The sequence below is a fragment of the Pseudoalteromonas sp. NBT06-2 genome (assembly GCF_002276045.1).
GTDB lineage: Bacteria > Pseudomonadota > Gammaproteobacteria > Enterobacterales > Alteromonadaceae > Pseudoalteromonas.
This window is the reverse complement of record NZ_NQMR01000014.1, coordinates 1-57671: the sequence shown is the minus strand read 5'-3', so window position 1 is coordinate 57671 and position 57671 is coordinate 1. Positions and strand designations below refer to the sequence as shown.

Annotated in this window: 50 protein-coding genes and 1 tRNA gene (1 of these 51 running past the window's edge); 29 read left to right on the top strand and 22 right to left on the bottom strand. The window is 35.9% G+C overall.

Annotation, left to right across the window (positions count from 1 at the left end):
• On the bottom strand, window positions 1–34 hold the start of the coding sequence (gene yhbY, locus CJF42_RS04445; RefSeq protein WP_095365527.1) for a ribosome assembly RNA-binding protein YhbY. It extends 263 nt beyond the left edge of the window; only the first 34 of its 297 coding nucleotides appear in the window; it begins with the start codon at window positions 32–34; its stop codon lies off the left edge, out of view.
• Window positions 35–145: 111 nt separating this feature from the next.
• Between yhbY and rlmE the strand changes: the two genes are divergently transcribed.
• The 7 genes from rlmE to CJF42_RS04410 all read left to right on the top strand — a co-directional run bounded on the left by rlmE (window position 146) and on the right by CJF42_RS04410 (window position 6491).
• On the top strand, window positions 146–775 hold the full coding sequence (gene rlmE / locus CJF42_RS04440) for a 23S rRNA (uridine(2552)-2'-O)-methyltransferase RlmE (protein WP_095365526.1): 630 nt from the start codon (window positions 146–148) through the stop codon (window positions 773–775).
• A gap of 69 nt (window positions 776–844) precedes the next feature.
• Window positions 845–2797 (top strand): ATP-dependent zinc metalloprotease FtsH, encoded by a 1953-nt coding sequence (ftsH, locus tag CJF42_RS04435; RefSeq protein ID WP_095365525.1) that lies wholly within the window; start codon window positions 845–847, stop codon window positions 2795–2797.
• A 77-nt stretch (window positions 2798–2874) separates the two neighbouring features.
• Window positions 2875–3738 (top strand): dihydropteroate synthase, encoded by an 864-nt coding sequence (gene folP / locus CJF42_RS04430; protein WP_502694772.1) that lies wholly within the window; start codon window positions 2875–2877, stop codon window positions 3736–3738.
• Window positions 3728–5077 carry a phosphoglucosamine mutase gene (glmM, locus tag CJF42_RS04425; protein ID WP_095365523.1) on the top strand — a complete coding sequence of 450 codons (1350 nt, stop codon included), beginning with the start codon at window positions 3728–3730 and terminating at the stop codon, window positions 5075–5077. The genes folP and glmM overlap by 11 nt, the downstream gene beginning before the upstream one ends.
• Before the next feature lie 82 nt (window positions 5078–5159).
• Window positions 5160–5909, top strand: coding sequence for a triose-phosphate isomerase (gene tpiA, locus CJF42_RS04420; RefSeq protein ID WP_095365522.1), 750 nt, complete (start codon window positions 5160–5162; stop codon window positions 5907–5909).
• Window position 5910: 1 nt separating this feature from the next.
• The gene (gene secG, locus CJF42_RS04415; RefSeq protein WP_095365521.1) at window positions 5911–6264 is read left to right on the top strand and encodes a preprotein translocase subunit SecG; all 354 of its coding nucleotides are present in this window, start codon (window positions 5911–5913) and stop codon (window positions 6262–6264) included.
• A 142-nt stretch (window positions 6265–6406) separates the two neighbouring features.
• Window positions 6407–6491: transfer RNA gene (locus CJF42_RS04410), tRNA-Leu, on the top strand.
• 797 nt (window positions 6492–7288) lie between these two features.
• Here the strand turns inward: CJF42_RS04410 and CJF42_RS04405 are convergent.
• The 3 genes from CJF42_RS04405 to CJF42_RS04395 form a co-directional block, all read right to left on the bottom strand.
• Window positions 7289–8026, bottom strand: a complete 738-nt coding sequence (locus CJF42_RS04405; protein ID WP_095365520.1) for an AAA family ATPase — start codon at window positions 8024–8026, stop codon at window positions 7289–7291.
• Window positions 8027–8396: 370 nt separating this feature from the next.
• A complete protein-coding gene (locus CJF42_RS28420) occupies window positions 8397–8624 on the bottom strand; it encodes a hypothetical protein (RefSeq protein WP_095365519.1) in 228 nt (75 codons plus the stop codon).
• Entirely contained in the window at window positions 8617–9021 is a 405-nt protein-coding gene (locus CJF42_RS04395; RefSeq protein ID WP_095365518.1) for a hypothetical protein, read from the bottom strand. The genes CJF42_RS28420 and CJF42_RS04395 overlap by 8 nt, the downstream gene beginning before the upstream one ends.
• A gap of 342 nt (window positions 9022–9363) precedes the next feature.
• Between CJF42_RS04395 and apt the strand changes: the two genes are divergently transcribed.
• The 19 genes from apt to CJF42_RS04300 all read left to right on the top strand — a co-directional run bounded on the left by apt (window position 9364) and on the right by CJF42_RS04300 (window position 31707).
• Window positions 9364–9909, top strand: a complete 546-nt coding sequence (apt, locus tag CJF42_RS04390; RefSeq protein WP_095365517.1) for an adenine phosphoribosyltransferase — start codon at window positions 9364–9366, stop codon at window positions 9907–9909.
• A gap of 36 nt (window positions 9910–9945) precedes the next feature.
• Window positions 9946–12300 (top strand): DNA polymerase III subunit gamma/tau, encoded by a 2355-nt coding sequence (gene dnaX / locus CJF42_RS04385; protein ID WP_095365516.1) that lies wholly within the window; start codon window positions 9946–9948, stop codon window positions 12298–12300.
• Window positions 12301–12390: 90 nt separating this feature from the next.
• The gene (locus CJF42_RS04380; protein ID WP_095365515.1) at window positions 12391–12717 is read left to right on the top strand and encodes a YbaB/EbfC family nucleoid-associated protein; all 327 of its coding nucleotides are present in this window, start codon (window positions 12391–12393) and stop codon (window positions 12715–12717) included.
• A 99-nt stretch (window positions 12718–12816) separates the two neighbouring features.
• Window positions 12817–13416, top strand: a complete 600-nt coding sequence (gene recR, locus CJF42_RS04375) for a recombination mediator RecR (protein ID WP_095365514.1) — start codon at window positions 12817–12819, stop codon at window positions 13414–13416.
• A gap of 529 nt (window positions 13417–13945) precedes the next feature.
• Window positions 13946–14410: a ribosome maturation factor RimP gene (rimP, locus tag CJF42_RS04370; RefSeq protein WP_095365513.1), complete on the top strand. Its 465-nt coding sequence runs from the start codon at window positions 13946–13948 to the stop codon at window positions 14408–14410.
• Window positions 14411–14461: 51 nt separating this feature from the next.
• Window positions 14462–15964 (top strand): transcription termination factor NusA, encoded by a 1503-nt coding sequence (gene nusA, locus CJF42_RS04365; RefSeq protein ID WP_095365512.1) that lies wholly within the window; start codon window positions 14462–14464, stop codon window positions 15962–15964.
• A 24-nt stretch (window positions 15965–15988) separates the two neighbouring features.
• Window positions 15989–18679: a translation initiation factor IF-2 gene (infB, locus tag CJF42_RS04360; protein ID WP_095365511.1), complete on the top strand. Its 2691-nt coding sequence runs from the start codon at window positions 15989–15991 to the stop codon at window positions 18677–18679.
• A gap of 117 nt (window positions 18680–18796) precedes the next feature.
• Window positions 18797–19228: a 30S ribosome-binding factor RbfA gene (gene rbfA / locus CJF42_RS04355; RefSeq protein ID WP_095365510.1), complete on the top strand. Its 432-nt coding sequence runs from the start codon at window positions 18797–18799 to the stop codon at window positions 19226–19228.
• Window positions 19229–19246: 18 nt separating this feature from the next.
• Window positions 19247–20218 carry a tRNA pseudouridine(55) synthase TruB gene (gene truB, locus CJF42_RS04350; protein WP_095365509.1) on the top strand — a complete coding sequence of 324 codons (972 nt, stop codon included), beginning with the start codon at window positions 19247–19249 and terminating at the stop codon, window positions 20216–20218.
• 193 nt (window positions 20219–20411) lie between these two features.
• Window positions 20412–20681 carry a 30S ribosomal protein S15 gene (gene rpsO / locus CJF42_RS04345; RefSeq protein WP_091979576.1) on the top strand — a complete coding sequence of 90 codons (270 nt, stop codon included), beginning with the start codon at window positions 20412–20414 and terminating at the stop codon, window positions 20679–20681.
• Window positions 20682–20918: 237 nt separating this feature from the next.
• A complete protein-coding gene (gene pnp / locus CJF42_RS04340; protein ID WP_095365508.1) occupies window positions 20919–23042 on the top strand; it encodes a polyribonucleotide nucleotidyltransferase in 2124 nt (707 codons plus the stop codon).
• Window positions 23043–23204: 162 nt separating this feature from the next.
• Window positions 23205–24101, top strand: coding sequence for a lipoprotein NlpI (gene nlpI, locus CJF42_RS04335; RefSeq protein ID WP_095365507.1), 897 nt, complete (start codon window positions 23205–23207; stop codon window positions 24099–24101).
• Window positions 24102–24198: 97 nt separating this feature from the next.
• The gene (locus tag CJF42_RS04330) at window positions 24199–25704 is read left to right on the top strand and encodes a tetratricopeptide repeat protein (protein WP_095365506.1); all 1506 of its coding nucleotides are present in this window, start codon (window positions 24199–24201) and stop codon (window positions 25702–25704) included.
• 199 nt (window positions 25705–25903) lie between these two features.
• A complete protein-coding gene (locus tag CJF42_RS04325; RefSeq protein ID WP_095365505.1) occupies window positions 25904–28693 on the top strand; it encodes a monovalent cation/H+ antiporter subunit A in 2790 nt (929 codons plus the stop codon).
• Window positions 28693–29049 carry a Na+/H+ antiporter subunit C gene (locus CJF42_RS04320; protein ID WP_095365504.1) on the top strand — a complete coding sequence of 119 codons (357 nt, stop codon included), beginning with the start codon at window positions 28693–28695 and terminating at the stop codon, window positions 29047–29049. Before CJF42_RS04325 ends, CJF42_RS04320 begins: the two co-directional genes overlap by 1 nt.
• Window positions 29049–30566, top strand: a complete 1518-nt coding sequence (locus CJF42_RS04315; RefSeq protein WP_095365503.1) for a monovalent cation/H+ antiporter subunit D — start codon at window positions 29049–29051, stop codon at window positions 30564–30566. Before CJF42_RS04320 ends, CJF42_RS04315 begins: the two co-directional genes overlap by 1 nt.
• Entirely contained in the window at window positions 30566–31102 is a 537-nt protein-coding gene (locus tag CJF42_RS04310; protein WP_095365502.1) for a Na+/H+ antiporter subunit E, read from the top strand. The genes CJF42_RS04315 and CJF42_RS04310 overlap by 1 nt, the downstream gene beginning before the upstream one ends.
• On the top strand, window positions 31096–31365 hold the full coding sequence (locus CJF42_RS04305; RefSeq protein ID WP_095365501.1) for a K+/H+ antiporter subunit F: 270 nt from the start codon (window positions 31096–31098) through the stop codon (window positions 31363–31365). The genes CJF42_RS04310 and CJF42_RS04305 overlap by 7 nt, the downstream gene beginning before the upstream one ends.
• A 9-nt stretch (window positions 31366–31374) precedes the next feature.
• Window positions 31375–31707 (top strand): Na+/H+ antiporter subunit G, encoded by a 333-nt coding sequence (locus CJF42_RS04300; RefSeq protein WP_095365500.1) that lies wholly within the window; start codon window positions 31375–31377, stop codon window positions 31705–31707.
• A gap of 208 nt (window positions 31708–31915) precedes the next feature.
• Here CJF42_RS04300 and lipA read toward each other — a convergent pair whose 3' ends face one another.
• The 18 genes from lipA to rsfS form a co-directional block, all read right to left on the bottom strand.
• Entirely contained in the window at window positions 31916–32902 is a 987-nt protein-coding gene (gene lipA, locus CJF42_RS04295; RefSeq protein ID WP_095365499.1) for a lipoyl synthase, read from the bottom strand.
• On the bottom strand, window positions 32899–33564 hold the full coding sequence (lipB, locus tag CJF42_RS04290) for a lipoyl(octanoyl) transferase LipB (protein ID WP_095365498.1): 666 nt from the start codon (window positions 33562–33564) through the stop codon (window positions 32899–32901). Before lipB ends, lipA begins: the two co-directional genes overlap by 4 nt.
• 26 nt (window positions 33565–33590) lie before the next feature.
• Window positions 33591–33869, bottom strand: a complete 279-nt coding sequence (ybeD, locus tag CJF42_RS04285; RefSeq protein ID WP_095365497.1) for a DUF493 family protein YbeD — start codon at window positions 33867–33869, stop codon at window positions 33591–33593.
• A 619-nt stretch (window positions 33870–34488) separates the two neighbouring features.
• Complete coding sequence (locus CJF42_RS04280) at window positions 34489–35157, bottom strand: c-type cytochrome (RefSeq protein WP_095365496.1); 669 nt, start codon at window positions 35155–35157, stop codon at window positions 34489–34491.
• Between the two features lie 7 nt (window positions 35158–35164).
• Window positions 35165–35485 (bottom strand): cupredoxin domain-containing protein, encoded by a 321-nt coding sequence (locus tag CJF42_RS04275; protein ID WP_095365495.1) that lies wholly within the window; start codon window positions 35483–35485, stop codon window positions 35165–35167.
• 11 nt (window positions 35486–35496) lie between these two features.
• Complete coding sequence (locus tag CJF42_RS04270; protein ID WP_095365494.1) at window positions 35497–36546, bottom strand: cytochrome-c peroxidase; 1050 nt, start codon at window positions 36544–36546, stop codon at window positions 35497–35499.
• Between the two features lie 214 nt (window positions 36547–36760).
• The gene (locus CJF42_RS04265) at window positions 36761–37342 is read right to left on the bottom strand and encodes an ISAs1 family transposase (RefSeq protein WP_170940471.1); all 582 of its coding nucleotides are present in this window, start codon (window positions 37340–37342) and stop codon (window positions 36761–36763) included.
• A 57-nt stretch (window positions 37343–37399) separates the two neighbouring features.
• Window positions 37400–37603 carry a hypothetical protein gene (locus CJF42_RS04260; RefSeq protein WP_095365492.1) on the bottom strand — a complete coding sequence of 68 codons (204 nt, stop codon included), beginning with the start codon at window positions 37601–37603 and terminating at the stop codon, window positions 37400–37402.
• A complete protein-coding gene (locus tag CJF42_RS04255) occupies window positions 37603–37851 on the bottom strand; it encodes a transposase family protein (protein WP_095365491.1) in 249 nt (82 codons plus the stop codon). Before CJF42_RS04255 ends, CJF42_RS04260 begins: the two co-directional genes overlap by 1 nt.
• A gap of 184 nt (window positions 37852–38035) precedes the next feature.
• On the bottom strand, window positions 38036–39895 hold the full coding sequence (locus tag CJF42_RS04250; RefSeq protein ID WP_095365490.1) for an Lnb N-terminal periplasmic domain-containing protein: 1860 nt from the start codon (window positions 39893–39895) through the stop codon (window positions 38036–38038).
• 72 nt (window positions 39896–39967) lie between these two features.
• Entirely contained in the window at window positions 39968–40339 is a 372-nt protein-coding gene (locus CJF42_RS04245) for a DUF3015 family protein (RefSeq protein WP_286203466.1), read from the bottom strand.
• Between the two features lie 1199 nt (window positions 40340–41538).
• A complete protein-coding gene (locus CJF42_RS04240; protein ID WP_095365489.1) occupies window positions 41539–43071 on the bottom strand; it encodes a SpoIIE family protein phosphatase in 1533 nt (510 codons plus the stop codon).
• A gap of 426 nt (window positions 43072–43497) precedes the next feature.
• Window positions 43498–44682: a serine hydrolase gene (locus CJF42_RS04235; protein ID WP_095365488.1), complete on the bottom strand. Its 1185-nt coding sequence runs from the start codon at window positions 44680–44682 to the stop codon at window positions 43498–43500.
• A gap of 55 nt (window positions 44683–44737) precedes the next feature.
• Window positions 44738–45499, bottom strand: coding sequence for a septal ring lytic transglycosylase RlpA family protein (locus CJF42_RS04230; protein WP_095365487.1), 762 nt, complete (start codon window positions 45497–45499; stop codon window positions 44738–44740).
• The gene (gene rodA, locus CJF42_RS04225) at window positions 45499–46605 is read right to left on the bottom strand and encodes a rod shape-determining protein RodA (RefSeq protein ID WP_095365486.1); all 1107 of its coding nucleotides are present in this window, start codon (window positions 46603–46605) and stop codon (window positions 45499–45501) included. Before rodA ends, CJF42_RS04230 begins: the two co-directional genes overlap by 1 nt.
• A complete protein-coding gene (gene mrdA, locus CJF42_RS04220) occupies window positions 46602–48494 on the bottom strand; it encodes a penicillin-binding protein 2 (RefSeq protein WP_095365485.1) in 1893 nt (630 codons plus the stop codon). Before mrdA ends, rodA begins: the two co-directional genes overlap by 4 nt.
• Before the next feature lie 9 nt (window positions 48495–48503).
• Window positions 48504–48974, bottom strand: coding sequence for a 23S rRNA (pseudouridine(1915)-N(3))-methyltransferase RlmH (rlmH, locus tag CJF42_RS04215; protein WP_095365484.1), 471 nt, complete (start codon window positions 48972–48974; stop codon window positions 48504–48506).
• Window position 48975: 1 nt separating this feature from the next.
• Entirely contained in the window at window positions 48976–49293 is a 318-nt protein-coding gene (gene rsfS, locus CJF42_RS04210) for a ribosome silencing factor (protein WP_095365483.1), read from the bottom strand.
• A 490-nt stretch (window positions 49294–49783) separates the two neighbouring features.
• Between rsfS and CJF42_RS04205 the strand changes: the two genes are divergently transcribed.
• From CJF42_RS04205 to CJF42_RS04195, 3 genes are all read left to right on the top strand, one after another.
• Window positions 49784–52930: a glycosyl hydrolase family 18 protein gene (locus CJF42_RS04205; RefSeq protein WP_095365482.1), complete on the top strand. Its 3147-nt coding sequence runs from the start codon at window positions 49784–49786 to the stop codon at window positions 52928–52930.
• A 65-nt stretch (window positions 52931–52995) separates the two neighbouring features.
• Complete coding sequence (locus CJF42_RS04200) at window positions 52996–54585, top strand: lytic polysaccharide monooxygenase (protein WP_095365481.1); 1590 nt, start codon at window positions 52996–52998, stop codon at window positions 54583–54585.
• Between the two features lie 36 nt (window positions 54586–54621).
• A complete protein-coding gene (locus tag CJF42_RS04195; protein ID WP_095365480.1) occupies window positions 54622–57243 on the top strand; it encodes a glycosyl hydrolase family 18 protein in 2622 nt (873 codons plus the stop codon).
• The last annotated feature ends 428 nt before the right edge of the window (window positions 57244–57671 follow it).

Genomic DNA, 57671 nt, shown 5'->3' with positions numbered 1-57671 from the left:
TTAAAAATTGCTTTTGTTTGTTTGATAATTTCATAATGTTACATTTTTCACTGGATAAAGCTTGAATTATGAGTATTCTACCGCCATCTATTAAATAATACTAATATGTTGAGTATTTTGTTAAATAATATAATTGAGCAAAAAGATGACAAATAAGAAGCAGTCAGCTAGTTCGCAACGCTGGATGAAAGAGCATTTTGATGACTATTATGTAAATGAAGCGAAAAAAAGAGGTTTTAGATCTCGTGCTGTATTTAAGCTTGAAGAGCTACAACAAAAAGATAAACTAATCAAAAAGGGCGCTACCGTAGTAGATTTAGGGGCGGCTCCTGGAGGTTGGTCACAATATTGTGTAGAACATGCTGGTATGGATGGCACTGTGATTGCCTGTGATATCTTACCTATGGATCCGATTGCTGGTGTTGACTTCTTACAAGGCGATTTCAGAGATGAGGGCGTGCTTAATGCGCTACTTACAAGAATTGATGGTAAAAATGTAGATTTAGTTTTATCTGATATGGCGCCAAATTTTAGTGGTAATTTATCGGTTGATCAATCCGGTTGTATGTACTTAGTTGAGCTGGCTTTGGATATGTGTCATCAAGTATTAAAAAAAAATGGAGGTTTTGCAGTAAAAGTATTTCAAGGTGCAGGATTTGAGCAATTTGTAAAAATTGTAAGAGCGAGCTTTAACACGGTCAAAATTAGAAAGCCTGATTCGTCTAGAGCACGTTCACGAGAAGTATATATAGTAGCTACAGGATACAAACTGTAGTACATTAAGATATTCTACTGTTGGTAATTTTAATTTAATTGGAAACAAGAGGTTAACTTCTTGAGTGATATGGTCAAAAATCTAATATTGTGGTTAGTCATCGCCGTTGTTTTAATGTCGGTGTTTCAAAGCTTTAATCCTGGTGGATCTTCAGATCGCCAAATGAGCTATTCTCAATTCGTATCTGATGTGCGTACAAAAGCAGTACGTGAAGTTCAGGTGGATCGTACTCAAGGCATCATCACAGGTATAAAAGGAAATGGTGAGCGTTTTGAAACAGTAGTTCCTATGCATGATGAGGATTTACTGAATGATCTATTGAAAAATGGTGTGAATGTAGTTGGTAAACTTCCTGAGGAGCAATCTTTCTTAGCAAGTATCTTCATCTCTTGGTTTCCTATGCTATTGCTTATTGGTGTGTGGATTTTCTTCATGCGACAAATGCAAGGCGGTGGCGGTAAAGGCGCGATGTCATTTGGTAAAAGTAAAGCACGTTTGATGAGCGAAGACCAAATTAAAGTCACCTTTAAAGATGTTGCAGGATGTGATGAAGCGAAAGAAGATGTGACCGAAATGGTTGATTTCTTGCGTGATCCAAGCAAATATCAAAAACTAGGTGGCAGTATTCCTAAAGGTGTACTTATGGTAGGACCTCCAGGAACAGGTAAAACGCTATTAGCTAAAGCTGTTGCTGGTGAAGCGAAAGTACCATTCTTTGCAATTTCAGGTTCTGACTTTGTGGAAATGTTTGTTGGTGTTGGGGCATCTCGTGTTCGTGATATGTTTGAGCAAGCTAAAAAAGCATCTCCTTGTATTATCTTTATTGATGAAATCGATGCTGTAGGTCGCCAACGTGGTGCTGGTATGGGGGGGGGGCATGATGAGCGTGAGCAAACATTAAACCAAATGTTAGTTGAGATGGATGGTTTTGAAGGTAATGAAGGTATCATTGTTATTGCGGCTACTAACCGTCCAGACGTTTTAGATCCAGCATTACTTCGTCCAGGTCGTTTTGACCGTCAAGTTGTTGTTGGTTTACCTGATATCAGAGGTCGTGAGCAAATTGTTAAAGTTCATATGCGTAAAGTACCTTTAGGAGATGATGTCGAAGCTGAGGTAATAGCGCGTGGAACACCTGGATTTTCTGGTGCTGATTTAGCGAACCTTGTAAATGAAGCTGCATTATTTGCAGCACGTAATAATAAACGTGTTGTTAATATGGCTGAGTTTGATGCTGCTAAAGATAAAATAATGATGGGCTCAGAACGTAAGTCTATGGTTATGAGCGAAGAAGAGAAAGAAATGACTGCTTATCATGAAGCAGGACATGCAATCGTAGGACGCTTAGTACCAGATCATGATCCGGTTTATAAAGTATCTATTATTCCTAGAGGTCGTGCTTTAGGTGTGACTATGTACTTACCAGAAAAAGACCGTATAAGTCATTCTAAGCGTTTATTAGAATCGATGATTTCGAGCCTTTATGGTGGTCGTATTGCTGAGGATATTATTTATGGCTCAGATCGTGTTTCAACCGGAGCATCAAATGATATTGAACGTGCAACAGATATTGCACGTAAAATGGTAACTCAATGGGGTTTAAGTGATAAACTAGGACCACTTCTTTATGCAAAAGAAGAAGGTGAAGTTTTTTTAGGTAAAACCACATCTCAATCAAATAGTATGTCTGCTGATACAGCTCAATTAATTGATGCAGAAATACGCGATTTCTCAGATCGTAACTATCAAAGAGCAGAGCAAATATTAAAAGATAATATTGATGTTCTACATGCTATGAAAGATTGTCTGATGAAATACGAAACAATTGATGCGGGTCAAATTGATGATTTGATGGCTAGAAAGCCAGTCAGAGAGCCAAGAGATTTACATGATCAAAAGCAACAATCGAGAGATGATAAAAAATCAAAACCCTCAGAAAAACCTGACATAAAGGTAAGGGAAGAACCTGAGAAAAAAGATGAATCAAAGCTTGATGATACAGATAATAAATCTGTAGAATAAGTAAAACAAAAAACCCCGAAACATCGGGGTTTTTTATTATGTTGAAAATTAAAGTTTTCATAGCAATGATGTGAATTATGTCTATTTTAAAACTACCCAGAGGCAGAGAACTCGATCTTAGCCACCCGCATATAATGGCGGTTCTTAACGTTACCCCAGACTCTTTTTCGGATGGTGGCAACCATATAACATATGATAGCGCTGTCAATAAAGCCCTAGAATTAATTGAGCAAGGTGCAACTATTATTGATATTGGCGGAGAATCAACTCGTCCAGGTGCAGCTAATGTATCAGTAGTTGATGAATTAAACCGTGTTATTCCAGTTATTAAAGCACTCAGAAAAAAATCAGATTGTGTCATTTCTATAGATACAAGCAAAGCACAAGTAATGGCGAAAGCCGTTGATGTCGGTGCTGACTTTATTAATGATGTCAGAGCGCTACAAGAGCCTGATGCTTTACAAACCGCAGCAAGTTTAAATGTACCTGTATGTATAATGCATATGCAAGGGCAACCACGAACAATGCAAAGTGCGCCAAGTTATAGTGATTTAATGTCAGATATAAATGATTTTTTTTTCCAAAGAATCAAAGCGTGTGAAACTCATGGAATAGATAAAAAACAAATCATATTAGATCCTGGATTTGGTTTTGGTAAAACCTTGGCACACAACTATGAAATCTTAAACAAAATAGATGTTTTTAAAACGATAGGCTGTGAAATTTTAGCCGGTTTATCTCGAAAGTCTATGATTGGAAATTTATTAAATAGAGATACTAATGAGAGATTAGCTGGGTCCTTAGCTGGTGCGCTTATAGCCGCTCAAAAAGGTGCGAAAATAATTAGAGTACATGATGTCGCACAAACATTTGATGTGTTAAAAGTATGGCAAGCATGTGAAAAAGGTTTAGATAAGAAAGGAAAAGTGAATGTCGGATAGAAAATATTTTGGCACCGATGGTGTACGCGGTTTAGTTGGTGAATACCCAATTACACCTAAATTTGCACTTAAGCTTGGTTGGGCTGCAGGTAAAGTACTTGCTAAATCTGGTACACAAAAAGTAATAATAGGTAAAGATACTCGTATTTCAGGCTATTTACTTGAAACTTCATTAGAAGCAGGTTTAATTGCTGCGGGCATTGATGTTGTTTTATTAGGCCCTATGCCAACACCTGCTGTTGCATATTTAACGGAAACTTTTCGCGCTGAAGCGGGTATCGTGATCAGTGCATCTCATAATCCATATTATGATAATGGTATTAAGTTCTTTTCAAGTAAGGGTCTTAAATTAGATGATAAAGTTGAACTTGAAATGGAGGCTATGTTAGACGAAACAATGACATGTGTTTCATCTGAGCAGCTAGGTAAAGCTAAACGTTTAGATAATGCTGATGGTCGTTATATTGAATTTTGTAAAAGCCAGTTCCCACAGACATTATCATTAGATGGTCTTAAGGTTGTAGTTGATTGTGCCAATGGTGCAACCTATCATATAGCACCTTCAGTATTGGAAGAGCTAGGTGCAGAAGTCGTTACTTACGCATGTGAGCCTGATGGCATCAACATTAATGAAAAATGTGGTGCCACTCATGTTGAAGCGTTAGTTCGCAAAGTACTTGAAACAAAAGCAGACGTAGGTATTGCATATGACGGTGATGGTGATCGTGTCATGATGGTTGATCATAAAGGTCGTGTATTTGATGGTGATGACATAGTTTATATCATAGCTAGCCAAGCTTTTGAAACAAACACATTAGGCGGAGGCGTTGTTGGCACTGTGATGTCTAATATGGGCCTTGAGAATGCTTTAAAAGAAAAAGGGATTCAGTTTGAGCGTTCCAAAGTAGGTGACCGTTATGTAATGGAGTTGCTCAAACAAAAAGGTTGGAAAGTAGGCGGTGAAAGTTCAGGACATATTTTGAATTTAGAGCTGACTTCAACTGGCGACGGTATAATATCTAGTTTGCAAATTTTGGCTGCAATGATTGCACAAAACAAAACTTTAGAGGATTTAGGCAAAGGTTTTGTGAAATACCCTATGAATATGATTAATGTCCGTTATCATAAAGGTACTGATCCAACAATTAACCCTCAAGTAATAGAAGCAGTTCAAGAAGTTGAAGAATTGCTGGCAGGCAAGGGAAGAGTTTTATTAAGAAAGTCTGGAACTGAACCTGTGATCCGAGTAATGGTTGAAGCTGAACATGAAAAACAAGTTTTCGATTATTCGAAAAAAATAGCAGAAGTTGTTGAATCTGTGAGCAATCAAAGCGCTTGAACTAGATAATTACTTGAAACAACGGGCTAGTCACGTTAAGATTCGCCCGCTTTATTTATTGGTAACTTAAAAAGAGGCTAAAATGGCATCCCGTAAACCAATCGTAGCTGGCAATTGGAAAATGAATGGCTCTGTTGAGCTAGTCAGTAAAATGGCAGATACATTGAAAAGCGCGTCAAATAATAATATTGATGTATTAATTTTTCCTCCTTTTCCGCTTTTATCTAAAGTATTAGAGGTTGGCATTAATGCTGGTTCTCAAACTGTATCTCATGAAGAACCTGGCGCATTTACTGGAGAGGTAGATGCAAAGTTAGTTTCTGAAATAGGGTGTAAATATACTTTAGTTGGTCATTCTGAACGCCGTAGTATTTATGGTGAGTCAAATGATGATGTTGCTGCTAAATTTGAAAAAGCACAAAAATATAATTTAATACCTATTCTATGTGTAGGTGAAAGTGAAGAGCAAAGAGAGCAGGGTATAACTGAATCTGTGGTGTCTGAACAAATAAATGCAGTAATTAATAAATTAGGTGTAGCAGCACTTGTTAATTCTGTGATAGCATACGAGCCCGTTTGGGCTATTGGTACTGGTAAAACAGCATCCCCCGAACAAGCACAAAAAGTGCACAAATTTATACGAGATGAGATAGCAGCTTTAGATGTTGTTGTGTCACAAAACATTGCACTTCTATATGGTGGAAGTGTTAATGATCAAAATAGCGAATTGTTGTTTGCACAAGCAGATATAGATGGCGGTTTGATTGGTGGCGCAAGCCTAAAACCAGATGCATTTGTTAATATCTGTAATAGTGCCCAAAGGAACGCATAAGATGTACGAAATATTTTTAGTAGTTTATTTAATTACCGCTTTGGCTTTAATCGGCATGGTTTTAATCCAACAGGGCAAGGGCGCAGATATGGGCTCATCTTTTGGAGCTGGCGCATCTGCAACCGTATTTGGTTCAAGTGGTGCTGGTAACTTTATGACTAAAACAACAACAGTTTTAGCAAGTGTATTTTTTGTATTAAGCATCGTTTTAGGTAATTTGACAGCAGGACAAATTAAAAAAACAGATGAATGGTCAGATTTATCAACAGTACCAGCTGTTGAAACTCAACTAGCTCCAGGTACTGAAGATGTACCGACAGCTACTGAAAATAAAGGTTCAGACGTACCGAAGTAACCTTAGAGAATAAAATTCGAATGTGGTGAAATTGGTAGACAGGCAACCTAGAAGGGATTGCGGATTTAAAAGCTAAGTAGGTTTATTTTCCTCAAAATAAGCAAGTTAACTTAGTAAAATAGATAGTATAGTTTAGTATTGCGCGGATGTGGCGGAATTGGTAGACGCGTCAGCTTGAGGGGCTGGTGACTTAGGTCGTGGGGGTTCAAGTCCCCCCATCCGCACCACTAAACTTATACAAATAGACATTTAAAGGCCGATTCGTGATGAATCGGCCTTTTCCGTTTGATTGCTAATTGGTTGCTAATTATTCCTGAGAAGGTTGGCTAACTCTGTAGTTATTTTCCTGAAATTAATATTATGTTTGTTTTGAAGTTCGATAAAATTTATATCTTTAATCTGATATGCCATTCAATTGTTCGATTTTAAAATACCCACCAAACCATCAAATCAATACACTTAATCTGAATAATATATTCTGGTTGTAAATGTTAGGGGAAGTATCTAAAGCTTGTTGTTTCAAGTGTTCTGATGGAAAAGAACTTAGTTAGCTGTTTGTATTATTACGAATATTACTTTTGTGCGTATTGTTGACGTTACTGGTTGAAAAGATTAAGGTCTTCTTTAGGAACAGCGAATGGTCGTTAAGTTTATCGAACCTTCCATGATCGTGTTATTAAACGTTATATAGCTGGATCAATATAAAGTGGCATAATCGATGTACTCAGAAAGCAGCTCATCAAGGCTGCATCGTTTTTTTATTCTTATTGATTTTACCTGTGCCTAAGCAATTTGAGTTTTAGTGGCAAGCTTACGCATGATCATATCTTGATTAATACGGTGAGAAGTGGTTCTGAAAAATATTGACTGATGTTCATGAGAGTTTCTCCATTTTAAGTGAGGCAAGATGCCTCAAATATTAGAGTGGAAAAAGATAATATGTTACGAATACTGAAGCTGGAAGTTAGCACCATTACCGCAGAGCGGTTTAGTTCTTTGTGTCAAGAGCAGAAGTAAGGCTAACTTATTCAGACATCAAAATTTTCAACATTTGCTCGTGACGATTCAGGAAATTTTTGGTTACTTCGAAATGTTCAGTATCTTGGTACGAAGTTTCATGAATCCCAGCTTGGCTAAAGAAGTAAATCTTAGCTCTTGGATAAGCAAGTAATATTGGCGAATGAGTTGCAATAATCAGTTGAGAACCATTTTCAACTAACTGATGAATGACAGATATAGCTTCTAGTTGTCGGTTAGGTGAAAGAGCGGCTTCTGGCTCATCCATAATATATAAACCATTACCTTTTAACTTATTTTTAATAGTAGCCATAAAAGACTCACCATGGGATTGTTGGTGCAGAGATTTCCCGCCATATCCTTGAATTGGTGGCGGAACTAAGTTATCCATGTATGTAGCTACGTTATAAAAGCTTTCTGCACGGAGGAAATAATAATCTTTGGGTTTTTTGAAGCTTTTATATGTTTTTAAATAATCACCTAGGTTTGAGTGCGTTTTCTCAGTGGCAAATGTCGTGTTTTTATTACCGCCTTCTGGATTTAAGCCCATAGCTGAGGCAATAGCCTCTATTAATGTAGATTTACCTGCACCATTTTCACCAACAAAAAAAGTTACATCAGGGTGAAATTCTAAATAATCTAGCCCTTTAATAGTAGGAATTGAAAAAGGAAAGTCCTCCATGTTTTCAATTTTATCTCTCTTTAAATCTATCCCTTGAAGGTAAGGTTTGGCATTTAAATTCATTTCTAATTTCTACTGCTCATGTTCCGTTTATCACTCTAAGCTGAGATTAAGCTTTTCATGTTGTTACGTCAACTATGAGCTTTTAGTCGATTGTCGGAAGATATCGCACTCTAGTGTTCAAAAATGCCAGATTAAGTTTGGTAATCACACTAATACGAAACACTAATACGAAATCACACTAATACGAAATCACACTAATACGAAATCAAATGTTCTCATAAGAGAAATACCCGTTATAAAAATACTTTACAGAATAAGATAATAGGTAAATTTTTACATTTTTCTGCAATAAGTTTTAAATGATTATCATTGGTAATAAAATGTTTTTTTCTTACCATATAAGCGATTAAATAATAGCCATGCTAAGTAACTAACCATCGAAGTATTCAATAGTATTAGGGGCTGTTGATCTTTCGAGATTACTTTTGCAGCGAATTGTTGGGCATTTATACAAGGCAGAGGCTTTGTCATGTGGTTGTGCCACATAAAAAGGCGATAACGCAGTAAAAATGCCCAACAAACGCTGTCCGAAGGATTCGGCTAAAAGCATTTTATTCTTTGTTGAGTCGTATTTACTTAGAATGACTAAGCTACACACTACTCGCCGCGACTAAAATGCTTTTATCTCGAACAAAATTTAACCCTGAAAGATCAACAGCCCCTAGTAGCAATGCCTTATTTGAGTTCTCAAACCATCGTTCTTCAAAGGCAATATAAAAAACAAGAATGAATGTTACTCCATAACTTAATAAGGCTAATACTAATTTACTTGGAGTGACAAAATCAGTGATTTTTCTAGTATAGAAACTACTTTTTCTTTTTGTGGATGGAAAATTTTTAGCCATTAATAAGTTATTACCTTTGTTCCAATAGCTGCTTAAAAACCAAGCTAATAATTGAATTGCAGCAATAACTAATATTGAAGATGCAACTATTTCTAAATTCGTTTTTATAATTAAAACGACATCATTCAGATTTAAATTATATAACACCACATCAAAAATATCAGGAAATGAAAAGGGTGGTTAAAACTTTCCAGATATAGTTGATCATTACAGATTTACGTTTAGTCGTTTTTTATGGCGTTTTAGTAAGTGTTCTTGAGGGGGGGGCTTTAGAGTATGGGGGTTCAAGTCCCGCCCCATCTCCGCACCAAATATTAAAAAATCCGGTTTAGCAATAAACCGTTTTTTTGTGTCTGAAATATGGTAAATAGCAAGAGTTTTGTACACTGAACGTTATTTGTTAAGGTATATTTTAATTCCATCTGAAACTCGCATCTTGAAGTGGCTTTGGTATAATACGCTTAATGAGTTATAAAATTTCTAGAGTCAAAAATGACACAGTCAATCATTAATAAAATAAAATCAAGCATAGCAACTGTTCCTAACTACCCAAAACCTGGCATTATGTTTCGTGATGTGACAACTTTAATGGCTGATCCTGACGCTTTTAAAGCTGTTATTAATTTATTTGCCGATAATTATAAAAACAGAGGTTTTACAAAGATCATAGGTACGGAAGCGCGAGGTTTTATTTTTGGTGCACCTTTGTCATACGCATTAGGGATTCCATTTGTGCCCGTTCGTAAACCAGGAAAGTTACCAAGAGCCGTGACTAGCCAAGCTTACCAGTTAGAGTATGGTGAAGATATTTTAGAGCTACATACAGATGCAATTGAAGTAGGTGATAAAGTATTATTAGTAGATGACCTATTAGCAACGGGTGGTACAATTGAAGCGACTTATAAATTAGTTGAGCGTTTAGGTGGTAAAGCGACCGACGCTGCATTTGTTGTATCATTACCTGAATTAGGTGGTGAAGAAAAAATGAAGAGCTTAGGAATTAATATATTAAAATTAGTGGAATTTGAAGGCGAATAATCACTTCCATAAAATGATCTTAAGGATTAATAATAAATGAGCTACCAGGTTCTTGCACGTAAATGGCGACCACAAAATTTTCATCAGTTAGTGGGTCAAAACCATGTTAAACAGGCTTTAATTAATGGTATTGAACAGCAAAGGTTGCATCATGCGTATTTATTTACTGGCACACGCGGTGTAGGTAAAACCACGATAGCTCGAATATTCTCAAAAAGTCTTAATTGTGAACAAGGTATTACAGCAGAACCTTGTGGTATTTGTTCTACTTGTTTGGATATTGAAGAAGGCAGATATATAGATTTACTGGAAATTGATGCAGCTTCTAGAACAAAGGTAGAAGATACCAGAGAAATTTTAGATAACGTACAATACGCACCATCAAGAGGGCGATATAAAGTCTACCTAATAGATGAAGTTCATATGTTATCTAAGCATAGTTTTAATGCTTTGCTTAAAACCTTAGAAGAGCCGCCTGAACATGTGAAATTTTTACTTGCGACAACAGATCCTCAAAAATTACCAGTCACAATTTTATCTCGATGTTTGCAATTTAATCTCAGTGCGCTTACACAGAATGAAATAAAGCTTCAACTAGAAACAATATTAAAAAAAGAACAACTTAATTTTGATTTCGAAGCACTTAAATTATTAGCAAAAGCAGCTGATGGCAGCATGCGTGATGCTTTAAGTTTAACAGATCAAGCAATAGCGCAAACCAATGGCCAACTAGAAACAAGGTATATAATGACCATGTTAGGCTTGATGGATAACAGTTGGGCACAAAAATTATTGGTAGCAATTGTATGTAATGATGGTGAAGGTTTATTAAAAGTTGTATCTCAAATATCATTGCAAAATCCAAACTATGCACGAGTGCTCGATGACTTACTGGCGCTGACACATTTAATTTTAATGACCCAATTAGTACCAAGCGCAGCTAATTTAGATGATGCTAATGAAGAGTTTATTACTGAATTAGCCCTGCAAAGTAGTGCAGAACAAATTCAAGTTTATTACCAATTATTACTTAATGGTAAAAAAGATTTATTGTGGGCGCCAGAAGTAAGGTTAGGTTTTGAAATGGTGCTACTTAGGTTGCTTGCATTTGAACCAAGCACACAAATAATTTCAGCTCCAAGTAGCAAAGATAGTTCAAACGTTAAAAGTAGCCAAAGTAATAAAATGGCTAATTTACGAAAAATACTAGAGAAACCTAAAGCGACTGAAATAACTCCAAAATCGATACCCCCTATAGCTAAAAATCATTTATCTGACACTTCAACAATAAAGCAAGAGGAAAAACAGAATCTAGTTTCTGAGACTAATATTGATATAAATACTCAGAGACAAGTGGAAAATACAGTTCAGGTTATGTCTTCCGAACATGCTGTGAATAATACTTTGGAGCAACAAAATAGATATCAAGATTCAAATGATAATGTAACTGAAGCTGACATTAATGCACAAATACAAGATGTACTAAATGAAGCTCAAATTCTACAGTCCACGCACGTTGCTGATGAACAAATAAACCAATATAGTTGCACTCAACAAAATACAACAACTGAAGCACCTCTTTTACCTTCAGGTAATAAAGAATCAAATAACGAGTCTGCTCAAGAGTCAGTTAATGTTTCAAAAATGATGTCTGGTGCACAATCAGCTATTGCACGAATTTTAGCAAATAGAAATATATCAGGTGCTGGGCAGTTATCAGCGCCGAGTAATTCAGATATAGAGCAAGTTGCTCTAGTTAAGAATGAACCTGTTATAAAAAAGACTGAGCCCCAAAGGGGCAAAATTAATATAGGGAAAAAGGATGAGCTAAAGCCGAATGTATTGATAAATAATCAAAAGATATATGAAAGGATAAAATCAGACCCTGCAAATTTAGCACCAGAGCTATTAGTGCAAATATCTGGTGAAACAGATCAGGTTGAAGAGATCGTTAAGCAAGTAATAGAAATACCAGAAGGGTTTATTAGCCCTTTGAGTGACACTAAGTTTGCCTATCAAAAAGATCATTGGGCTGATGTGATAAATAAAATGGAGTTGGGTGGGCGTATTCGTCAGTTTGCTTTACACTCAATATATCAAAAAAATGATAATCAGATTTTATTAAATGTAGATTTATCGCAGCAACACCTAGACAGTCAGATGTTACGGGATCAACTTCAAACAAGTTTATCTCAAGTCTTAAATGAAAAGATTAATTTACAAGTACAGTTTGAAGGGACAGTTGAAAATTCACCTTACCTTATACAACAAAAGATTGATTCAGATAGGTTGCAACATGCAGCTGAAGTATTAAAGCAAGATCCTGTTATTACACAGTTTGTTTCTCGTTTTGATGCACTAATGGATGATTCGAGTGTACGTACGAGGTAAATTGTAAGTATTTAAGCTTGTAATCAGTAAAAGAAATCCTTATCTTTTGCTCAGTTTAAATTTAGTTAAATGTAATAGAGAGTAGAGAATATGTTTAAAGGCGGAATGGGCAACATGATGAAGCAAGCGCAGCAAATGCAAGAGCGTATGCAAAAAGCCCAAGAAGAAATAGCTAAAATGGAAGTTGTTGGTGAAGCCGGCGCAGGCTTAGTTAAAGTGACTATGCTTGGTAACCATAATGTGCGTCGTGTTGAAATTGATGAAAGTCTTATGGAAGATGATAAAGATATGATTGAAGATTTAGTTGCTGCAGCAACTAATGATGCTGTACGTCGCGTAGCAGAAGAAAGCGAATCAAGAATGTCTAAAGTAACAGGTGGAATGCAAATGCCACCGGGTATGAAAATGCCGTTTTAACTTGGTATTGACAGACAATACTTAATCTTAAAAACTCTTGGCAATGTAAATTGACAAGAGTTTTTATTAATTTAACCTAAAGCCTTAAGATGGAATTCAATGAAATTATCTGCAAGCCTTTCTCAATTAATCGATGCATTAAGATGTCTTCCTGGTATCGGCCCAAAATCAGCACAAAGAATTGCTTTTCATTTATTAGAGCGTGATAGACATGGTGGCAGCCAATTAGGTCAATCATTAACAAATGCCATGGAAAAGATAGGGCACTGTCAATCATGTCGTACTTTCTGCGAAGAGGTTATTTGTGATTTATGTCAAAATGTAAAGCGCATTGATTCAGGTTTATTATGTGTTGTTGAATCTCCTTCAGATATTCTTGCTATTGAACAAACGGGTCAATACATTGGTCGTTATTTTGTATTGATGGGGCATCTATCACCACTCGATGGTATTGGGCCAAAAGAAATTGGTTTAGACCAATTAGAAACAGTTTTAATTTCAAGCGACGTTAATGAAGTCATTCTAGCTACAAATCCGACTATAGAAGGTGAAACTACCGCGCATTTTATTGCTGAATTGTGCCAAAAGCATCAAGTTAAAGCATCTCGAATTGCACATGGTGTGCCCGTTGGCGGTGAGTTAGATTTAGTTGATGGGATGACACTATCTCATGCATTTAATGGTAGAAAAACAGTCTGAATCATAAAATAGATTTTTAATCGCTAATGCTTAAAAATATATTTATTCAATACATTAGAGTACTAAATTTATTTACCTGACTAAAAAGGTATTGATAAATATTTGCGTCATCAGCTTTATCTTAAAAAATAAGCGATTCAAAGGTTGCTAAATTAGCTGCGGGAAATTATAATCCCTGCCATCATAAAGCGGTGTTGAATATTTAATTAAATTTATTTGTTCATTGAGCTATTAAAATTTTTTCAGCTCCCGCAACCAAGCCATTATCGGTTTACACTGATAATGATGGTTATGGCGCATTCTGGTAATGCGCATTTTGCGTTTTAGTGTTTTAATTCAACATTAAAGTTTATACGCAAGCCCACGAGGGCACACATTTTTATGCTTCAGGTGTGCGCCCCTTAGAGAGGGGCGTTGTTGTTTCTGAAGCATTATAAATATCAGTTTTATTAAATAAGTGAAAACAATTATTTAATGTAATTGGTTATTGTGGGCACTTAGCCCTTTTTTGTCTGTATGGAGGATTTTTGTGACTAAGCTAGAGCAAGATTTAACAGCTATGTTAGAACCTGCCGTTGAAGCATTAGGTTTTGAATTACTTGGCCTAGAGTTTGTTCGAGCTGGCCAGCATTCTACTTTGCGAGTATATATTGAAAATTTACAAAATGCTGAGGGAATTACGGTTGATAATTGTGCTGATGTAAGTCGTCAAATAAGCGCAATTTTAGATGTCGAAGATCCAATAACAAATGAATACAATTTGGAAGTATCTTCTCCTGGTATAGATCGTCCTTTGTTCAAGCTTGAACATTATAAAAAAGCACTGGGTGAAGAAGTTAGGTTAAGAACAAAGCTTCCTCAAGATGGTCGTCGTAATTTTAAGGGCGATTTGATATCGGTAGAAGGCGATATGTTGAATTTATCTATAGATGGTTCTGATTTCATGATCATGCTAGGTAACGTCGAAAAAGCAAATATAATTGCTAAATTTTAACTGCTAAATTTTTATTAAGCATAAAGGAATTAAAGCAGCGAGGCATATAAAATGGCAAAAGAGATATTATTGGTAGCGGAAGCCGTTTCCAATGAAAAAGCAGTTCCAAAAGAGAAGATTTTTGAAGCTTTAGAAATCGCTCTAGCAACTGCAACAAAGAAAAAGCACGAAGGTGACATTGATGTAAGAGTATCAATTGACCGTAAAACCGGTGAATACGATACATTTCGTCGTTGGATGGTTGTTGAATCAAATCCAGAAACAGGTTGTTTAGAGAACCCATTTAAAGAAATAACTTTTGAAGCCGCTCAATATGAAGAGCCAGAGATAAAATTGGGTGAATTTATTGAAGATCAAATAGATTCAATCAAATTTGATCGTGTAACAACGCAAACTGCTAAGCAAGTCATAGTACAAAAAGTACGTGAAGCTGAGCGCGCTTTAGTTGTTGAAGCATATCAAGATCAAGTCGGAGAAATGGTAACTGGTGTTGTTAAAAAAGCAACACGTGAAGCTGTTATGCTAGATTTAGGTAATAATGCTGAAGCAGTAATATACCGTGATGACATGTTACCGCGTGAAAACTTTCGCCCAGGAGATCGTGTTCGTGGTTTACTTTACGATGTAAAACCTGAAGCACGTGGTGCGCAATTATTTGTGACACGTTCAAAACCTGAAATGTTGATTGAATTATTCCGCATTGAGGTGCCAGAAGTTGGCGAAGAAACAATTGATATTAAAGCAGGAGCTCGTGATCCAGGCTCTCGTGCAAAAATAGCTGTTAAGTCAAATGATAAACGTATTGACCCAGTTGGTGCGTGTGTTGGTATGCGTGGTGCTCGTGTTCAAGCTGTTTCGACAGAACTTGGTGGCGAACGTATTGATATCGTTTTATATGATGATAATCCAGCTCAATTTGTTATTAATGCAATGGCGCCAGCAGAAGTCGCTTCAATCGTTATGGATGAAGATACTCATTCTATGGATATCGCGGTTGAATCAGATAACTTAGCACAAGCTATCGGTCGTAACGGTCAGAACATTCGTTTAGCAACGCAACTTACGGGTTGGGAACTAAATGTAATGACTGTAGATGATATGGCTGAAAAGAATCAAGCTGAATCAGATAAGTTAATGACGTTATTTACGGAAAACTTAGATTTAGACGAGGACTTTGCAACTTTACTAATAGAAGAGGGTTTTTCTTCTTTAGAAGAAGTTGCTTATATCCCAGTAGCAGAATTTATGGAAATTGGTGATTTAGACGAAGAAACAGTTGAAGAGCTGCGTAATCGTGCAAAAGCAGCAATTACCACAAAAGCATTAGCATCTGAAGAAACATTAGAAGATGCACATCCAGCTGAAGATTTATTAGCCCTTGAGGGCTTAGAAAAACATTTAGCATTTGTTATGGCGAGTAAAGGTGTAATCACTTTAGAAGACTTGGCAGAACAAGGTATTGATGAATTAGTAGAGATTACGGAGCTTCCTGATGAAGAAGCTGGCAAGCTAATAATGGCTGCTCGTAATATATGCTGGTTCGCTAACGAATAATTTATTGACGGAGATAACAAGTAGATGGCAGATGTAAGCGTAAAAAAGCTAGCCAGTGATATAGGCACAACTGTTGATAAATTGGTTAAACAGTTAGCACAAGCAGGTATTAAAAAATCGGATATAGATAGTGTATCCGATGTTGAAAAAACAACTTTGCTAGATCACTTAAGCAAGCAGCACGGTGGTACAGGTACAACTGAACCGGCTAAAATGACATTACAACGAAAAAGTAAAAGTACTTTAAACGTTAAAGGTAAAAAATCAGTTCAAGTTGAAGTTCGTAAAAAACGTACTTACGCTAAAAAAAGCGCAGTACAAGAACAACAGCAAGAGCAAGCCCGTAAAGATGCAGAAGCATTACAAAAGCGCTTGGCTGAACGTGCTGTTGAAAAAGAAGCTGCAGTAAAAGCTGAGCAAAATGCAGAATTAGCAGCTAAGCAAAAAGCGAACCCTGAAGCGGCTGCAAAATTAAAGCATGAAGCGGAAGTTAAAGCGAAGCAAGAAGCGAAAGAAAAAGCATTAGCTGCGCGTAAAGCTGCTGCACAACCTAAAAAGGTTGTAAGTAAAGAAGAGGCGCAACGAATTGCAAAAGAGCGCCAAGAAGCACAGCGTATTCAAAACATTGCTGATGAAACTGCACGTAAAAAAGCTGAAGAAGAAGGCGCTAAGCTTTCTGAAGCTGCGCGTAAACTTGCTGAAGAAAATGCAGCGCGTTGGAAAGCTGAAGAAGAAGCGCGTAAAAAAGCTGAAGCAACAGCTGATTTACACGTAACCACTTCAACTGCTGCGCGTGCTGCAGAAGATGAAACTGAAGCTAAAGAAGCTAAAAGTGATCGTCGTCGCAAGAAGAAAAAGCCTGCTGCTCAAACTACTTTACGTGGTAAAGGTCGTGGTAAAGCTAAACTTAAAGCGCCAACTTCATTACAACATGGTTTTACAAAACCAACTGGTGAAGTTAAAACAAAAGATGTTCGTATCAGCGAAACTATCAGTGTTGCTGATTTAGCTGACAGAATGTCAGTTAAAGGTGTTGAAGTTGTAAAAGCGATGATGAAAATGGGTGATATGGTTACAATTAACCAAATCATCGACCAAGAAACTGCACAACTTGTTGCAGAAGAAATGGGCTTTAAAGTTGTTCTCGTTAAAGAAAATGAATTAGAAACGCATGTTCTTTCAGATCGTGGCGAAGCAGGTCATAAAGAATCTCGTGCGCCTGTTGTTACCGTAATGGGGCACGTTGATCATGGTAAAACTTCAACACTTGATTACATCCGTAAAGCTAAAGTAGCTGACGGCGAAGCTGGTGGTATTACGCAGCATATCGGTGCATATCATGTAGATACTGAAAACGGTATGATTACGTTCTTAGATACTCCAGGTCACGCGGCATTCACATCAATGCGTGCTCGTGGTGCAAAAGCAACAGATATCGTAGTATTAGTCGTTGCAGCTGATGATGGTGTTATGCCGCAAACCGTTGAAGCTGTTCAGCATGCTAAAGCTGCTGAAGTACCACTTATCATTGCTGTTAATAAGATAGATAAAGAAGGCGCAGATCCAGATCGCGTTAAGAACGAACTTTCTCAACATGATGTTATACCTGAAGAATGGGGTGGTGATGTACCATTTGTTCACATTTCAGCTAAAACAGGTGAGAATGTTGATTCTTTACTAGAGCAAATATTATTACAATCTGAAGTGTTAGAACTTACAGCATCGAAGGAAGGTATGGCTGCTGGTGTTGTTATTGAATCTCGTCTAGATAAAGGTCGTGGTCCAGTTGCATCTGTACTTATTCAAGAAGGTACTTTGAATAAAGGCGATATTGTTTTATGTGGTCAAGAATATGGCCGTGTAAGAGCTATGCGTGATGAAAATGGTAAAGATATAACTTCTGCAGGTCCTGCAATTCCAGTTGAAATCTTAGGTTTATCAGGTATTCCAGCTGCAGGTGATGAAGCGACTGTTGTTAAAGATGAGAAGAAAGCGCGTGAAGTTGCACTTTATCGTCAAGGTAAATTCCGTGATGTTAAACTTGCTCGTCAACAAAAAGCGAAGCTTGAAAATATGTTTGCAAATATGACTTCAGGTGATGTTTCTGAAGTTAATGTTGTACTTAAAGCTGATGTACAAGGTTCAATTGAAGCAATTACTGATTCATTATTGAGACTTTCAACCGATGAAGTTAAAGTTAAAATTGTTGGTACTGGTGTCGGTGGTATCACTGAAACTGATGCAACACTTGCTGCTGCTTCAAATGCAATCGTAGTTGGTTTCAATGTACGTGCTGATGCTTCAGCTCGTAAAGTAATTGAAACAGAGAACTTAGATTTACGTTACTACAGTGTTATCTACGCATTGATTGAAGAAGTTAAACAAGCAATGTCTGGTATGTTAGCACCGGAATTTAAGCAAGAGATCATTGGTCTTGCTGAAGTTCGTGATGTATTTAAGTCTCCTAAGATTGGTGCCATCGCAGGTTGTATGGTTACTGAAGGTACAATTAAACGTAGTAGCCCAATTCGCGTTTTACGTGATAATATTGTTATATACGAAGGTGAACTTGAGTCACTACGTCGCTTTAAAGATGATGTTCAAGAAGTTCGAAACGGTATGGAATGTGGTATCGGTGTTAAGAACTACAACGATGTTAAAGTTGGCGATCAAATTGAAGTATTTGAAATTGTTGAAGTTCAACGCTCACTATAATTTTTAGTAATTTCAAAATGAATGAATGGGGGCTTTAGCCCCCATTCGTATTTTAAGAATTTTAAAATTTTTAAACTTTAAATTAACTAAAGTTTATGTAAATTAAAGAGTGATAAAATGAGAGAGTTTTCTCGTACAGATCGCGTAAGTCAGTCTATTCAAAAAGAAATAGCACAGATTTTACAAAGAGAAATAAAAGATCCACGTTTAGGTTTTGTAACGGTTTCAGCTGTTGAAGTATCTCGTGATTTATCTTACGCAAGAATCTTTATAACTGTCTTAGATCAAAAAGATGAAAATAGTGGTAAAAATAGTGTAGCAATATTAAATGATGCAACGGGTTATATCCGTTCTCTTTTAGGTAAACGTATACGCGCGCGTATCATGCCAGACCTTAAATTTGTATTAGATACATCATTAATGGATGGTATGCGTATTTCTAACCTAGTTGAAACTGCAGTTCGTACAGATAATGAAAGACGTGGTGAAGATATCATAGATAGCAATGAAGATATCGCTGATAACGACGAAGATAATTCAAAAATTTAAAGTAATAGGTTTTAAAAGATGGCAAGAAGGTCTAAAGGTCGCCCTATTAATGGTGTCTTGTTATTAAATAAACAAGAAGGGCTTTCATCTAATAATGTTTTACAACGTGCTAAAGCGATTTATTATGCTCAAAAGGCTGGTCATACTGGTGCGTTAGATCCATTGGCAACAGGCATGTTGCCGATATGCTTTGGAGAAGCGACTAAGTTTTCACAGTTTTTATTAGATACAGATAAAACTTATATTGTACGTGCAAAATTAGGTGTTCGTACAACAACTTCAGATTCTCAAGGTGATGTGGTTTGTAAGAAGCCTGTAGAAGTAACACAGGCACAAATTGAAGATGCCATAAAGACATTTGAAGGTATATCTGATCAATACCCATCTATGTACTCTGCATTAAAGTATGAAGGCCGACCTTTATATAAATATGCAAGAGAAGGTATTGAGGTGCCACGCAAGTGTAGAAAAATCAATGTTTTCAGCCTCACTTTTGATGAATTCGATAGTGGAACTAATGAAATTCAAATGACTGCTCATGTGAGTAAAGGGACTTACATTAGAACGATTATCGATGATTTAGGAGAGTTACTAGGTTGTGGCGCTCACGTTATTATGTTGCATAGGTCTAAAGTTGGTAATTACCCAAGCGAGCAAATGGTTACGCTAGATCAAATACAAGAATTACTTGATCGTGGTAAAAAAAGTGAGTCCGATAAAAGAGAACAAATATCAGCTGATGCTTATATTGTTTTAGATACATTGTTATTGCCTATGGATACTGCTGTTGCAGATCTTAAGGAAGTGAATATAAGTGAAAAAGATGGACGTTTTTTTGCAAATGGTCGAAGCATTTTTATAAAAGGCTTACAAGAAGGTGTTGTGAGGGTTACAGCAGGTAGCGCTAAAACATTTATCGGCGTTGGTGAAAAAAATGCTAAAGGTGAATTAAAGGCTAAGCGAACCTTAGAAAGCTTACAACCTCAGTAAATATTAATCGCACTAGGGAGTGTAAGTTAATGTGAAGCTTGAATAACTAAATACATGTTAATAAAGTATTTGCAGACCGCTATGTAAACCCGTATAATCTTGTCCGAATCGTTTTTGCTGAATTAGTGATCGGCTTAAGCACCTTAAGTACTCTTTTTATAAAGAGTCTAAATTTTAAATATTGGAGTTACACATGTCACTAAGTACTCAAGAAACTGCTGAAATCATTGCTAAATTTGCACGCGCTGAAGGCGATACTGGTTCACCTGAAGTTCAAGTTGCATTATTAACACATGATATCAACAAGCTACAAGGCCATTTTAAAAGCCATATACATGATTTCCATTCTCGTCGTGGTCTTTTACGTAAAGTTAGCCAACGTCGTAAACTTCTTGATTACCTTAAAGGTAAAAAAGTAGAGTCTTACAAAGCGTTGATCCAAGAGCTTGGCCTACGTCGTTAATTAGCTGCTAAGATTTTGATTAAAAAAAGAGGCTTTTGGCCTCTTTTTTTATGTCTATTTATTACTATCATGTGCTTTGTAAAGTATACTAAGCACGGATACCAATTGTAGTAGTTAATTGATCTGAGGTGTTTAACTTTAAACGAGTTGGAACAGTGTTCATTAGTACAATTAACTACTGGAATTGGTACTTAAAGCAAAATTACAATTTCATACTTATTTATTAAGGAATATTAAGTGCAAGCAATAATTAAAAAATTTCAACTAGGTCAACACGAAGTAACCCTAGAAACGGGTGCAATTGCACGCCAAGCATGTGGCGCAGTATTAGCAAGCATCGGTGATACTTCAGTTTTAGTAACTGTTGTTGGTAAAAAAGACGTTAAAGCGGGTCAAGATTTCTTCCCACTTACAGTTAATTATCAAGAGCGTATGTATGCTGCTGGTCGTATCCCTGGTGGCTTCTTAAAGCGTGAAGGTCGTCCAAACGATGGCGAAACACTTATCGCCCGTTTAATTGACCGTCCGATCCGTCCATTATTCCCAGATGGTTTCATGAATGAAGTACAAGTTATTGCAACTGTAATGTCTTCAAATCCAGAAATCCAACCTGATATAGTTACTATGATTGGTACATCTGCAGCATTAGCAATCTCTGGTATTCCATTTAATGGCCCTATCGGTGCTTCTCGCGTTGGTTACGTTGATGGTCAATATGTACTTAACCCTTCAGTGACTGAACTTGAAAATAGTCAATTAGATTTAGTTGTTGCTGGTACAGATAAAGCAGTGTTAATGGTTGAATCAGAAGCAGATGTATTACCTGAAGACGTAATGCTAGGTGCTGTTGTTTATGGTCATGAACAATCTCAAGCCATCATAACCGCAGTAAACGAATTTAAAATTGAAGCAGGTAAACCAACTTGGGATTGGACTGCACCTGAGAAAGATGTCGCTTTAGCAGATAAAATTGCAGCTATTGCAGAAGAAAAGATCGGTGCGGCTTACTTGATCACAGATAAAGTGGCACGCAAAGATGCTCTTAATGAAGCAAAATCATTAGTCATTGACACTTTAACGGCTGAACTTGCTGAAGACGCAAAACTAGATTCTCAAGAAGTGGGTAAGCTTTTTGGTTCTTTAGAGAAGAATGTCGTTCGTGGTCGTATCATTGCTGGCGAAAAGCGTATTGATGGTCGTGATCCTGCTTCAGTTCGTGCATTAGATGTTAAAACAGGCGTACTTTCACGTACTCACGGTTCTTCAATTTTTACTCGTGGTGAAACTCAAGCAATCGTTACAACGACTTTAGGTACGGAAAGAGACTCACAACTAATTGATGATCTTTTAGGCACGCAAAAGAATCACTTCATGCTTAATTATAACTTCCCTCCATTCTGTGTAGGCGAAACGGGTTTTGTTGGTTCTCCAAAGCGTCGTGAAATTGGTCACGGTAACTTAGCTAAGCGTGGTATGAAAGCTGTAATGCCAACGTTAACTGAATTCCCATACTCAATTCGTGTTGTATCTGAGATCACAGAATCTAATGGTTCATCTTCAATGGCTTCTGTATGTGGTTCTTCACTTGCACTTATGAACGCGGGTGTACCAATTAAAGCTTCTGTTGCTGGTATTGCAATGGGTCTAGTTAAAGAAGAGGAAAAATTTGTCGTACTTTCAGATATCTTAGGTGATGAAGATCATTTAGGCGATATGGACTTTAAAGTAGCTGGTACTCAAGGCGGTATTACAGCACTTCAGATGGATATCAAAATTGAAGGTATTACTCAAGAAATCATGCAAATTGCTTTAACTCAAGCTAAAGCTGCACGTCTTCACATTTTAACTGTGATGGATGAGGCTATTTCTGCTCCTTCAGAAGAGTTATCTGAATTTGCACCGCGTATTTATAAAATGAATATCCCACCGAAGAAAATTGCAGATGTAATTGGTAAAGGTGGCGCGGTAATTCGTGCGTTAACTGAAGAATTTGGCACAACCATCGAAATTGAAGATGACGGTACAATTAAAATTGCTGCAACTGATGGTGCAAGCGCACGTGCTACAATCGAGCGTATCGAGCAAATCACTGCAGAGCTTGAAGTCGGTACTATCTACAATGGTAAAGTTGTACGTATCGTTGATTTTGGTGCATTTGTAAATGTACTCCCTGGTAAAGATGGTTTAGTTCATATTTCACAGATCTGTCAAGAGCGCGTAAATAATGTTGCTGACCACCTTAAAGTTGGTCAAGAAGTTAAAGTTAAAGTTGTTGAAGTTGACCGTCAAGGACGTGTTCGCTTAAGTATCAAAGAAGCAATGGCGCCAGCTGCACCAACTGAAGCACCTGTTGCTGAGTAGTTTAAACTAAAAATTAGTTTATTCGAAAAGGGCCTTTAGGCCCTTTTTTATTTTTTAATAAATGGTTATTTATTATTTTTAATAGGTTTAATTGAACCAAAAGAATAGGCTATACTCTTATTAGTAAACTCTTTTAGTCGGTTATTAATGTTAGGGAAATCGATGCAATTTAAACATATATTACTAGGTACATTATTAGGTTTAAGTTTAATGGCATGTCAATCGACACCAAAAAAAACTGAAACTCCAATTGTGAATGTGGCTTTCACTACACCACTAGAGTCAGATGTAAGAAGTGAAATCGCAATTGCAAGATATAGTGAATTACTTTATCGTGCCAACTTAACTAATGAGCAAAAAGCACAGCTTTATTATGATAGAGGTGTATTGTTCGACAGTTTAGGTATGCAAACCTTAGCTTGGATAGACTTCAATCGTACAATTAAATTAAAGCCTGATTTACCAGAGGTTTATAATTTTTTAGGCATTCATTTAACGCTTAAGCAACAATATACTAAAGCCTATGAAATGTTTGATTCTGTTTTGGATTTAAAACCAGAACATGAATATGCATACCTTAATAGAGGTATAGCATTATATTATGGTGACAGGGCACAGCTTGCTCAGTCTGATTTTAAAAAATTTTTAGATTATGCGCCTGATGATGCATATCGTGTAGTTTGGTTATACTTAGCTGAACAGGCAATATCGAAACCTGATGCTGTAAAACACCTAAAACAACATGCTCAAAAATTAAACTCTGATAATTGGGCTTATCAACTGGTATCATTATATAGTGGTGATTTAAGTGAAAAAGACTTTTTAGCGGGCTTAGATAAAAATATAGATAATCATCAGCAATACGCTGAACGTTTATGTGAAGCTTATTTTTATTTAGCAAAGCAACATCAGTATGATGGTAATAACGCGAGAGCTTTAGAGTATTTTAAATTGGCGTTGGCAACGAATGTACATGAGTTTGTTGAGTACAAATACGCAAGACTTGAACTACAAGTATTGCAAAATCAAGCTTTAGAAGTCACTCAAGCAGTACAGTAAAAGCATGTGTTTTATTTTGAATTTCAGGCCGAAGCAATCGTTTCGGCTTTTATATTTTTGCCTCGCGGTTTTTGTATTAAACTCTTCTAATTTATCTATGCAAACATTGCAAATTCACTATGCCGATGGTAATTATCAATTTGCTAAATTGATTCGAGAAAAGAGCCAATTACCAGACTCTGCCTATGAGGATATTGGTAGTCTAAGGTATTTATCTGCCCAAAATGATTTGAAGGCAATGGGATTATTAGCAAATAAATATGAAAAACGACAGCGCTATTTATTAGCCGAAAAGCTATATTTTAAGATATTAAACCAAGCTCAAACTATTGCTGATATAAAGTTAGCAAGGCAAAGTATTTTAGTGCTTTATGAAAAGCAGCATAAATGGTCAAAGATAAAAGGTTTTCTGGACCCTCAAGACTCACCTGAGTGGCATTACTTATCACAACTACATAATTCTCTGCCTTTATCTGTTGTGCCTCTAGGTGAACATTATGAAGATATTAATCATAATATATTAAAGATGGGCATTGATTTTGATATCAATGAAAAACAGTTAAATATAACAGCATGTAAAATAAATATTGTACCAATAGCGAGTAGTTATACCGGGCTTATGCAAGCCATTTCTGTTGTTAAAGATTTTAATACACATGTTTATTTATCAAGTTTACCTGTTTGCTTTAGTAAACCGCTGTATATCGAAAAGTCTAAGTTAAAATGTTTTACAGCAATAAATAAAACAATATCGTGTGATTTAACACATCTGGCAACCTCAAAAGATTGGCCTAAAGGCATTCGCCATCTGATGATTATTGCCGATAAAGGAAAAGCTAATGTAAATCAAGGGGTGATGTATTTAGCACAAAACAGTGATTTTACTGTTTTCCAACACGAATTTATGCACTTTTTTGGTTTTGAAGATGAATATAAATTGTCTCAATTTAAACAAAAAAAGCGCTGTAAATTAACAGCGTTAAATTTACAGCGTAGTCAGCTCACTTTAATGCAAAAAGGAGAGGTAAATTTACAAGGTTTTAATTCTGTTCCGAGTTGTAGTGGTACTAACGTCAACGCTTATAAAACAGTAAGTGAATTAACGCTAATGCAATATTTAGATAAAACTTTTCCTGTCAGCTATCAAAAAAAATTAAACTTAAATATCAAACATCATTTAGGCGACTTTCCTGTTTTCACTATGGCATTTTCTAAATATGCGCAAACTCATTATTGGTATCAATATGCTGCAAATCTTGGATTTAAAGGTGCATTGCTTCAATTAGCATTAATTTATGAAGCAAAAGGAGAGATACCTTTAGCTATCAATCATCTGAAAAAAGCAAATGACTGGCCACTTGCTCAATCTCACTTAGCACGTATTTTTTATGAAAAATCAGAATTTAAAAAAGCGAGAGCCTACTATCTAGATGCAAGTAATTCAGCATCGGACAGCTTTGCACAGTACTTTTATGGAAAAATGTTATTAAATGGTATTGGGGGGAAAGCTGACAAAAAAGTGGCTATGCGTTATTTAAAATTATCAGCAGCACAAAATAACCCCTTGGCAGTGCAGTATCTGAATAATAAAGAGTTACTTTAATCGATATAAATAAGGTTACCGGTGTTAAATATTACCAAGTGTTTTAAGTTAAGTTGGGCTTTGCTTTATCAATAAGTTATTTGTTAAGCTGTTTTTATATTATTTCGTCAGAATTCACCCTTAATAGCTATTCTGCTGAGGTGCATAAGTGATATGATTTCATGGATTTGAATTTAGATTCAGGAAATAAAATAAACAAATGGCTTTGCTATGGATCCCCATATTATCTTTATTAGCTAGTGTTATTGCATCAGTTACTGGAAATTTAAACAGAACAACAAGTGCTTGGTTAACTGCAACAATGCCTGCAATAGCGCTAGGTATTGCAATTTATTATACGCCAGTAGTCTTTGCTGGTAAGACTTTGCTGTATTCCCTTCAATGGATACCAGCAATGGGAATAAATTTATCATTTAGACTTGATGGTCTTGCTTTATTATTTGTATTTATGATCTTAGGCATCGGTCTACTCGTAATCTTATATGCCAGATATTACTTAAGTGCCAAAGATTCAATGGCTAAGTTTTATGCATTTTTAATGTTATTTATGACGGCAATGCTAGGTATTGTTTTATCGAGTAACATTATTCAGCTGTGGCTTTTCTGGGAGCTAACCAGTGTAAGTTCTTTTTTACTGATTAGTTTCTGGTGGCATCAATCCGCAGCAAGAAAAGGCGCAAGAATGGCGCTTGCAGTCACTGGTGCCGGTGGTTTAGCTTTATTGGCTGGATTGATTATACTTGGCGATATTGTGGGTAGCTATGACTTAGATGTTGTTTTGAAAAGTGGCGAATTAATTAAAAATCATACACTTTATCCTGTTACCTTAGTGCTGATTTTATTAGGTGCATTTACTAAGTCAGCTCAGTTTCCATTCCACTTTTGGTTGCCGCATGCCATGAGTGCTCCTACACCAGTAAGCGCGTATTTACATTCTGCAACTATGGTAAAAGCTGGGATATTTTTACTAGCGCGTTTTTATCCTGCTTTAGCTGGGACAGACCTTTGGTTCTTAATTGTTGGTTTAACGGGGTTAGCGACGTTATTATTTGGCGCTTATATTGCTTTATTTAAGCATGATCTTAAAGGTTTATTAGCGTATTCAACGATTAGTCATTTAGGTTTAATTACTTTGCTATTAGGACTAGATACGCAACTTGCAGCCGTAGCTGCAATATTTCATATAATTAACCACGCCATTTTTAAAGCCTCGCTATTTATGGCCGCAGGTATTATTGATCATGAAACTGGCTCTCGTGATATGCGTAAGTTAAATGGTTTATTTAAGTTTATGCCCTATACTGCAACACTCGCTATGGTCGCATCAGCTTCTATGGCTGGTGTGCCTTTATTGAATGGTTTTTTGTCTAAAGAAATGTTTTTTGCTGAAACTTTGCATCAACAAGTTTTAGGCTCAATGTCTTGGTTGATCCCTGTACTGGCTACATTAGCGGGTGTATTTGCAGTAGCGTATTCGGCACGATTTATTCATGATGTTTTCTTTAATGGAGAACGGATATGCTTAACCCCCCCTCCTCATGAGCCACCAAGGTATATGCGCGTTCCTGTTGAAATTTTAGTCGCCCTTTGTATTGTTGTAGGTATAATGCCTAATTTTGTAGTGGATGGTATTTTAACATCAGCATCAATTGCTGTCGTAGGTCACGCACTGCCTGAATATAGTTTAGCTATATGGCATGGATTCAACTTACCTTTATTGATGAGCTTTATCGCTGTTGTATTAGGTTTATTTGTATATACACAAAGAAAATACTTCTTCCAATTTCAAGCGTCTTTACCGAGTATTGATGCAAAAGCGTGGTTTGAATTTTGGGTTCAAAATTCAGTCAATTATAGTGCTAAATTGATAAATGTATTTGAAAACTCTTCACTGCAAAGATATATCTTTTTATTCTTGCTCTGCGTTCTTGTATTAGCTGGTTTACCTTTATTTGATATGGTCAAGCTTGCTGGAAGTGAAGCGTTAATGCCTATTTCGCCACAAAATGCCGTGGGTGCGGGCTTATTGATAGCGGGTGCCTTGGCAACCATAATTTGGCATAGAGTACGTATCATTGCATTATTAAGTATTTCTATTGTAGGTCTGATGGTGTCAGTTGCATTTACGCGCTTTTCAGCACCAGATTTAGCTTTAACTCAGTTAATTGTTGAAGTTGTAACGGTTATTTTATTAATGCTCGCTTTATTCTTTTTACCTCAAAAAACACCAAAAGAATCTAGCTCTCCACGAATTTTAAGAGATCTTGGAATGGCTTCAAGTATTGGTATCGTTGTGGGCAGCATTTGTTATGCCATGCTGACACGTCCATTATCATCAATATCTGACTTTTTTTTAGCTAATGCCAAAATAGGTGGTGGTGGTAGTAATGTAGTTAATGTGATTCTGGTTGATTTTAGGGGTTTTGATACTTTAGGTGAAATTACTGTTTTAGGTATTGCTGCATTAGGCATTTATAAACTTTTAACTAATTTACCCTTGTTTATGCCATCAAGTGATGGAGAAGGACGTCCATGGGCTAAAGAGCGTCATCCAATTTTACTTGCAAGTGTATCTCAAAGTTTATTGCCTTTAGCTTTATTGGTTTCAGTATATATTTTTTTAAGAGGTCATAACCTTCCTGGTGGCGGTTTTATTGCGGGATTGATCACTGCAACAGCATTTATTTTGCAGTATATAGCACATGGCTCTCAATGGGTTTCATCTCGATTTGATGCAAACTATAGAAAAATTATTGCTTCTGGCATTTTGATCGCTTTGTTGACCGGTGTTGGCAGTTTATTCTTTGACCGTCCATTTTTAACCAGTTGGTTTGAGTATTTTAAAGTTCCACTTGTAGGGAAAGTGGAACTGGCTAGTGCTATTGCCTTTGATTTAGGTGTTTATATTACTGTTGTTGGTGCTACTTTGATGATTTTAGCGAGCTTAGGAAAGCTCACCATAGGAACAGAACCTAAGGAAAGTAAGTAATGGAGATTTTATATGCGTCATGTGTTGGTATTTTAGTAACGTGCGGACTTTTTTTAATATTAAGAGCGCGTACTTTTCCAGTTGTTTTAGGTTTGACTATGATGTCTTACGCGGTAAATTTATTTTTATTTGCGTCAGGGCGACTTAACTCTAACCAAGCTGCGGTATTAGGGAAGTCAGCACAATATGCAGATCCTTTGCCTCAAGCTTTAGTATTAACTGCAATTGTAATTGGTTTTGCGATGACAGCATTTGTCGTTATTTTATCTATTCGTGGTAGAGCCGATTTAGGTAATGATCATGTAGATGGAATAATTCCGAATAAAAACAAAGTACTTCAAAGGGAGACTCGTTAATGGGCCACTTAGTGACCTTGCCTATATTATTACCTATGTTAGGGGCAATTTTATTATTGCTGCCGCCCTGCGGAAAAAACAAAAAAATTAGACGCGCCTTGTCTCAAGCATTTGCTTTATTCACGTTAATAGCTTCCATAGCACTGTTAATGAATAGTACTACAAATAATATTGAAGTTTATGCTCTTGGTAATTGGAGTGCACCATTTGGCATCGTGCTAGTAAGTGATATGCTGGCAACACTTTTGATTTCATTAACGTCATTTTTGGCTTTATGTTGTATTACTTACGCAAGTGCGGGTGATGATGAAAAAGGCCGTTTTTTTCATCCTTTGATGCAGTTTTTAGTCATGGGTGTTAATGGTGCTTTTTTAACTGGAGATTTATTTAATTTATTTGTATTTTTTGAAGTGTTATTAATCGCTTCATATTCTTTGCTAATACATGCTGGTGATAAGCATAAAACACGCTCAGCGCTACATTATGTTATTTTGAACTTAATAGGTTCAAGTGTATTTTTAATTGGCTTAGGTGTGTTATATGGTGTGTTGGGAACATTAAATATTGCTGATATGGCAGTGAAAGTATCTCTATTGACAGGTGATGATGTTGCTTTAGCTAAAATAGGCGGCTTATTACTATTAATTGTATTTGGCTTAAAAGCGGCTATTTTACCACTTCATTTATGGTTACCAAAAACGTATTCATCAGCTTTGCCTGTTGTCGCTGCTATGTTTGCTATTATGACTAAAGTGGGTGTTTATGCCATGTTTAGAGTTTATACAATCATTTTTGGTGAACAAGCCGGTGAATTAGCGTTTATGGCGCAACCATGGTTATGGCCTTTATCAATATTAACGATTGTGATCGGTACTCTGGGTGTATTAGCCAGCGAAGGCTTAAGAAAATTAACCGCTAATCTTGTTATTATTTCTGTCGGAACCTTAGTTGCTGCAGTGAGTATGCACTCTGTTATGGCAACTGCTGCTGCACTTTATTACATTATCCATTCAACTTTAATGATTGCAGTGCTATTTTTATTAGCTGATTTAATTTCAGTTCAAAGGGGTAAAGCATCAGATAGATTAGTTGAAGGTAAACCTGTGGCTCAACCTTATATTTTAGGTGGTGGTTTTTTAATTGCGGCTTTAGCTGTAATGGGCATGCCGCCAATGTCTGGTTTTATAGGAAAAATCTGGTTATTAAAAGCTTCTTCACAAATCACCGGTACGATTGTATTTTGGCCTGTGTATTTGATTGCCAGTTTTGTTGTACTAATTGCACTATCTCGTGCGGGTAGCTTTTTATTTTGGCGCCACTCAAATAATGAAGCAACGACAGAAGTGGCAGCACCATTAAAAACAAATGTGATCATAGCTTTATTGTTATGTTCACCTTTAATGGTTATTTTTTCAGGAAAAATCACTGATTTCACATTGGCCGCAGCTAAACAATTACATGATGTTAATAACCATGTAAATACTGTTTTAGCCATATCAAACCATGGAGTAAAATAATGAGGCTAGAAGCTAAGGTATCTTGGTTACCAACGCCATTTCGTAGTCTGTTATTATTTGTTGTTTGGTTACTATTAAATAATAGTGCTTCTGTAGGTCATTTAATTTTAGCAACGATATTAGCTATTTTTATCCCGTTACTAACATTTAGATTTAGAGAACCACAACCGCTTATTTTAAAACCAGGTTTGGCGCTAAAGCATTTTTTATTAGTACTTTATGATATTGTGATTGCAAACGTTCAAGTCTCAATTTTAATATTAGGGTCAACTAAGAAATTACGCCCTGCATTTGTTAAAGTGCCTTTGGATTTATCTCATGAAATGCCAATAACGATTTTGGCAAGTACAGTGTCATTAACGCCAGGTACTGTGAGCGCTGAAATATACCCAATATCTGAAAGTATTAATAATGATGTTCATGAACCGCAGAAGTATTTATTGATCCATGTATTGGATTTAGAAGATGAAGAAGCATTAATCAAAATGATTAAACAAAGATATGAAGCACCTTTAAAGGAAATTTTCCAATGTTAGATACCATAATTTTGATTGTATTTTCTATGATAGGTATCGCTTTAATATTAAATCTTTGGCGTTTGATTGTGGGACCTTCTGTGCCAGATAGGATCTTAGCTTTAGATACTATGTATATTAATACTATCGCTTTGATTATTTTATATGGTTTACAAATGGATACTTCACTATATTTTGAAGCCGCACTTTTGATTGCGATGCTAGGCTTTGTAAGCACTGTAGCAGTATGTAAATTCTTACTTCGTGGCGATATAATAGAATAAAGGTTAACTATGATTTTTGAATGGATAGTATCTATATTATTATTAGGAGGTGGTATTTTTATTTTAATCGGCTCTATCGGTCTAAATAAAATGCCAGATTTTTTTATGCGCTTACACGGTCCTACTAAGGCTACAACCTTAGGAATGGCTGGTATTTTGATTGCTGCTATGATTTATTTCAGCGTAACAACAGACACCATAAGCGTAAAAGAAATATTAATTTCAATCTTCTTATTGATCACGGCACCTATCACAGGCTATATGCTTATTAAAGCCGCGATACATCATAAATTAGATGCTAAAAAAGGTACGAAAGGCTTAGGTAAGATAGAAGAAGATTAGATTTTTTTGCAATATATTTTTTTGATAGCGGTCGATTGTTCGTGTCGCGGGTTGCTATGCCCATAATACTTGGAAATACAGTTTTCACAGCTTGGGTATATAGCTGTATTATTGATATATTTAAATTTTAGCAGTGATTTACTATTGAATGAGAGAAATATAAAAAGCTTGATAAAATTATCAAGCTTTTTTGTTTTTTAATATATGACTACTTTACTTCGTTACCTGCAGCTTGTTGGTCTGCATGATAACTAGAGCGTACAAATGGACCACTTGCGGCATGGCTGAAGCCAATTTCATCAGCGTACTCTTTTAACGCATCAAACTCTGCTGGCGGTACATAGCGTTTAACTGGTAAATGGTGTTTTGAAGGTTGTAAGTATTGGCCTACAGTTAACATATCAACGTTATGCTCACGTAAATCCCTTAAGACTTGCTCAATCTCTGAGATCTCTTCACCTAATCCAACCATTAATCCTGATTTAGTTTTAACATTAGGGTGTGCCTCTTTAAAGCGGCGTAATAACTCTAATGACCATTTATACCCTGCGCCTGGACGTGCTAGTTTATATAAGCGTGGCGCCGTTTCTAGATTGTGATTAAAAACATCTGGTGGTGTTTGAATTAAAATATCGAGAGCTCGGTCCATACGACCTTTAAAGTCAGGTACAAGAATTTCAATTGTAATGCCAGGGCAGTGTTTCCTGATTTGGGTAATACAATCAGCAAAATGTTGCGCGCCACCATCACGTAAGTCATCTCTATCCACTGATGTGATCACAACATATTTTAATTTCATATCTCGAATAGTTAATGCTAACTTTTCAGGCTCTTCCGCATCAGGTTTTAAAGGGCGACCATGACCTACATCACAAAATGGGCAACGACGTGTACATATTGCACCTAAAATCATAAATGTTGCCGTTCCATGATTAAAACACTCTGATAAATTTGGGCAAGAAGCTTCTTCACATACAGAGCTTAATCCACGGCTACGCATTGCTTTTTTAATACTATCAATGCGTTCACTTGATTTAGGTAAACGAATTTTTAACCACTCAGGTTTGCGCAACATTTCACTTTTTTCGGTTGCGATAACTTTAATTGGAATATGTGCCATCTTTTGGGCATCGCGAAGTTTAATTCCAGCTTGTACTTTTACTGGCTTATTTTGTGTCTTGTCTAAAAGAGTCATTCGTTATCAAACCCCTGTATTTTAATGCTTTTAAGGTCAGTATTATTTTTCTGCAATTTTTTAAGTAGAGAGCTAATTAAGCCATCTGAAGCTATTTCAAGGTCTTGTAGACATGATAAATCTTTACTTTGTATCATAGTCATACCAGCGTAACCACATGGGTTTATACGTGAAAAAGGAGTCAAATCCATGTTTATATTTAAAGCTAAACCATGAAAGGAACATCCCTTACGTACTCTTAATCCTAAAGACGCAATTTTACTGTCATCAACATAAACACCTGGCGCGTCAGGTTTGGCGTAAGCTTTAATACCGTATTCAACTAATGTTTCTACGATAGCTTCTTCAAGCCATGTAACAAGTTCACGTATACCTATTTTTAGCCTACGAAGGTTAAACATGACATATAAAACTTGTTGACCAGGTCCGTGATAGGTGACTTGACCGCCCCGATCAACTTTAATCACGGGAATATCACCAGGCATAAGCAAATGTTCTTCTTTACCTGCTTGACCTTGTGTGAAAACAGGCTCATGTTCAACTAACCATATTTCGTCAGGTGTATCATCTGTTCTGGTATCGGTAAAACTTTGCATAGCATGCAATACACTTTCATACCCACGACGATTTAACTGACGAATAATCACGCTATTTTGACTCAAGTTAAGACTCCATAAGTAACTAGTTATTATAGTACGTATCGTACGTCTTCTATATTGCCAAGCTCAGTGTAAATCTGTTCTATGTGCTCTTTGCTTGTTACTGTTGTAGCGATACTCACAGATTCATACGTGCCTTTACTGCTCGGTTTTGTTGTAGGAGAAAAATCACCTGGTGCATACATTTGTAATACAGCTATTATTTGATCTGTTAGGTTAGTGTTTGCCAAACCCATGATACGAAAAGTAAGTTGACAGGGAAATTCTAAAAGTTCATCAAATTTAGTATCTTTAACTGGTTTAACCACAATAATTTACCTTAATATGCTTTGTTCAATCGCATTGCAATTCCAATACTTGGGTATTTGTTCAACATAGTTAAGTCTTTGATGAGCAAACTATAAAAAGAATCGAATGTTAAAAAGATCGGCATTTTAACATTAATAAGGTGAAAACGCTTATTAATATTCTAAATTTAAAGATTAATAAAGCTATTGAAGTTAGAAGTATTATAGATGTGGTGATGATCTGGCTGATATCATTAAAAAGCCTTAATTAAATAATAATAACCGTTTAATTATTTTGATTTTGGTTTAAACAACGAATATTTGATTCATATTAAGAACAGTGATATTTGTTGTGGCTTATTCACTTTGATAGAATAGGCCATTGGTTTATTATAATACCATTAATTACAATAAATATATGATCAATTTAAATGACCTATATACAATAGCTGCGTTGCTTTCAATCCCAATAGCCAACTATTGCTCAATCAAGCGCCTTGCTATTGAAAATTTATGCTAAATTATATTAGATCCCTTAATTAATATAATTGGTATAACTACCAAACAGACATATGCTTTAGGAATTTTATATATAAAAAGTGAAGCAAATTATTCTATTTATTGATAAAAACTTTACAAGCTACTCTCTGAGTGTTTTCACATAATCTATCAGAGCTTGAATTTCACTGTCCGTTAAAAAGTCTCCCCAAGGCGGCATTTTGGATGAGCGCCCTACATTTTGGCCGCCATAACTAATAATAGCTTTCATACTTTCGGTTGGTAGCTGGCTTATAGTGAGGTTTGCTGGGGGAGGGGATTTTATTATTTTTGATAAGCGGCCGTCTCCTCTACCTTGTTTTCCGTGGCATAATATGCAACGAGTTTGAAAAATTAACTCACCTATTCTAACAGAACGCTTTATTTTATTTAAATATTGTTCTAATAAGTTAATTGCTGGCAGAGTATCTGTTCTTAAATATATAATAAAATCAGCTAAATCTGCAATTTCACGTTTTGATAGTTCGTCTTTCCATGGTGGCATGTATGCATCAACATCTTTGTATAAAAAACCCTGACTAATCACTTTAATTAAATTTTCTCTATCTTTGCTTTTGATATTCTCAAATAGATTCGTAGAGGGGTAATCTTTAATTTTCATTGGCAGATAACCATCGCCCATCCCTTTATTTCCATGACATAATACGCAACTATAAGAATATATTTTAGCGCCATTATCAAATTCACCACCAAACGTTGATAATGATAATGTGCATATATATATAACTATTAGTATATTGGTTGTTTTCATAACTAATTTACTCTTTAACTTCTATGGTTAAGAACATTTCAGAATGGATAGCACACTCTACTTCTACCTTACCGGCTTCATTAAATACAACCGCCTTTGACTCTCCTTTTGGATATGAACCCAAGTCAAAAAACTGAGTATCAGATAAGCTAAAAACATTATGAAAAAAAGGATCTTCATTTAAAAAGTGAATTGTGTCTCCCTTTTTTATTGAAATATTTTCTTTTGAAAATGCCTTATTCTTTTGGCCAATAGTAAATTCATCTGCAACAACATTTATTGAAAGTAATACTGCTAATAAAGTGATCTTATTTATAAGTAATTTCATATGCCACCCTTTTATTTTTGCGGTAAAATAGGAAGTGTTATGGGTTTAATCGGGCTGGACAAAACATTAAGAAATGCAGCAATGTGTTTCTTTTCGAGGTCATTCAAATTACTCTTTTTCATATTTGGAGAAAGGTTTGTTTTATTTTCACCCCCTAATACATAATGCTCAATAACATCTTCTAGTGTACCTGCTGAACCATCATGAAAATATGGTGATGACCGATTAATATCTCTTAATGTTGGGGTTTTAAAAGCGCCCTTCATCAGTTTTAGAGGCTTTTGTGCGTAACGCCCCATATCTGGTTTATCAATACCAAAAGATGCCAAACCTATATTATGAAAACCATTATCTGTAAAGTTTGGCGCACTATGGCAAACTTCACAGTTACCCTTTTTCGGGTCGGAAAATAATTTAAAACCTTCAATTTGCTCACTTGATAATGCCTTTTCATCACCTTTTATCCATGCATCAAATGGAGATGTGTTACTAATAACTGTACGCTCGTAACTCGCGATTGCTTTTGCTATGGTTTTTTTATTAATACCTTCTCCTGGGTAAGCTGATTCAAAGGCATCAACATAGTCTTGTAATTGATTTAACAACAACATCATCTTGTCGAAATCAGTATTCATTTCTGCTTCTGACTCCATTGGTCCTATGGCTTGATCTTCTAGCGATTTCTTTCGTCCATCCCACATTTGTAAAGGATTAAATGCAGTATTAATAATGGACGGTGATGCCCGTCCAAGAACCTTACTTTTTGAACCCTTAGTGGTTGCTAAGGCATCAGACCAACCAAGCAAAGCGTTGTGACAGGATGAGCAAGACATATTGCCATCACCACTTATGCGAGGGTCAAAAAATAGCATTTTTCCCAATGCTACTCTGGAAGATGTAGGTTTATTACCTTCTGGGTATGGAACTTCTGTTGGTAAAATCCATTCCTTTAAACTTTCGTGGCCAGCTTCAAAAGTAATGTCTTTAAATTCTAGGGCCTGTAACGAAAGACTCATAGCCCCTAATGTAAAAAATAGCGTATAGTACTTTTTAATTTTCATGAGCATTCCTATTTATGTTTAACTTTGTTGTTAAACATAGTTATTAAAAGTACATACAATCTCCTAATTTTTGCTCTTTTTATAAAGGGATATTAAAATAACTAATGTTTAAATTAACTCGATCTAAGCCTAGTATATTTTATTTATTATGGCAAAATCCATTCATAACTTTATTGCTAAATTTAACCTCGTTGACAGGGTGGGATTATACTTTTTAACCGAATAATATTTCCGCTCTGAATTTGTCATCCCAAGCGGCGCGCTGTCTCTTACCTGCGATACTGTCTTTTGATGGGTGAGCTTTTATTATATTTAGCAACATTCGTTTAAATAAAGCCATGTTTTTGGCTCCATCTTCTGCGTAAATTAAGCTTTCATCCTCCTTAAAAGTAACATCTAACACCCAGTGGTGGCTTTCTATTAACCAGTGATTTCTTATAACCTGAGATAAACGCTCTAGGTCACCTTCCAAAGAGCTGATGTAATAACTGGTTTCAGTACTCTCTTTATCTTGCTGGTGATGAGTTCGGCTCACTTCTACCAAGCTTTTTATGTCAGTCCATGCATCAATTCCGTCAAGCCAGTCGCTGACGGGCAGCAGGCTATATTTTCTTTCGATTATTCTGCCATGCTCCCCATCAATATCAGACTGCTCTGCCAGCTTTTCTGGGTTATCACGTCTAACTTTATGGAAGTAGGCTGCGATCTCAGCTTTCAAATTTTTATGATTATCTTTAACTTGCAGAGCATAATCGGCTTCCTTTGCTCTTATTTTTTTGTCATTTCTTTTTGACAATGCATGCATCTGCTGAGATTACGGTGCCTTTGACGGGGATAACATCTAGCATTGAAGTCAGTGTTTTGATTTCATTTTTTTGCCCTGACTTTCACATTGATAAAGGGTTAAGCCACTCTCTATCACCATAGCATTCATCAGATGTAAAGCTTCTACATGGTTGTGGTGTCCTGAGCCTCTGACCGTTTTTCCATCAAAGGCTATATGCTCGTTGCCTGTAATTTTACGTTGGCTATTTATCCAACCACCAAAGCAAGTCATTAAGGTGCAGCACTTATGCCCCTTATTATACGCCCTATGCTGTGCCTGATTGGGATGCCGTTTTCAAACTTTCTAAATTGGCGCAAGCAATCTAATTTAGCATCACCGAATAACTTAATGGCTTTCCAGCCTTCTGCGCCACTGAGTGCTGCTACCATTGTTAAAAATATTATGTCCACTAAATCATAGCTTTTATTGATATCCTTACGGTTATCTTCAATTTCTTCCAGATGAACAATAAAACTCATAACTTCTCTTTTAGCTGCTGAAAAACAAAAGAGATTTGATCAAATTTTTCATTGAGAAGCCAGTGTTTATTTAGACTAAAAGGTGATCGATAAACTATTGATTATAAATTAAAGTATGATCCTGCCCTGTTAAAGTCGATAAATTTGATGATGAATTTTAGCTTTAAATTTAAACTAGTGGGGTTTAAAAATCCCAAAAATAATTAAGATTAATACCGATTAAGTTTGATTGCTGTTTTTCATAATTGAGTCGTAATTCCCAATCAGGTGCAAAATGGTAATTTAACTCAAAGTTAAGCTTAGTGTTACTGAGTTCAGCTAAATTGTGATTATCTCTATATGAAAATTCGAGTTTAGATTTGAGTTTTTTATTGAGTGTTGTAATAAAACCAAACTGGGCCGAAAGAGAAATCTTATCTTGGTAGCCAACAAAAGCTTTCGCTCCTAACAAGGAATAGATTAACGTACTTTCATTAACAAGATAGGATTTACCTAAGTGACCTTGAGCAAAATATACACCGCAATTAAGGCACTCATTATTAATTTGCTCGAAACCTACAGTAACAGCCCAAGCATCAGAGAAAGTATCTTGCCAAAGTTTAGGAACTGTATATAAAGAAGCAATATCTATCACATCCAGTTTTTTAATTTTCAATGCGTGATCGCTAATGGCTAACTTAAGGTCAAGCATTTCTACATTAGTGAATTTATTTTTAGAACCAAAAGATAAATGGTCAAAGTAATTCATTCTAAAGCCAATTGTTCCATAAGAATGAGTATCACTATTTGATACGCCAACTGAAAATTTAGAGGGGGGCATGCCTAAATGCCCAGCTAAGTTTTGTTTATTATTTTTAAAATTTAATGATTTACCTAAAGGCAAAATAAACCTTTGTTTCAGTAGTTTTTGTTTGAAATTGAGTAAGGTTTGATTGTCCTTATCTTTGACTTGCATAACACCCAGATATTGTAATAACACTTCAATGATAATTTGTTTATCTTTGATGATAAGGTTTTGATAGTCATCATTTGAAAAATCAAAATTGTTTTCAACTAAGATTTGCGCAACATGTTTTTGAGACTGTGTAAGTTGTTTAAAAAAGTTATGTAAAATTGATTCGTTCGAAGGTATATATTTAATATCAGTTACTAATAGGCTTTGCTGATAGTTGTGATTTGTTAATTGTTTTGCCACTGAACTTGGCATAACCCAGAGACTGTTATCTGAAATCAGTTGTTCATCTAAAACCAGCTCTAATAATTTTGCAATATGAAAAGCACAATTTTCATCAATAAAATAATAATCAAATTTAACTCCTAGTAATTCCCAAATATGATTGGAAATTAAGTCAACATCAAATTGAGATAAATTGAGTTTATATTCCCATAAGTCTCTTAACTCGATATCTGAGTAATTATGATGATGGCGATAAAATTGTTTATCTGAAAAGCCTGCATCATAGCCACCAAAAATACCTTTTAAAACATACACTATTGGGTTTTCTGAATTAGGCACTATGGCGCCATAATTAATACTTGAATCGAGTAAGTTACTGTTACTATTTGCACTATTGAGTTTTAAAAATAGATGACCATACATTGAAGCTGGATTACTCATGTACCCTGATGCAAATACTAAGCTTAAGGAATTTATATTTAGTTGTTTTCGCCACTTTTGGTACTTATCACAACTGATGTCCTTGAATGTACCATGTTGTGCTATATCAATATGCTTTTTGATTAACTGGTATCTGGCTGGGAATTGACATTGTGCATGTTGATCATTGGACTGGTTTTTAGTTACTGGCTGCTTGAAAGCTTTAATAGTGGCTTTTAATTCAGAAAGTGTGTTTCTATTATTTGTGCCACTTAGCCAAAAATGGGGGCTGGTTATAAAACTATGGTTATCTGATTTTATATGTAGTAATTTTTGCCATTGTTTATTGTTTGAAAATTCTTCTAATGTTTGGTGTTCTGCTTTTGCATAAGGTGTTAACAATAAAAGTGTGATAAAAAATAGGTAAGCAGGTAATTGAATTTTCACTGTGAAACTCTGAGGTTTGAGCTAAAAAGAAAGGACCTAAAAAGGTCCTTCAGATATTACTTATGACTAAATTTATGCGTTAGTTGCACAAGATTTAGCAAAATCAGATGTTACGTTTCTTTCTAAAACATTATATAAAGCTTCTGGGTTATTCGCTGATTCAGCTGCATAATCTTCACGGATTGCTTTTACAATCTCACCGTGAGTATTTGCTTCACAACCTCTAAGATCTAGCATAGCTGTAATGTATTCGCCTTCACCAACAGCAAGCTCTTGCTCTATTGTAGGCATAGTTGCTTTAATAAACATTGCTGTTCTTGCTTTTTCGCCTTCACACGTTTCTTGTGAAGAGATATTTGACGACACGGCAGTCGTACCTAAATCCCAAATGACATTTGAGATAGCGGCAGCTGCAGTATTATCATTAAAAATCATTGCGCCGATACCACAATCAGTCCATGGATTAAGCTATTTTTTTTCTGCAGCAGCAGGTAAAGAAACTAGCGTAGTTAATGCGCCTAATAATAAAGATGAGATTATTGTTTTTTTCATTTTGGTACTTCCTTGAAAATACTACTTTGTTTGTAAAAAAGTGAATATAAACAGTTAATAAATAGATTACCAGTTAAAAAATGTAAAAAATCATTCCCTAACAGCTTGGATTAGTATTACTTATTGATATTTAATAAGTAGACTCATTTTGCCAACTAAAACAAAACTTAATAAACCTTTGCAACAAAAGAGGTATATATACCCAAACCACTTCAAGATGCAGGATTCAGTTGGAATTAGAAATGCTTTAGGCAAGGCATTGATTGAAGAACATGGTTATTCCCTTTTCAAAATCAATAACGCTGCATAAAGTATTTATAAATCAACCTTACAGGGACTGCTGAGGAAATCATGATCTAGGCGCATCTTTGTATTAATGGTTGCTCCCTTAAAATAAGATGGACCGGCAATATGCTCCTGTTAGTTTTACACCAGCGATGAGCAAGGTCGTATTAAAATCCATGCGATTGAAGATCAGAAAATTACGTGTGCGTATGGCAACAGAGCTTAGTATTGCTTAGTTAGCGAAATGACTCAATCCAATGGTGCATGGGTGGATAGATTATTATGGTAGATATTGCCGCTTAGCATTATATGGCAGTGCCGTGATGTAAATAAAGCCCTGATAAGATGGGCTAGGCGTAAGTTTAAGCCTCTTCGACGCCATAAGACAAACCGATGAAATTCGTGGAAGGAATTTCAAAGCAGAATCCCCATTTATTTCCTCATTGGCGAGCAGGAATGATAGGTGCGTTTGCCTAATAGGAGCGGTATGAATTGATAGTTTCACGTACCGTTCTGCGAGAGGCAGCAGGGGAGGTTCCTGCAGTCTACTCATCATAGCCAGCATCGGGTATTAGTGACATTCAAAGAATATGAGTGTCAAATCTATGCTGGTGATGGAGCAATAAATCTAGCATTTATAGTAGTAAGCTATTGAAATAAATAATACCAGTTTAAAGAGAGTGTAGCAGGAAAAATGCAACGAGCATGTTGGGATGCTAAATTTAGGGCTGAAACCTTGCTTAGTTAAAAAGCGAGCAAAGCGTGATCCGGCCCAGACCTCGTTGGTTAAATAACTTGAAATATTTCTATAATTTAAGCGCTAACAAAGTAATATCATCAGTTTGCTCTTCACTGCCTTTGTAAGCATTAAACTCATTAATAAAGATTTCTTTCTGTTGTTTTAGTGGTTTATAATAATTGTTTATTATGGTGTTTTTGAATCTTTTTTTGCCCAAAGGAAACAATTTCCCTCCTCCATTTTGATCTAAATATCCATCCGTTGTTATATAGAAAATCATGCCTTTTTCTGCTTTTATCGTGTATTCATTAAATTGATAACTACTATCAGAACCTTTATAACCAATAGATTGTTTGTCGCCTTTTATTATATTAAGCTCACCCTCTTTGACATAAAATAGAGGTGTATTACCGCCAGCATACTTAATTATTTTTTCACTTTTGTTGTAATATAATATTGCACCGTCAAAACCTACATTAGAAAGTACTGTTGAGTCTTTTTCTTGTTTTAATATTTTTTTTAGTTCTTTATTAAAAACTGAAAAAATATTTGATATGTTATATTGGCTAGATTCTAATATAATGCTTGTTATAATTTGTCGTTCAATCGCTTTAACAAGCATAGTAACAAATGCTCCCGGAACACCATGACCGGTACAGTCAATAACCATAATTAAACATTCATAATCATTATTCAAATTATCAACAACAAAAATATCACCACCGACAATATCTCTGGGTTGCCAAAATACGAAACTATCTTCAAAGAAAGAATTGTAATCACTCTTAACAGGAACAATCGAACACTGTATTAATGATGCGTACGTAATTGAAGCTTTAGTATTTTTGTTAATTAATTCTATTTTATCGTTTGACGACTCAAGCTGTTTGGTCCGTTGTTTCACTTTTAATTCTAAATTCTGATTTAATTTTTTTAACTCATCTTTTGCTAATCTTAATCGGTTATTAATAATAAACAAAAACACAATCCCTAATAGAATGATCAATCCTAAGGTCTCTAAAGTTTGTAGTGTTTGTTTTTCAAATTTTTCCAATAAATTGCTTATTCTTAATTTATCTTCATCAATTAATAAACCGAGATTATGAGCAATATCTTCAACTTCTGGAGTGATTTTATTTATAATGTCAAATGCCATATTATCTTTATTACTTTTACCATACTTTATGATTTTCATTCTCTGAGGTTTTATTTTAATTAAATTATCTGTTAACTTTTGAACAGTTATATCTTCTGAGAGTTGTTCTTTTAAATTTTGAATTGCTTCATCTAGTAAAGAGTTCGCTTTAATTGAGGCAATAGTGCTTACTCTAATCGTCTTAGGTTTGCTTGCTGCAATGAGCTTAATCAGAGATGCTTCTAATTGATTTACCGATTTATATGCCGTAAAGATAACTTCTGATTGTTTCTGCGATTGCTTGAATCTAAGTTGTGCTGATTTATTTAATTTTATAAGTGAAATGGCCGTTGCTGTTCCAAGAATAATGCAGATTATCAGGAAGAAGATACACACAATGAAAATAACTTTGGCTAAAGTAAAGTGACATCTTAATCTATCAAATAGAAGATATATATATTTCATATTAAGTAATTTTAAATTGAAAAAAATAAAATTTCAATTAACCTTATAGAGGAATGATATAACAAGAATAGTAAGGGATGAAAATTTTAGCCAGAAATGAAACAAGGCAAGTTGTGTTTTACAGATATATCTAATTTCAACTTAAGATATTGAAATAGGTTGTTTTTTAGATTTTTATATTATCATCTATCTATTTATCATAGTGTGTCTATTGAATATATTTTTTCTATCGGTTTTTATATGAACTTTGCTTTTTCAAAAGTTGCTTTAGTAAACACTATCCATCCTATGATGATTTATTAATCAATGCTTCAACACCTTTATGAGCATAAAAAATCCTCACTTATAAAAACTGCTTCAGATACGAATTCTGCATCTTGAAGTCGTTTTGGTATAAGTGAGGCTGTCTCATATTACTTGCACTGCTTAGTTTGTAAGTTGTAAGCGTAAGTAGTCATATATTTTGCTTAAGAAACTGCCTTCTTCGATTTCTTCTAAAGTTACCAGTGGGTATTGTGCAATGTCTTCGCCTTCTAACTGAAGGAATAAATTGCCTACAGGTGTACCTTTTGCGATCGGCGCTTTAAGTTCAGTATCTAGTTTAAAGTTTGCTTTTAAGTTTTTACGTTGACCTCGTGGGATCGTGATTGGTGTATCTTGTAAAATACCTAAAGATACCTTTTCTTTATCACCCATCCAAATTCTTTGCTTTGCAAAGCTATCACCTGCTTTATAAGGTGTAATTGTTTCAAAAAATCTAAAACCATAATTTAATAGTTTTTTACTTTCTACTTTACGTGCGCGTTCGCTTTTAGTACCCATAACAACAGTAATTAAACGCATATCGCCTTTAGTTGCTGATGTAACTAAGCTATAACCTGCTTCGCTTGTATGGCCAGTTTTGATGCCATCAACGTTTAAGCTGTTATCCCAAAGTAGTGAGTTACGGTTAAACTGTTTGATACCGTTAAAGGTGAATGACTTTTCAGCATATAAAGCATATTCTTCAGGTACATCTCGTATTAATGCTGCACCTAAAGTTGCCATATCTTTTGGTGTAGTATAGTGCTCATTTGTATCTAAACCATGGCTGTTTATGAAGTGAGAGTTAGTCATACCTAGTTGTTTAGAATGTGCATTCATTAAATCAGCAAAAGCACTTTCGCTTCCGGCAATATGTTCTGCCATTGCGACACACGCATCGTTACCTGATTGAATGATAATACCGCGATTTAAATCTGATACAGAAATTTCTTTGCCTACTTCAATAAACATTTTTGAAGATTCAGGGAAGTTTTTAGCCCATGCTTTTTCACTTACAGTAACCATATCGGTTAATGCAATATTGCCGTTTTTAATTTCAGAGCCAATTACATAGCTAGTCATCATTTTAGTCAGGCTAGCAGGTGCTAATTTTGTATCGCCATTGCCTTGAGCTATTACTTTACCCGTAGTGAAGTCTACTAAGTAGTAACCTTTAGCATTAATTTGTGGCACTGAAGGAATAATTTGAGCTGTAGCGCTAAATGTTACACCTACTGTGGCAACTAAGGCCGCAGAGTAAACAATTTTGCTTAATTTTTTGAATAGTGTCATTTTTATTTGTTTCATATTGCTAATTAGTTACTTTTTATAAGTTAAAGTGGCGCGCTGAAAGATCATTATCCTAAAGCTTGTCGTGAGAGTAAAGCAAGAACGCTTGTTTGTGCGAATTTTGTTTTAAACTATTTAATACATCTTGAGCCCGAGATTGATCCTTAATAGGACCTAAATGTAAGCGATAAATTCCATTTACTTGGCTAATTTTATTTTTTAGTTGGTATTTTTTTGAGAGTGATGATGCAACAGATTGAATATTAACAATATTGGATGCTGCCAATACCTGTATGTAAGTTGCAGGTATTTTTGCATTACTTGATAATAATGCCTTTATTTTTACATTTCCAGTACCTGACTGGTAAATACCAAGTTTGTATGCCGCTGAATAAGATAAATCAATTAATCTGTTATCATGAAAAGGACCGCGATCATTTACTTTAACAATAGCTGTTTTGCCATTATCTAAATTAGTTACTTCAACAAAACTAGGTAAAGGCAATGTTTTATGCGCGGCTGTCATTTTAAACATGTCATAGGTTTCACCATTAGAAGTGAGGTGCCCATGAAATTTACGACCATACCAAGAAGCAACGCCTGAAGCTTGATAGTTTTTCTCGGAAATCATTGGATAATAATGCTTCCCCCTAACTCTATAAGCACGACTAGCGGCAGTGCTTTTATCTACTTGAATAACTTGTGCATCTAATTGTTCTAATAAAGTAGGCTTTCTTAAGGGCGCAGAATCGTGACGCATATCATAACGCCCTGAACTACAGGCTGTTATTAAAAAACTCAAAAGTATCACAATCGATTTATTCATTTTTTTCATTAATGCACCAATATGCGTTTATGTGTTGCGATAGACATTATCATGCCAAAACCTGCAAGTAGCGTCACCATTGAAGTACCGCCATAGCTTATTAAGGGTAAAGGTACGCCAACAACAGGCAATAAACCTGAAACCATGCCAATATTTACAAATAAATAAACAAAGAATGTAAGTGTTAAACTGCCGGCTAATAACTTGCCAAAAGCATCTTGAGCGTTTACCGCGATAAACAAACCTCGGGCGATGATAAATAAATATGCTGCAAGTAATAAGGTAACACCGATCAAGCCAAATTCTTCACTCAATACTGAGAAAATAAAATCAGTATGCCGTTCAGGTAAAAACTCTAATTGGGATTGCGTACCATGTAACCAACCTTTTCCTTCTAATCCACCAGAGCCTATAGCGATTTTTGATTGGATAATATGATAACCAGCACCTAAAGGATCAGTTTCGGGATTAAATAAAGTTAATACCCGCTGTTTTTGGTAGGCGTGCATACCGTAAGTCCATAACGGCCACGCGCTTATTGTACCAATAGCTGCAAGACTTCCAATTAAGCGCCAGCTGACACCTGCTAAAAATAATACAAAAATGCCAGAACTAGCCACCAATACTGAAGTGCCTAAATCCGGTTGGCGTTGAATTAATATTGTAGGGAGTATTACCAGTATAAAACCAATAAACAAATGCTTCATTTTCGGTGGCAAGTGATACTTACCGATATACCAAGCTACCATTACAGGCACCATTAACTTCATTATTTCTGATGGTTGAATACGTGTAATACCAATATTTAACCAGCGTTGAGAGCCATTAATAGTGACACCTGCTATTAAAACAGCTACTAGTAAAATGAGTCCGATACAATAAAGAGGAATAACAAATCTTTGTAATGTAGCGAGGGGGATTTGTGCTAATATAAACATGATAATAAGTGCAACACCCATGCGTTTGAGTTGGCGGTAAATAATCGCCATTTCTTGACCGCCAGCGCTATATACAATTAATAAACTGGCGCCAAGTAAAACAAGTAATGCCAGTAATAAAGGTAAATCTATATGAAGTTTATCCCAAATGGTCGCTCTATGTTTTAGTGAGGTCAAGGGGTACCTGCTAATTCTTTGGTTTTATTTGCAAAGTAATAATCCATTACCTTTCTTGCCATAGGTGCACCAACACTACTGCCGCCACCAGTATTCTCTACGGTAATAGCTATAATTATTTCAGGGTCATTAAAAGGGGCAAAACCCACATACATGGCATTATCTCTATGTTTTTCTTTTAATTTTTTTTCATCATATTTTTCGCCTTGGGCAATTTTAACCACTTGTGCCGTGCCTGTTTTACCTGCTGGGTCGTAATTTACACCTTTAAATGCTTCATGAGCTGTGCCACTCGTTTTTTTAACCGTATTGTGCATTGCATTTAATACAATATCCCAATAGTGCAGGTTCTTTAATATAATTGGTTCTTTTTCATCATTATTAATTAAATTAACTGTACTGCCTTGTTTTGTAACTGATACTAAGTGGGGGGGGTTATGAACCCCTTTATTAGCTAATATATTTATCGCATTTGCAATTTGAATTTGTGTTGCTGACCAGTAGCCCTGACCTACACCCACTGAAATGGTATCTCCGGCATACCAACCCTCTTTGAATCTTTGTTTTTTCCATTCTACAGAAGGTAAAATTGCGGTGGTTTCTTCAAAAATATCGATTCCTGACTTTTCACCAAAACCAAATTTAGCCATAAAGTCACTAATTTTGGTAATACCCAATCGATAGGCAATATCATAAAAATAGGTATCACAAGATTGCTCTATCGCTTTATAAACATCTACTTTATAGCCATCCGCTTTAGTGCCATGACCCCAAGGTTTCCAGTCTCGCCATTTATGCTTTACATTGGGTATTTGAAAAAAACCAGGGTCGTATATTTTTGATGTTTCAGTAATAGCGCCTTCATTCAAACCTAATAGTGCAAATAAAGGTTTAACAGTCGAAGCGGGAGCATACCTTCCTTGCGTTGCACGATTAATTAACGGTTTATCAGGGTTGAGTAATTTTTTATAATTTTTACTATTTATACCATGTACAAATAAATTGGGATCGTAACTAGGGTTAGAATACATAGCTAAAACACCGCCGTCTTTCGCATCTAAAACAGTAATGGCACCTCGCATGCCTTTTAACACTTCTTGCGCTGCTTGTTGTAAACCTATATCTAATGTTAATACTAAGTCCTGCCCAGGTATTGGTGGTGTGAAATTTAATGTTCTGAGAACCCTGCCACGATTATTAACTTCAATTTTTTGTGAGCCAACAGTCCCATGTAATGTATCTTCATAAAACTTTTCGATACCTAACTTGCCGATATCTCGAGAAGCGCCATAGTTTTTGGTTTTGTTTTCAGAATTTAACTTTAGCAACTCCTTTTTACCTATTTTAGCAACATACCCTAAAGCATGTGTTAATGTATCACCATATGGATAATAGCGCGCTAATCTTGCTTCAATTTTAAAACCTGGAAACTTATGCTGATTAACCGAAAATAACGCAACTTCTTTTTCGCTAAGTCGGGATTTTAGAATTTGGCTTTTAAATCGACGATTATGTTTAATATCATTTAAAAAGTTTGTTTGCTGTTGCTCGCTAATGTTGAGTAACTTAGTTAATTCTTTTAATGAATTATCTAAATTTTTGATATTTTCGGAAATAGCTTCAAGATTATACACAGGTTTATTTTCTGCTAAAATGACTCCCTTTCGGTCATAAATAATGCCGCGGTTGGGTGCTACAGGCACCAATTTAATGCGATTGTCGTTTGAGCGTGTTTGATAATTATCGTGCGAAGTGACTTGCAGCTGGTAAATATTGATAAAAAGAATAGCGACTAAAGCAAGTACAAAAATAAAAGCGATAAAGGCCCTACGCGCAAATAAATTTGCTTCAAAGGAGTGATCTCTAATAGTCGTTGGGCCTTTAAACATTTTAAAATGTTACTCTCTATGATAAGGGTGGTTGGTATTTAAGCTCCAACCTCGATACAGGCTTTCAGCTAAAATAATACGCACTAATGGATGAGGTAATGTAAGGTTTGATAGTGACCACTTTTGTTCTGAGGCAGCGATACATTGTGGTGCTAAACCTTCTGGGCCGCCAACTAATAAACTGATATCTCGGCCATCTAGTTGCCATTTTATCATGTTTTTAGCTAACTTATGTGTATCCCAAGGTTGCCCTGTTACTTCCAAAGTAACAATACGATTACTTTTTGGTACTGCGGAGAGTGTTTTTTCACCTTCTATATGCAAAATACGTTTTATATCAGCATTTTTACCGCGTTTTCCTGCAGGGATCTCAATTAATTCTAGCGCCATATCCTTAGGGAAGCGACGTTGATACTCTTTGAAGCCGGTTTCAACCCAGCCAGGCATTTTAGTGCCGACTGCAATGAGCTGTATTTTCATACTAGCCCCAAAGTTTTTCTAGTTGATAAAAGTCTCTGCTTTGTTCTTGCATAACATGAACAATCACATTACCTAAATCAACGATTACCCATTCGCCACTATCTCGTCCTTCAAAGCCTAAAGGATTAATACCTGCTTTTTTTGCTTCTTTATTAACATTATCAGCAATTGATAAAACATGACGTTTTGAATTACCAGAACAAACAATCATGTAATCAGTAATGTTTGATTTACCGACAACATCAAGTTTAACGATATCTCTGGCTTTCATATTATCAATTTTATCAAAAGCAAAATCTAATAATTCAGTTGTTTGCAAAATATATACTCACTATTCAAAAAAAGGTTTAACATTTAAACTAATAGTTCATTTTATCATGCTACTAGCAGATAAGTAACAGCTTAATTTAATCATTCCTGTTTGATATTAATTTTTTATTTGAAATTATATATAACATATTATTTTATTTTATTTTATTTTGTTATATAAGATGTAGCCATGAATTGCTTGTAACAACTTATACCTAAGTCTATGTATCTCATGGTTAAAAAAATGTTAAGTTGCTGTTTTTTTGAACTGCATTGATTAACGGTTTTAAGTTTTAAAATCATTGAAATTTTTATTTTTTATAATGTTTAGCTTCTTAATTTTAAATTAAGGCTTTGTTTTTTAAGTGTTTTTTGTTTTTTAGTGAAATTTCCCATTGGTACCTATAACATTGACGAATGTAAAAATTATGTTACCTTTATTTTATCTGGTGTTAGTAATGAATATAAATAAGTTAATAAAAATAATAATGGAGGTAACAATGAAATCAGTGACAAATATTAGAAATATATTAGCGCTTAGCGCAGTATCACTCGCAATTGCAAGTGTTCAAGCTCAAGCTGCAATATTTGACTGTACGAGTTTAGAAACTTGGCAAGCCAATACAGCATATATAAAAGGGCAAGTAGTACAGCTAGAGGAGCAGGCTTTTGAATCCCAATGGTGGAATAAGGTAAACCCTTTGGAAAAATCAGGCCCTTGGCAAGAATGGAAAAAAATAGGCGATTGTGACAGCGATGTCATAGTTAATTTACCTCCAATTATTTCTTGGAACAGCCCTGTAGCCGGAAGTTCTTTTATTGAGAATGACAGCGTTGTCTTTGATCTTTCAGCATCAGATGAAGATGGTACAGTGTCACAAGTTGAAGTATTTATAGATGGTGTCAAGTTAACAAGCTTGATAAATAACCCATACACCTATAATTGGACTGCAGTTAAAGGTGATTATGCATTAACTGCAATTGTTTATGATAACAAAGGCGCACAAACACAAAGTAATTCAGTTTTAATTACAGTTACTGCTAAAGTTCAGCCTCCTGTTAATGAGGCTCCTGTGACAACCTTAATGGCAACGATCCCAAGTAAAGTGCTTGTTGGTGATACGATTAACTTTGAATTTTCAGCGACAGATATTGATGGTGAAATTATATCTCTAGAGTTATTAGAAGGCAATAATGTAATTAGCGCGTTAACTTCGGGGAGTGGCAGCTATTTATGGACAGCTTCTGCTTTAGGTTCTATGCAATTTTCTGTTAAAGCAACCGATGACAAAGATGCTGTTGGCTTAAGCAATGTAATTAATTTCAATGTCATTGAAGATGGTCAAGTTGATAATGATGCAGACGCATGTCGCCCAGAAGGTTTATATCAAACTCCAGGTGTTAATACGCCATATTGTACTACCTACGACCAAGACGGTCGTGAGCTGATGGGGTCTGATCACCCAAGACGTGTCATTGGTTATTTCACTAGTTGGCGTAATGGCGCAAACAATCAACCTAGCTATTTAGTAAATGATATTCCTTGGGATAAAATTACACACATCAACTACGCATTCGCTCATGTTGATGACAATAATAAAGTATCTATAGGTGATCCTAATTCACCAAATAACCCTGCTACAAATATGGAATGGCCTGAAGTTGCTGGTGCTGAGCTTGATCCTAACTTACCTTACAAAGGTCACTTCAACTTATTAAATAAATATAAAAAATTATACCCAGATGTTAAAACATTAGTATCTGTTGGTGGCTGGGCTGAAACAGGAGGCTATTTTGATGAAAACGGCCGTGTTGCTAGTGGTGGTTTTTACACTTTAACAACCAATGCAGATGGTAGCGTTAATCATGCCGGTATCGCAGCATTTAGTGCAAGTGCGGTTGAGTTTATTGAAAAGTATGGTTTTGATGGTGTTGATATAGATTATGAATATCCTTCATCTATGGCTGATGCTGGTCATCCTGATGACTTTGAAATATCAAATGCACGTCGTGCTGGTTTAAATGCTTCTTATCAAGTGTTAATGAAATCACTACGTGAAGCACTCGATAGAGCCGGAGAAGCAGCTGATAAACATTATATGTTAACAATTGCTTCTCCCTCTTCTGGTTATTTATTACGTGGAATGGAAACCTTCCAAGCTACGCAATACTTAGATTATGTCAATATCATGTCTTATGATTTACATGGTGCATGGAACTCACATGTTGGTCACAACGCAGCATTATTTGATACAGGTTTAGATTCTGAACTTAAAGTTTGGGATGTATACGGCACTAAAGAGTTTGAAGGTATCGGTTATTTAAATACTGATTGGGCTGTTAAATACTTCAGAGGTGGTTTATCTGCGGGCCGTATTAATATTGGTCTTCCATACTACACTCGCGGCTTTAAAGATGTGACGGGTGGCACCAATGGTCTATGGGGGCAAGCAAAATTTACTGACCAAGCTAATTGTCCTAAAGGCACAGGAAAAGGAGATAAAAACTTCTGTGGTAATGGTGCAGTAGGAATCGATAACCTTTGGCATGATACTGAAAATGATCGTGAAGTACCTGCCGGTAGTAATCCATTATGGCATACTAAAAATCTAGAGAAAGGCATTGCTGGTAGTTATTTAACTGCTTACGGTTTAGATCCTACAACAGATCCAGAAGATAAATTTACAGGAGTCTATACACGTCATTATGATAGTGTTGCTGTTGCACCGTGGTTATGGAACGAGGCAAAAAAAGTATTTATTTCAACTGAAGATGAAGAGTCTATGGGGACCAAAGTTGACTATGTCATTAATAACGGCTTAGGCGGCGTAATGTTTTGGGAGCTTGCAGGTGATTTTGATTTTGATGCTGCAAAAGGCGAATACTTTATGGGTTCTACTATGACGACACTTGCTTATGACAAGTTTAATCAAAGCGGTGTGCCTTATGGTATAGATAAAGGCAATGTCACTTTTATAAAACCAACAGAAATGGTTGATGTGAGCTTTGTTGCTAAAGACTTTCCTGAAGGTGACAAAAACTATCCTATCAGTCCAACATTTGCATTTACTAATCACTCAACAATTGATTTTAGCGGTGCAAAAATATCGTTTGATGTGCCTGTGTCTACCTCTGCCATTTTTAAATCAAATTGGAATGCCACTAAAAAACTGAAAATGGAAATTGATGATAATGCCTCAAATGCAGCGGGTAATAATATCGGTGGATTTGAGAATGAATTCCATCGATTTTCAATCACATTAACAAATGAATGGGGCGGTGCAGCTGAATCATTTTCTGCTGGTGAAACCATTGATGCACAAGTGATGTATTACATGCCGATCAGTGGACCTGTTAACTTTGTAATTGAAAAAGATGGTAAATCATTTGCCTTTAAATCTGAGTATCCAAATCTACCTGAGGCAACAAGTGGTGGTACTGGAGGTGATCCAGGCACTGGGTGTGATGATGTTGATGTATCTACACTAGCTGTTTATCCAGACTTCCCTCAAAAAGATTGGGCTGGCGATCCTAGTCATGCGAATCAAGGCGATATGATGGTTCACAACAGCGCTGTATATAAAGCGAAATGGTGGACAAATTCAGAACCTGGTGGCGCAGACTGGGATAAAGTATGCGCACTTTAATTTAACTCTTTATAAATATTAATCCATTAGGCTAAGAGGTTTATCTCTTAGCCTAGGAGATAACTATGTTTAAAACGCATAAAAAAAATAAATTATCAGCGCTCAGTCTTGCTTTAATTAGTGCTTTATTTGGTAGTACGATTGAAGTAAATGCCCATGGTTACTTGGATAGCCCAAAAGCAAGGCAAGCAATTTGTGAAGAGCAGCAAGGTTATTGGTGGCCTGAGGATGGTTCAAATATACCAAATGCTGCTTGTCGTGCTGCTTACCTTGATTCTGGCTATGTTCAATTTATTCAAGAGCATGAATTTGCGGTAAATACGCGAGATTATAATAATCAAGCTGCAGTAGAAGCAAACATACCTGATGGCACTTTATGTGCTGCAGGTGATTTGAACAAAAAAGGAATGAATTTACCATCAATTCATTGGCAAAGAACAGATGTTATGCCTAATGCCAATGATGATGTAAAGGTGCGATTTAGAGCAACTACGCCGCATAATCCAAGCTTTTGGCAATTTTATTTAAGTAACGAAAATTATGATGCCACACAAGCACTCGCTTGGTCAGATCTTACTTTAGTGCAATCAATCGGTAATGTTGATTTTATTAAAGACAGTGATGGCAAACGTTTCTATGAAATGAATGTAAATTTACCTGCAGATCGTGCTGGCGAAGCAATACTTTATACCCGCTGGCAGCGTGAAGATGTGGTCGGTGAAGGTTTTTATAACTGTAGTGATATCACAATTAAGCGTGATGATGTGCAACCTGATACTTGGTTTGATGCTGGCTTTTATTTAAAGCAAGGGCAAACAGCTAAAAATGGAGAAACTGTAACATTTAGGGTATTTGATGCTAATGGACAAGAACTCGTGAATCAGCAATTAGCAGTCACTCAAGAGAACGTATCAAATTGGCAAACTAGCTTTGCACAATCACTTAATCTTGATTACAGTAATTTAGTGAGTATTGGGGTTAAAAGTCCAGCCGGTGATATTGTTTTTGATGATCAAAACGTTTTAAGCAATAGCGTATTTTTAACTGAACAAGAGTACTCTTTTGCAGTTTCAATTAAAACAGCTCCTGTCAATACAGCTCCCATAGTTCATGATATTAGTGATATAAATGTCGATGAATTAACAAGTGTTCAAATTCATGTACATGCCTTTGATGATGAACAAACAGAACTAACATTCACATGGTCAATTCCAAGCGAAATTACTTATACGGGGAGTGATGAAAACATTGTAATTACAGCACCAGCTGTTGATAGCAATACTGATTACCCAGTTAGCATATCTGTTTCTGATGGCATGTTAACAACAACTCAATCTTTTATTGTTAGTGTAAATAACCTAGCGGTTGACCCATCTGAACCTCCGTGGAGTAGTACAAAAGCTTATTCAGCTGGTGATAAAGTGCTGTTTGAAGGAAAAGTCTATGAAGCCAAATGGTGGAATAAAAATGAAAAACCTAATAACAGTAATGCATGGAAGTTAGCTGCGCCTACTGATGGTGGCGTCGCTGTTTGGAATGCGCAAAATGATTACGCTGGTGGCACTATTGTATCTCATAACACAATTCAATATAAAGCAAAATGGTGGACTCAGGGTGAAGAGCCTGGCGTTAACCCTGTTTGGAAAAAACTTTAACTTACTAATTTAATTAAATAAAAATAAGAGGGAATTATGTATAAAAAATTACTCACTGCCTGCGCTGTATCGGCAATACTGTCATCTGGGCAAGTTGTTGCTGCACCTGCTGCACCAAGTATTGATTGGACACCACAAGATTATTCTTTTGTTGAAGTAAATCTAGAATCTAATGGTTCATATAAAGATTTAGTAAAAGCAAAGGATGTCGTAGACATTAGCATAAAGTGGAATTCTTGGAGTGGTACGGGTGGTGATAGCTATAAAGTATTATTTGATGGTGTGGTTGTTAATGAAGGAGCGTTAGCTGCTGGTACAAAAAGTGGTGTGATCACCTTCCCATATAATAAGTCAGGTCGTCATGATTTAACAATTGAATTATGTGATGCGACAGGGTGTGCAACAAGTGGAATTAAACCTATCGTGATTGCAGATACTGATGGTGGCCATTTAGCGCCATTAGATATGAATATCGATCCTAATAATAAGCAATACCCAAAACAAACAGAGAATGTAGTGGGTGCTTACTTTGTTGAATGGGGTATATACGGTAGAAAATACGACGTGACTCAGATCCCAGTCGATAACTTAACGCATTTATTATATGGCTTTATTCCAATTTGTGGCGCAAATGAATCATTAAAAGAAGTTGAAAATGGTAATAGCTGGCGTGCATTGCAAAAAGCATGTGGTGGTTCAGCAGATTATGAAGTTGTAATACATGACCCATGGGCTGCAGTGCAAAAAGCACTACCGGGTATTGATTCAAAAGACCCAATTCGTGGTACATATGCGCAGTTAATGGCATTAAAACAACGTAATCCAGATTTAAAAATCTTACCTTCAGTAGGTGGTTGGACATTATCAGACCCATTTTATGGCTTTACTGAAAAAGTCAATCGTGATGTATTTGTTGCCTCGATGGAAAAATTTTTAAGAACATGGAAATTCTACGATGGTGTTGATATTGATTGGGAATTTCCAGGTGGTGATGGCGCTGGTGTTGGTTTAGGTGACCCTATAAATGATGGTCCTGCTTATGTTGCTTTAATGCAAGAGCTTCGCGCTATGCTTGATGGTTTAGAGGCAGAAACAGGCCGTAAATATGAACTTACCTCTGCAATTGGCACAGGGTATGACAAAATTCAAGATGTTGATTATGCTGCTGCCTCTCAGTATATGGATTATATTTTTGCCATGACATACGACTTTTTTGGTGGCTGGAATAACGTAACAGGGCATCAAACTGGTTTAAACTGTGGTAGCCATATTAGCACTGGAGAGTGCGATGGTACAGGTCTTGATGATGAAGGCAAACCACGTAAAGGGCCAGCTTACACAATTACCAATGCCGTTGATTTATTATTAGCGCAAGGTGTTGCTGCTAAACAAATTGTAGTGGGTACTGCTATGTATGGTCGTGGTTGGGAAGGTGTTTTCCCTGCCAATGCAACAGACATTGATAACCCTATGACAGCAGATGGTAATGGCAAACTTAAAGGCTCAACAACTGAGGGCGTATGGGAAGCTGGTATCATGGACTATAAAGGTATCGCTAAATATATCGTAGGTTCTGCGGGCACTGGATTAAATGGTTTTGAAGTGGCTTACGATGACGTTGCACAGGCTGCTTATGTTTGGAATCGCAGTTCAGGTAAACTCATTACTTATGATAGCCCACGTTCAGTATTAGCTAAAGGTCAATATGTTATTAATAACAATTTAGGTGGTTTATTTGCCTGGGAAATTGATGCAGATAATGGTGATATTCTAAATGCAATGCATGAAGGTTTAGCGGGTGATCCGATAGATCCTAATAAAAAACCAGTTGTATCACTAGACGCTAACTTTAGTGTTGATGCAGGAGAAGTATTAGCTATCTGGGCAACGGCAACTGATGCTGATAACGATGTTCTTACTTACAGTTGGACTGTAGATGATGTACTGGGAGCAACAGGTACTGACTCAACTTCAATTACTGTAATTGCGCCTAATGTAACATCTACAACTGATTATCCTATCTCTATTAGTGTTTCAGATGGTACTGCGATTGTAACTAAAGCAGCAGTAGTGACGGTTGTTGCAACGTCTACAGGTAATACTGCACCGACTGTTTCACCAATCAATGATGTTTCTTTGGAAGAAAATACCCAAGTCAATGTTTCTGTAGATGCGGTTGATGCAGATAATGATGTACTGACCTATACATGGAATGTACCTTCAGGTCTTGTTTTATCAGATATGGGTGCAAGTGTCACTTTAGCAGCTGATGAAGTAACAGCAGATACTCATTTTACAGTATCTGTTGATGTTTCTGACGGAACTTTTGTTGTGACACAAAGCTTTACCGTTACAGTAACTGATAAAAAAACAGGTGGCAATACAACCTGGGATAGCACTAAAGTTTATAATACAGGAGATACTGTAATATTTAATGATGTGACTTATAAAGCGAAATGGTGGACTAAAGGTAATCAACCAGATCAAGGTGGTCCATGGGAAGAAGTGATCCCTGATGATGGTCAAGTACGCGCTTGGCGCTCAGATCTCATTTATAACGGTGGCGATAAAGTATCGCATAATGGTGCAGAATATAGCGCTGGCTGGTGGACCAAAAATGAAGAGCCGGGAAAAGCGTCTGTATGGAATAAATTGTAACTTGCAAGACTAGTTAACAAACTCTTAAATTAAAAAAAGCGGCTACATAGCTAAATGTCAGTCTAATGTGGATCTAAGAGCTTCCTACTAGATAAAAGCACCATAATTGAATCAATTGATTTAATTATGGTGCTTTTTTTTAGAAAAATTAGGCCTAAGTTTTCATATTTAGGTGACTTTTTGTAAATTAACGACATGTGAGAGTTTTGCTATTATGTTCGAATCAGCTTTATTACCTAATATTAATGTGGCAATTACAAAGGTAAACAAGAGTTAACAAAAGCAATAAATCAAAACGCTTGAAAGACAGGAGTTATTTAACCGTTGATATCGTATTTATTAAAAACATAGCATCCCAATGATATTGCCAATCACTTAATGGAATCGTAGTTTTATATTCATGGCCCCAGGGTGGGATCGCGCATTTC

What these genes read in the sequence shown, in the direction of transcription:
- CJF42_RS04275 (WP_095365495.1), bottom strand. Translation starts at nt 35,485, where the DNA reads ATGAAATTACTTATAAATAAGATCACTTTATTAGCAGTATTACTTTCA.
- dnaX (WP_095365516.1), top strand. Translation starts at nt 9,946, where the DNA reads ATGAGCTACCAGGTTCTTGCACGTAAATGGCGACCACAAAATTTTCAT.
- CJF42_RS04310 (WP_095365502.1), top strand. Translation starts at nt 30,566, where the DNA reads ATGAGGCTAGAAGCTAAGGTATCTTGGTTACCAACGCCATTTCGTAGT.
- rpsO (WP_091979576.1), top strand. Translation starts at nt 20,412, where the DNA reads ATGTCACTAAGTACTCAAGAAACTGCTGAAATCATTGCTAAATTTGCA.
- CJF42_RS04280 (WP_095365496.1), bottom strand. Translation starts at nt 35,157, where the DNA reads ATGAAAACAACCAATATACTAATAGTTATATATATATGCACATTATCA.
- rlmE (WP_095365526.1), top strand. Translation starts at nt 146, where the DNA reads ATGACAAATAAGAAGCAGTCAGCTAGTTCGCAACGCTGGATGAAAGAG.
- CJF42_RS04305 (WP_095365501.1), top strand. Translation starts at nt 31,096, where the DNA reads ATGTTAGATACCATAATTTTGATTGTATTTTCTATGATAGGTATCGCT.
- CJF42_RS04235 (WP_095365488.1), bottom strand. Translation starts at nt 44,682, where the DNA reads ATGAAACAAATAAAAATGACACTATTCAAAAAATTAAGCAAAATTGTT.
- infB (WP_095365511.1), top strand. Translation starts at nt 15,989, where the DNA reads ATGGCAGATGTAAGCGTAAAAAAGCTAGCCAGTGATATAGGCACAACT.
- CJF42_RS04325 (WP_095365505.1), top strand. Translation starts at nt 25,904, where the DNA reads ATGGCTTTGCTATGGATCCCCATATTATCTTTATTAGCTAGTGTTATT.
- mrdA (WP_095365485.1), bottom strand. Translation starts at nt 48,494, where the DNA reads ATGTTTAAAGGCCCAACGACTATTAGAGATCACTCCTTTGAAGCAAAT.
- ftsH (WP_095365525.1), top strand. Translation starts at nt 845, where the DNA reads ATGGTCAAAAATCTAATATTGTGGTTAGTCATCGCCGTTGTTTTAATG.
- folP (WP_502694772.1), top strand. Translation starts at nt 2,875, where the DNA reads ATGTCTATTTTAAAACTACCCAGAGGCAGAGAACTCGATCTTAGCCAC.
- CJF42_RS04240 (WP_095365489.1), bottom strand. Translation starts at nt 43,071, where the DNA reads ATGAAATATATATATCTTCTATTTGATAGATTAAGATGTCACTTTACT.
- rbfA (WP_095365510.1), top strand. Translation starts at nt 18,797, where the DNA reads ATGAGAGAGTTTTCTCGTACAGATCGCGTAAGTCAGTCTATTCAAAAA.
- tpiA (WP_095365522.1), top strand. Translation starts at nt 5,160, where the DNA reads ATGGCATCCCGTAAACCAATCGTAGCTGGCAATTGGAAAATGAATGGC.
- glmM (WP_095365523.1), top strand. Translation starts at nt 3,728, where the DNA reads ATGTCGGATAGAAAATATTTTGGCACCGATGGTGTACGCGGTTTAGTT.
- apt (WP_095365517.1), top strand. Translation starts at nt 9,364, where the DNA reads ATGACACAGTCAATCATTAATAAAATAAAATCAAGCATAGCAACTGTT.
- CJF42_RS04320 (WP_095365504.1), top strand. Translation starts at nt 28,693, where the DNA reads ATGGAGATTTTATATGCGTCATGTGTTGGTATTTTAGTAACGTGCGGA.
- CJF42_RS04270 (WP_095365494.1), bottom strand. Translation starts at nt 36,546, where the DNA reads ATGAAAATTAAAAAGTACTATACGCTATTTTTTACATTAGGGGCTATG.
- CJF42_RS04380 (WP_095365515.1), top strand. Translation starts at nt 12,391, where the DNA reads ATGTTTAAAGGCGGAATGGGCAACATGATGAAGCAAGCGCAGCAAATG.
- CJF42_RS04300 (WP_095365500.1), top strand. Translation starts at nt 31,375, where the DNA reads ATGATTTTTGAATGGATAGTATCTATATTATTATTAGGAGGTGGTATT.
- CJF42_RS04315 (WP_095365503.1), top strand. Translation starts at nt 29,049, where the DNA reads ATGGGCCACTTAGTGACCTTGCCTATATTATTACCTATGTTAGGGGCA.
- recR (WP_095365514.1), top strand. Translation starts at nt 12,817, where the DNA reads ATGAAATTATCTGCAAGCCTTTCTCAATTAATCGATGCATTAAGATGT.
- CJF42_RS04260 (WP_095365492.1), bottom strand. Translation starts at nt 37,603, where the DNA reads ATGACTTGCTTTGGTGGTTGGATAAATAGCCAACGTAAAATTACAGGC.
- CJF42_RS04330 (WP_095365506.1), top strand. Translation starts at nt 24,199, where the DNA reads ATGCAAACATTGCAAATTCACTATGCCGATGGTAATTATCAATTTGCT.
- CJF42_RS04200 (WP_095365481.1), top strand. Translation starts at nt 52,996, where the DNA reads ATGTTTAAAACGCATAAAAAAAATAAATTATCAGCGCTCAGTCTTGCT.
- nusA (WP_095365512.1), top strand. Translation starts at nt 14,462, where the DNA reads ATGGCAAAAGAGATATTATTGGTAGCGGAAGCCGTTTCCAATGAAAAA.
- secG (WP_095365521.1), top strand. Translation starts at nt 5,911, where the DNA reads ATGTACGAAATATTTTTAGTAGTTTATTTAATTACCGCTTTGGCTTTA.
- truB (WP_095365509.1), top strand. Translation starts at nt 19,247, where the DNA reads ATGGCAAGAAGGTCTAAAGGTCGCCCTATTAATGGTGTCTTGTTATTA.
- lipA (WP_095365499.1), bottom strand. Translation starts at nt 32,902, where the DNA reads ATGACTCTTTTAGACAAGACACAAAATAAGCCAGTAAAAGTACAAGCT.
- rlmH (WP_095365484.1), bottom strand. Translation starts at nt 48,974, where the DNA reads ATGAAAATACAGCTCATTGCAGTCGGCACTAAAATGCCTGGCTGGGTT.
- CJF42_RS04195 (WP_095365480.1), top strand. Translation starts at nt 54,622, where the DNA reads ATGTATAAAAAATTACTCACTGCCTGCGCTGTATCGGCAATACTGTCA.
- CJF42_RS04205 (WP_095365482.1), top strand. Translation starts at nt 49,784, where the DNA reads ATGAAATCAGTGACAAATATTAGAAATATATTAGCGCTTAGCGCAGTA.
- CJF42_RS04255 (WP_095365491.1), bottom strand. Translation starts at nt 37,851, where the DNA reads ATGAGTTTTATTGTTCATCTGGAAGAAATTGAAGATAACCGTAAGGAT.
- CJF42_RS04230 (WP_095365487.1), bottom strand. Translation starts at nt 45,499, where the DNA reads ATGAAAAAAATGAATAAATCGATTGTGATACTTTTGAGTTTTTTAATA.
- CJF42_RS04405 (WP_095365520.1), bottom strand. Translation starts at nt 8,026, where the DNA reads ATGAATTTAAATGCCAAACCTTACCTTCAAGGGATAGATTTAAAGAGA.
- nlpI (WP_095365507.1), top strand. Translation starts at nt 23,205, where the DNA reads ATGCAATTTAAACATATATTACTAGGTACATTATTAGGTTTAAGTTTA.